The sequence below is a fragment of the Ruegeria sp. E1 genome, from assembly GCF_056534225.1.
Genome location: NZ_JBQFPE010000013.1, coordinates 57,672 through 111,082 on the forward strand (window position 1 = coordinate 57,672; position 53,411 = coordinate 111,082).

Below are 53,411 nucleotides of genomic sequence, written 5' to 3' on the forward strand. Positions count from 1 at the left end.
CGACGCCTCGCGCACCGCGCGCGGACCAAACCGCGCGCCGGGTCGCCACTGGGTGCCGAAATCGAACGGTGCGCCCAGCACGGCGACATCCGCTTCGATCTGATCCCAATCCGCGACATAAGGAGATTTCGCAAATGTCGAAATCCCGACAAAAGGCAGGTTCAAGCGCCCTGACTCGTAACCGTGATCTTGCATGACGCCCCTTTTATTCGGAAACTTCCAACGCCGGACTTGCGCTCGCAATTCGATGCAGGGGCAAAAAAGCCCGTTTGAAACCGGTGAAGTTCGGTGAAAGGTTAGCACCTGAACCGAACCTTCAAAAGGCAAAAACTACAGGATCAGCGTGGCTTGAAAGATCACACGCGCGCAGTATCTGATGACGGGTAAACAGGTCTTTTCACAATAGGCTCAGCTGCTCTTTCGCGGGCTATCGGTCTGAGATATGACAGACAGCGAACCAAGGAAACACCGCAGGTCTGACGGGTCAGGCAAAAAACTCTGGAGTCGCTCATGTTGTTTCGTCGCCTCAGCCTTGCCGCATCGATTGTCGGAGCCTTGGCATCCACAGGGTTCGCGCAATCAGCCGAAAATTCACCAGCAGTGCTGCTGGTCGAACTGAACGCGGTTCGTGACGTAGACGGGGCTTGCCAGTTGAGCTTTCTTATCCAGAACGGAACCGGCACGGATATCGAAAGCGCCAAATTCGAAACCGTGATATTCGACGCAGATAACCGGGTTCTCAGCCTGACACTGCTTGATTTTCGCGATCTTCCGGCAGACCGACCACGCGTGCGGCAGTTTAATCTGGCCGGCCTGTCCTGTGCATCAGTGGGGCAAGCGCTGATCAACGGCGCAAGCACCTGTATTGTTGGCGGATCAGAAAGCGGGATTTGCCAGCAGGGGCTAAGGCTCCGCAGCCGGGTCGAGATGGAGCTTTTGGGATGAATCCTTTGACAGCACTGCGTGAGATTTTGACGCTGGGTGGACCGGTTGTTGCCGTCCTGATCGTCATGTCGGTTCTGGCGCTGGCCGTGACGCTCTATAAGCTCTGGCAGTTCGCGGCCTACGGGGTTGGACGGCACCAGGTGCTGTCTCAAGCGCTTTCGGCATGGGATGCAGGCGATCGTAGCGCCGCGCGCACGCATCTTGGCAAAAGCAAAAGTTACCTCGCCCCGATCGTCAGCGCGGCAATGGACGCGCAGGATATGCCCGGGGCAGATGACCGGCTGGACGCCGAAGCGGGGCTGGCGCTGGCCGATCTCGAACGGGGGTTTCGCCTGCTTGATACCGTGGCGCAACTTGCGCCGTTGCTGGGGCTGTTCGGAACCGTGCTGGGGATGATTAACGCCTTTCAAAGCCTGCAGGCTGCGGGCAATTCGGTCGACCCCTCGCTTTTGGCCGGGGGGATCTGGGTGGCGCTGGTGACAACGGCGGTCGGCCTTGCCGTAGCCATGCCCACCTCGATGGTTTTGTCCTGGTTCGAAAGCCGCACAGCGCGCGAGCGGGTCTTTGCAGACAAGGCGCTGCGAACCATCCTTGTGCCCGGCCCTGCCCCGCGAACGGTCGATATGCCCAAAGACCTCGCGGCTGCGCCCGGACATGCGTAAGGCACAACCTTTCGTACGCCGCCGAATGTCGATGACGCCACTCATCGACGTGATCTTTCTGCTCTTGCTGTTCTTTATGCTCTCTTCGACCTTTTCTCGATTTGGTGAAATTGAACTGAGCAGCGCATCCGCCGGGGAGGCAGACGCCAGCGATCCGTCCGAGCGGGTCTTTGTGCAACTCGGCGCTGAACGTCTGGTGCTGAATGGCGTACCGCTGACGTTTGACGAACTGACCGAGCGGGTTGAGACCGGGCAAGTTCTGATCAGTTTGGATGCCGATACCACGGCGCAGCGACTTGTGGATCTTCTGGTCCGGCTGCGCGGTCAGGAAGGCCTGACCGTGACGGTGCTGAGGTGACTCCGTGATCCGATACGCACGCCCTCGCAATAAACGCGACTCGACTATTCCACTGATCAACGTCGTGTTTCTGATGCTGATCTTCTTTCTCATCGCGGGGACCATCGCACCGCCACTGGATCGCGATCTGGACCTTGTCGATACCGCCGAGCTTGAAGGCCGCGAACCACCCGACGCGCTGGTGCTGCATTCCGACGGATCACTGAGCTATCGCGGAGCCCCCATTGAACCAGACGCATTCATGCGCACCCATTCAGGCGAGTCTGTACGCATCGTTCCGGATCGCACCGCGCCGGGTCCCCGCCTAATCGAGGTCACAGGCGAATTACGAAATCTGGGCGCGCAATCCGTGTTTGTCGTGACCCGGCAGGCTCTCGAATGATCCGTAGATCGGCCTTTGTCGCGGCTTTGGCCATCCTGTTGTCATTGGGCATTCATGCACTTGGCCTGAGCATTAGCGCGCCAAATCTGACGCCGCGCACGGGTGAAGACCAACGGTCGGACACGGTCGAACTTGGAACCACCTTTGAGGATTTCGCGACAGCTGAACCCGAGCCCGTCGAGCCCGAACTGGCCGAGCCACCCGAACTTCCGTCCGAAACGCCACCCGAACCCGCCGAGGCAGAGATACCCACCAGCGACGCATTGGTCGCCTCGGCAGAGCCACGGCAAACCCCGTCGCCGGATACAGGCTCATCAACGGTCCTGACACCGCAAGCCCCCGACCCCGAGGCGATACAAAGCGCCGATCAGGCCGACAGCGACCCACAAACCCTTAAGGAAGTCGCGCAACCATCCCCAGTCGAACCCGTTGCCGCACCCGAGTTGCCCGATGGGACCTCCAACACAGGTCGCCCTTTGATCGAAGCGGCAACACCCGACGAAGCCAGCGCCCCTGCGCCGGAACAAATCGCCGCCCTGCCCGCGCCCCCAACAATTCCGCTCGCACCGGCGGACAGTGGAATCACTGAGCCGGAAGAGTTGGACGCCGAGCCGCAATCCGAAAACTCGGATCTTGCGGTGACAACTTCGATCCGCCCTCAACCTGCAGACCGCTCGCAACCAGAACCACAAGGTGCCGAGGTAGGCTCCGACAAATTCGAAATCTTTCGCAATCCGGAACAAACAATTGTTTCGCCTCTGGCTCAGTATCAGCAAGACGGCACCGACGCGTTTTCCTCTCGAAACAGAGAGGCGCGGGCCGGAGGGCGCGGGCCGGGAAATTCAGACGTGACCAATTATGCGGGCAAGGTGCTGGTTCACCTGAACCGGGCCCCGATCGTCTATGTCGCGTCAAAAGGGTTCGCTCAGGTCTTTTTTGAAATCAACCCGGACGGTTCACTCGCATGGGTCGATGTCGTCGACAGTTCAGGTTCACGTGAAGTCGACCGGGCGGCAAAGGAACAGGTGCGCACCGCAGCACCATTCCCGCCCCCGCCCAACGGAGCTAGCCGGAAACTTTCATTCTTTTATCAGATCAACTGATGCGCCGCGGCGCATGCCACAGCTTCCCGCCCGATCTATATATCGCTCAGGCAAGCAGACTGCCTTGAAAATGAAAATTGAACCCCGGGGGAAAGGTCACGACGCGCCGAACTCGTACCCCCTCATAGAAAATCGTCAGACATCCCCAGACGCGCCGCGTCTGCTTGATAGAATGCAGACATGTTTGAATTGTGACAGTTTTATTAAGTTTGATCCGGGCACGCCCGATAGCCACATCCAAGCGTGTGCGGAAAACTGCAGCTCGATTGATAACTAAGGTTGATGACATGCGCGGGGCGACACGCCGTACTCATAACCCCCTCAAAAGCCAGTTAAAAACCAGTACATACTAAAATCAGGACGTGTCACCCTCAACGACAAGGTTACATTATGGCCAAAATATGTCCACGATTCTCTTGAAAACTTACCAAGTTCGACCGCGAGGTGATCTCTAAAGCCTAAATAACACGCATCTCTAGGGGATTCCCCTAATTTCGCACCGCCTGTTCTGTTGCTAGATTTGTCTCAACGGTTCACAACTACCACTTCGTGTCCCCGAACAGAGGTCGGCGCTACCCCCTCAGCCGACCTCTGCCCCCTCACGACGCTCAAAATCTGTTCAATCCATACCGCTGTTACGTTGGACAGACGCCTTTGCATCTCTCACTGACAGACAAGCTTATCCATAGTCACGCTTTGCAGGTAGCTTCGCTAAAGACTTCGATGAGACCCCTCTTCGACCCGCTGGTTCTCCTCACGTCGGACGGGCAAACTCCTTTGCTTCTCGGCAAAAACGCTTTGAAACAGATCCCGCAATTCGGCTTCATCAATCGTTGGCCGTCTCGGTTCAATTTCCTGGCAAGACGCAACAGGCTGCCCGGCGCGCGCGCCCTCAGAGCGCTGGCTTCGCGAAATGCGATCAAGGATAGACTTAAAATACAACTCAAAACCCCTCCGATGCTGGGCCTCACGACCTCTGCCGCTGCGGGTCCGATCCGAACAGCATGGGTAACATGCGCTCAAGAATCGTCGATCATGAGTGGCAAACCCGCAGCGACAGGGCGCATGTAAGAGGTATGATCCGCGCCGTAAGGGGGAAGAAATCGATCGAGCGCATCATTTTTTGACCAGGCAATCAAAAAAATCAACTACGACTGACCTTTACGTCAACTTCTTCATCATACGCTCGAAATTCGGGACGTGACGTCACAGTTCTGACGCAGGTTGTGGTTCGTTCCTATCAGGCTTTTAAAACACGCAACAACATCGTCGGAGCTAAGTAAGCTCGGGGAACCCGACGATCAGTATCAGGTGGTGCCCCCACACGGACTCGAACCGCGGACCTACTGATTACAAATCAGTTGCTCTACCAGCTGAGCTATAGGGGCACTGGCAGTCGATTACTGTCTCGGAACAGGGACTGCAAGCACGAATTGGACGCAGTCTTGGCGTTGCGAGGTTTTTTTGTGACTGCTGCGGCAACGGATGGGGCTTTGGCAGATTTGACTGTCTCAGGCGCAGGTTGTAACCCCGTCTGTACGCTTAAGGGTGCAGGGGCAGATAACAACATGCAGGTGGTCATCCACGCAGGCGTGGCATTTACCGACGAAGACCGGCTTTTGGGCCTGCTGAAAGCCAACCAAGAGACGGTGGTCAATCACAACGGCGCGATCTTTGGCAGACGCGCCTTCAGAAGGTATTTCAGACCGGCACTGAAAGAGCTTGAACTCGGCCAGCCTGCGCTGAATGCACGCAAAGCGTTTCAGAGGCTGATCCCCAAGGACAAAACGGTAGACCGGGTGGTGATCTCTCAACCCGGTTTCTTGGGAGCCATTCAGACTTCGATTCTGGACGGGCAATTCTACCCGTTGGCGGGCGAGCGTATCGCGTATTTGGACGATATGTTCGACGATTGTCAGATGGAGTTGTTCATCGGGCTTCGCAATCCCGGCAGCTTTATTCCAAAGGCTCTGATGGCCCAATCCGAACCCGAGCGGCAACGTATTCTGGCGGAAACCGATATCAGTTGCCTCAGTTGGCTGACGATGATCGACAATATCCGCGATCTTGCGCCTGATGTGCAGATCACGCTGTGGAGCAACGAAGACTCCCCTCTGATCTGGGGCGACATCGCTCGGGCCATGCTGGAACTGCCCGAGGATACACCACTGAATGAGGAGTTCTCATTCCTTTCGACGCTGCTAACCGACGAAGGACGGGATGAAATCGAAACCCTGATTCAGCGTCAACCCGCCATCGGTAGCCCAACGCTGCGAACCGATCTGGGGCAGATTTTCGCGAGACATGCAGATCCGACCGCCATCGAAGAAGAACTGGCGCTGCCCGGATGGAGCGACGAAATCGTCGCCGCGTTTACCGAATTGTATGAACAGGATCTGGATGTGCTGCAAAACATGCAGGACATCCACTTTCTGACACCCTGACAATGCGTGGGCTACATGCCCAGCGCCTCTTTGTACATTTCAAGCACCGCCTCTTCTTCGGCAATGTCATCTTTGTCACGTTTGCGAAGTGCGACCACCTTGCGCATCACCTTGGTGTCGTAGCCACGCGCTTTCGCCTCGGCCATGACTTCCTTTTGCTGATCCGCGATGTCTTTCTTTTCCGCCTCAAGACGCTCGAACCGTTCGATGAACTGGCGCAGCTCGCCGGCTGTTACACGATAGTTGGCTGCGGCCTGATCTTCGGTGATGTCTTCCATCTGCGTCTCTCCCAAGGCTGAAAATGTGATCCGAGGTCATCGGGCAAGGTGCCGGATACATCGCCCCCGCGCGAGGCGCAAGCGGACAATCCCTCCGGCAGGCTTGTGCCCTAGGCAATGATCCGCTAAGCGCGGTTGAACTTTGGAAAAGGCGCGGGAAAAGCCATGTTCGACATAATCGTCTGGGGCGGGGCCGCCCTGTCGATGGCCGGGTTGATCGGTCTTGTCTGGTGCATTCTGCGCGTCATGAAGGCACGCAAGGCCGGTCTTTCGGATGACGAACTGCGCGCTGTGGTTCAGGGCGTTCTGCCCTGGAATCTGGCGTCGTTGTTTTTGTCAGTGCTGGGGCTGATGCTGGTCATCCTTGGCATCGCCTTTGGATGACCAAGCTTTTCATACAGGCATATTGTCAAACTGCGCTTCGATCGCGTCTTCGCACAAGGCCGCATCCAGCCGCCGCAATCGCGACGGTATCTGAACGCCCTGTGCCCGCATACGATCAAGAACCCTGCTAACATTAGGTTGCAGGGCCAGACGCGTATCCAAGCAAGCACCGTTTAATTTCTGCTCGAGCTTTTCCGCCTCGAAATAGAGATCCTGAGCTGTCATCTGCTTCCTCCCACATAGTGCGACTGTGCCTGATATAAGTAACAACATTAAGACCAACATGAGACTTCATGAACGTCTCACAAAATTGGGTTGCTTGCAGCAAAATATCGCGCAGACTGAACCCATCGGCTGGTTCTTACGCAAAATCCGCATGAGGGGCCTTAATCTACATCAAATCGTGAATTGAAATGCTCTCACATTCCACTATTAATATGTGAACACGGCCTGACGGAGGACCCAATGACACCCAAAGTGAAAGCTTTCTTCGACCAGCAGACATTCACGGTGTCTTATGTGGTTCAGGAGCCCGAGGGCACGGCCTGTGCTATCATCGACAGCGTGCTGGATTTTGACCACGCATCTGGGCGCACGGGCACACAGGCGGCCGATCAGATCATTGGCTATGTGAAGGAAAACGGCCTGAACGTTGTCTGGATTCTGGAAAGCCATGTCCACGCCGATCACCTGTCCGCGGCCCCCTATCTGCAACAGGAACTGGGTGGCAAGATCGGCATTGGTGAAAATATCGTGGTGATTCAGGACACGTTCGGGAAAGTGTTCAACGAAGGGACCGAATTCCAGAGGGATGGCAGCCAGTTCGATGCGTTGTTTTCCGAGGGCGACAGCTTTCACATTGGCCAAATGCGCGGGGATGTTCTGCATACGCCCGGGCATACCCCGGCATGTCTGACCTATGTCATCGGCGATGCGGCGTTTGTCGGAGATACGCTGTTCATGCCGGATTTCGGAACTGCACGGTGCGATTTTCCGGGCGGATCGTCGGCAAAGCTGTATGAATCGATCCAGAAAATCCTCTCGCTACCGGACGAGACGCGGATCTATGTCGGGCATGACTACAAGGCCCCGGGTCGCGACGAATACGCGTGGGAAACCACAGTGGGCGAGCAAAAGGCGCTCAACATCCATATCGGTCAGGGCCGCAGCATCGAGGAATTTGTCGAGCTGCGCGACTCTCGTGATGCAACGCTGTCCATGCCGCGCCTGATCCTGCCTTCGCTACAGGTGAACATGCGGGCGGGCCAGATGCCACCTGCCGACGAACATGGTGACATCATGATGAAGCTGCCGATCAACAAGCTGTAACGGTCGACGGTCAGAGGTAAACGATATGAACATGGAATGGATTTGGGGCCTGATCGGCGGGTTGCTGATCGGATGCGGGGCGGCGGTGTTTCTGCTTGGCAACGGTCGCATTATGGGGGCCAGCGGCATTCTTGGCGGCCTGCTGGAACGCGGGCCACGCGACGTCAGGACCGAGCGCGTTGTCTTTATCATCGGCCTGATCGGAATGCCGCTGCTTCTGCGGCCTCTCATCGCGCCCGAAGCACAGACGCACCTGACCAGCAACATCACGGTGGTAATCCTCGCCGGGCTTCTGGTCGGTGTCGGAACGCGTGTCGCCAACGGGTGCACCTCGGGCCACGGTGTTTGCGGTATCTCGCGGTTCTCGCCGCGCGGGATCGTGGCCACAGTGATCTACATTCTGGCCGGAGCACTGACACTGGCCCTGCTGCGCCACGTCTGGGGGTTGATTTGATGCGCAACCTGCTTGCTTTTATCGCCGGTTCGCTGTTTGGCACCGGGCTTTTGATTTCGGGAATGACGGACACCACAAAGGTGCAGGGATGGCTGGATATATTCGGCAACTGGGATCCAACCCTCGCCTTTGTCATGGCAGGGGCAATCCTCCCGATGCTGGTTGCCTGGCGCCTGACACGCGGCAGAATGCCTTTGATCGGTGGGCGTTTCCCCGCCCCGCCCCGGGTCGAGCTTGACCGTCGTCTGGCGGTGGGTTCGATCCTGTTTGGCATGGGCTGGGCATTGGCCGGATTGTGCCCCGGGCCAGCGATGGCGTCGCTCAGCTATGGCGGGGTTAACGGCATTGTGTTCCTGATTGCCATGATCGCGGGCATGATTGCAGCCCCAAAGCTGGGTGCCCAACTGGACAGAACAGCAAACGCGGCCTAAGCAAACATCATGGAGATTCGTCAGATTACCCCCCGCTACTCCGTCTCGCCCCAGATCACGGTCGACGACGTTCCAGCCATCGCCGCCGCAGGTTTTGTCAAGGTGATCTGCAACCGCCCCAATACCGAAGTGCCCTTGGACCTGCAGTCCGACGCGATCGGGTCAGCGGTCATCGCCGCCGGGATGGAATACGAAGTGCTGGAACTGACACACCAGACCATGACCCCGGAAAATGTCGCCCGCCAAAAGGATCTGGCCGAAAGCTGCGCGGGCCCCGTGCTTGCCTATTGCGCCTCGGGGACGCGGTGTTCGGTGGTCTGGGCGCTTGGACAGTGCGAAACCCTGAGCGCGGATGAGATTCTGGATGCAACGACCAAAGCCGGGTACGATCTGGCCGGCTTGCGCCCCACCCTTGAACAGATGCAAAAACCTCAAGGCTGACCCCATTCTAAGGCACCCTGTCTGGGTCGGTGTTCAGACCCGCCAATTGAGAGATTTCGGCCACTATCTGATCCGAACTTCCGATCACCACTTCTTTTTCAAGCTTGGTGCTAGGTTCGGTAGATAATGGCATCTCCGCTTCGGTGTCGACGGCTGTGGTTATATCCGCGCTTGTGCCCATTGAACCTGTGGTCGCGCCTTCCAGAAAAGCCTGCCCGATCTCAGCTGCAGCGATTGGCCCTGCCGAGTGTTCATTGATGCGAACGGCGCGCATACCGCCGCATTGCCCCAACCGCCCCACAGCCACGCGTCTGCTATCGAGTGTCGTGATCTCGGTGCGATCCAGTCTGGCCCCGGTCAACGGCAACACGTCCCCGACCCGCAAGTCGGACAGATCGGCCAGCGAGGGCGACAAACGGCAGATAACCGAATGCAACTCGGCCCGGATCACACCCGCCGCGCGATCCAGTCTAGGCCCCTGATCCGTGGCTTCATTGGCGCCATCATCGTCCGGCATCGTCGGCTCGGGCAGTAGCAGACAGATTTGCCCCTGCCGCGCACCACCGGCGAATTCGACTGTCAATTCAAACACCTGATACGAGTCATCAATCAGGCCCAAAGCAAGGCTTCGAATATCCGCCATTCGCGAGGCGAACTCTGACCCTGAAAAACAAGCCAGATCTGCAGGTGACTCGAGCAATTTCTGCACACGCCGGAACAGCCCCTCGGCCAGAGGCACGGTCATCGCTGCGTCCGTATCCGTAAACGAACGCGGCGGAGGAGTATCCTCCATGACGCCACCGATCGTTTGCTGCTGCACGATCGCAGACACACATCCCGGGTCCAGACAGATCGCCACAGCGCCCTGATCCGAGGTGAACACCAAATGCAGCCAGTCGTCGTCGATCACTGAATTCAGTTCACCCGGTGCGCGCGTGGACTGTTTCGCCCCGATCACGGTCAGGGGCAGGCTCAGACACTCGTCAGCAGCCCGTGCCAGAGCAAGCCGCAACGCCCGCAACACCGAACGCGAGGCACCTGCCCCGTTTTGTCCGGCTGTCAGTTTGCGCGTCAGCGCGGCATTGATCTGCTGTGTCATGGCCCCGAATCGCCGTTAAACCCTGATCCCTTGCCCGGTTTAGCGCACAGCCGGTTACGAATGTCTTTATGGTCGTATCACTGCGCCGCCTGACGATACGCCAGAGGCAGGCTAACCCGAAATGCGGCACCCCCCTGACCAGGCAAATAGATCACATCCCCACCAAGGCGCTGCATGATCTCGCGGCAGATGGCCAGTCCCAGCCCGGCCCCGCCGGCCTTGTCCGATCCGACACGGGCAAACTTCTCGAACACCATGGCTTGTGCCTCGGGCGGGATGCCGCTGCCATTGTCGACAAAGTCTATCACCAACTGACCGCCGACATCATGGCTCGAGATAGTCAGGACCGGCTCGGGCGCATCGCAATATTTCTGTGCGTTTGATATCAGGTTGATGAACACCTGACCCAGCCGATCCAGATCAGTGTGCAACTGAATGCGTTCGCCCGAACGGGCGCGTCGCACGTCGAGCGCCTTGCTGTCACCGGCCAATGCAGTCGAAACGGCCCGGTCCAGCACCGCATCCAGACTGCCATCCCCCATATTCAGACTGACCTCGCCGCTTTCCAGAACGCTGAGATCCAGCAGATCATCCAGCAGCCGGGTCAGCCGCAACGCCTCATCATGGATAATCGCGGCAAAGCGCGTCTGCTCTTCCGGGTTCAGACCATGTGTATCGCGCATGATTTCAGAAAACGCCCTGATCGAGGTCATCGGGGTGCGCAGCTCATGACTGACCTGACTGAGAAAATCGTCCTTTTGCGCCGAGACCTGAGTCAGCTTCGTATTCGCTTCGCGCAACTGGCGGGCCGTGCGGCTCAGTTCGGTTGATTTGACTTCAAGCTGGCTGGAATACTCCAACAGTTGCGCAGACTCGTCGGCCACCGCCAGCAGATCCTCAACCGACACCGACGACCCGCCGACGATCTGGCCGATCATCGCATGGGCCGTCGCGGCCCCGACAGAACCGCTGAGTTCCCGTTCCAGCCGTTGCAGGAAACCGGGCGTAGGTTCAGGCAGCCGACCGGCGCGCCCGTTTTGCCGCTCGACCTCGGCCTGAAAAAACTCCTGCGCCGGGACGGTTCCCAGAATGCGCTGTGTCATGATCATCAGGTCTTCGCTTTGGGCCACCGACCCGGTCCAGCCCTGTGGCGCTGCGGAATGATCAAAGACGTTGACAAACTGTGCGCCCTGCAAACGTTCCAGCGGGCTTGGAAAACTCAGCACCGAGGCGATGCAGAACCCGATGGTGTTCAGCGACAAGGACCACATCACTGAATGAACCAGCGGATCGATCCCTTCGATCCCAAACAGGGCCTGCGGGCGAAACCAGCCCCAGCCAAATGGGCCGTCCTGAATAACGGATAGCGGAATGATCCCGCCTCCCAACCCCGGCAGCAACAACGTGTAAATCCACAAAACAAAACCAATGCTCAGTCCGACCAGCGCCCCAGTCCGCGTGGCTCCCCGCCAGAACAGCCCGCCCACCAGCGCTGGCAGAATCTGGGAAATACCCGCAAAGGCCACCAATCCGATCGAGGCCAGCGCCGCCCCGCCACCGGATATTCGATAATAGAAATACCCCAACGCCATGATCACCGCGATGGACACCCTGCGCGCAATCAGCACGATTGTCCTGACATCGCCCGATACCGAGGCCGAGGTCTCTTTGGTGTTCAGCCAGATCGGCATGACGACATGGTTCGACACCATTGTTGACAAGGCCATAGCCGTCACGATCACCATCGACGTTGCCGACGAAAAGCCGCCGATGAACGACAGCATCGCCAACCAATCATTGCCCTGAGACAAGGGAACCGTCAGGACAAACAGGTCCGGGTTGGCCCCTTCGGGCATCAGATCCAGTCCGATCACCGCGATGGGAACCACAAACAGGCTCATCAGCAAAAGGTAAAGCGGAAAGGCCCAGGCGGCGGTTCGCAAATGGCTTTCATCCGCGTTCTCGACAACCATGACCTGAAACATGCGCGGCAGGCAGATGAAAGCCGCCGCCGACAGAAAGGTGAATGTGGTCCAGCGACTGGCATCGATGTTCCACTGACCAATCTCTGAGGCATCGATGCGCTCCATCATCGGGACCACACCACCGGCGACGCCCCAAACCACAAAGATGCCCACAGCAAGCAACGCAAACAGTTTGACCACGGATTCAAGCGCGATGGCCGTGACCACACCGTGGTGACGCTCATTCGCGTCCAGATTTCGGGTTCCGAACAGGATGGCAAAAACCGCAAGCCCCGCGGCCATCCAGAACACACTCGATCCCTGCCGGTAAAGCCCGGCGGGATCGGCCTCGGCAAATATGGAAAACGACAGGGTAATCGATTGTAGTTGAAGCGCGATATAGGGCGTGCCCCCGACAACAGCCAGGATTGTCACGCAAATCGCCAGCGTATTGGATTTGCCATAACGCGATGAGATCAAGTCAGCAATTGAAGTCACGCGCTGACTACGCCCGACCCGGACCAGTTTGCGTAGCCCCCACCACCAGCCAACCATCACCAAGGTCGGTCCCAGATAGATCGTCACAAATTCCAGCCCCGACCGCGCCGCATTGCCGACCGCGCCGTAAAAGGTCCAGGCGGTGCAGTAGATGGACAGCGACAGCGTGTAAACAAGCGGCGAACGCAACCATTTGCCACGCCCCGCCACCGCCAGACGATCCGCGGCAAACGCCACACCAAACAGCAACACGACATAGCCCAGACACACCAGTATCAGGACGTTCAGCGTTGCCATGTATCCGCCTCGGGCTCTTGTTCCTCGCTCGCGGCCAGACGTTTAGCGGCAAATCCGAACACCACGCTGATCAGGATCAGCACAGCCCAGCAGACGAAGATATAAAACATCGCAGCTGACAGGGGCACAGCCCCATCGCCGCCGCTTTCATCAGGCCACAGCAGGGGCAGAGCAATCATCGCGGCCCCTAGAATCGGCAGCAGGCGTGCTGCATCCATCAGCCTGCGCCTGCGATAGCTTTGCCTCTCAAGGAAAACCGAAGGACGCCGGGGTCCGTCCTCGTCAGGCGCAGTCATGACCGGGTCGCCTGCGCATGTAGGTCCCGTACCGCCGTCAACACTTCGGTATTGGAAAACGGTTTGGTCATAAAGCGGCTGACACCAGCCTTCTCGGCCATGTCCCGGTCACGGGATTGCCCCCGAGCAGTCAGCATCAGCACCGGCAAGCCCTGCATGTCAGACAGCTCTCGCAGATCGCGCAGTATGTCCATGCCGCTTTTGCCCGGCAGCATTACGTCCAGTATCACCAGATCCGGCTGTTCGGCCACAATCACCTCGACCGCGTTTGCCCCATCGGCATGTGTTTCGACTTGCCACCCCTCGCGGGTCAGCAGAAATCGGATCGCCTCGGATATGTTAGGCTCATCCTCTATCAGCAGAACCTTGCGGCTCATGTTTGCAATTCCTCCCCATGACCGGTCACACATACGGCTACCCGTCGCGAACAGGTTACGCGCGATGCGCGGAAACTGTCAAAAACCTTCGCTCAGAATCGACGGCTCGCGCCGCGAAGAACACCCTGTTTTCGGGCAGATGCGACAACTGATTCCCACCGGCAGAGCGGATTGACCAGTCACTGACGTCTCATCATCAGTCGGAAGCACCAGCATGACGGACCTATAAACCGGGTCAGCCCCGAAGGTTTCGGCAGGCTGCGGCCAAGCGACGGCGTAGCAATCGAACTCTGCCGCTGTCCGCCCCCGTTGCACAACCCGTTTATGGATCGGCACCAGCGGTCGGTTCAGCGCAGTGAATACGGGCCAAAGCGGGCACGCATCTCCGTGGCGAGGCAACGCAAACCCCGGCGCCGGCTTGAAAAACAGCAAGCTGCCCGACGCGTCACAAATCGCAAGACCCGCAGGTTTCGGCAACACACCTTCGGGCAGAACAGCCAAACGGCGCAGTACGGTCGCCAAGTCCACCGAGAACCTGTTGGCAAGCACCAGGGGGTCAGGTGCGGACGGACCCAAAGCGGCTTTCAGATCCTCAAGCGGCAGCGCCTGAGCATCAGCCACGTAAAGCCTCAGAAGGTCTGATGCCACCGACTGTGCCGACACATTATCCAGCGCCCCCAAGGGGATGTCGCCCACGCCTGCGCCCGATTCGAGATCGGGAAAATGAAAATCATTAGCTGCAAAAAATGCCTCGACCGCATCCAAGGGCGCGCCTTTCAGATCACCCTGCCCCTCACTGTCATCAAGATACGTCACCAGCGCTTTCGAACTTTCGGCAAGCCGCTCGGCATCCTGATGCAAATTTCGGTGAAACCGATCCCGCCATTCCGCATCGATTTCTCCCGGCTCGGCCAGAATGGCAGCTGTCGAGCGAATAGCGGCTGCAGTCGATAGCACCTCGTGCATCGAGGCCGCCAGATGCGGATCGTGGGTCAAGCGGTCTGAAAGGGTTTCGACGGTGCGTTCCAGCGACACAACCCGGCGGTGCATCTGCGCCAGTACGCCCGACCAGCCGGGAAAGCGCCCTGCAAACTCCTCTAGCCCGTCCAGTTCAGCGTGCTGGCCAACGGCATCCGCCGCAGCCTCGCGCAGGGCCGAGATCAGGGTCTCTTCGATCCCCTGCGTCAGCAAAGACGGCTCGACCGACAAAGCCCCCGCAATATCAACCAGCAGCTTGCCGCCAATCCGGCGACGGTTGTGTTCGATCAGGTTCAGGTATGAGGCCGAAATGCCGACCTGACGCGCCAGTTCAGCCTGTCGCAAACCGGAAATCTGGCGCCTTTCACGTATCCTGCTGCCGGTCAGAATGTTGCGCATGATCGGCCTTTCGCTGCTGGATGGCTGCCGGTTTTCAGAATAAGCACTCAATTATCGCCTGTTACCACGCACTTTTCAACGCAACTTTACATCCTTAACAAAGTCAAAGACGCGGCCCCCTGCTATTGTCCAACCCGCCCCTTCTCTTTCACGGAAATACGCATCATCATAGGTATATGAGCGACCCCGCCTTCGAATACGCGCCCATCGGCCTTGTCGAGCTGGAAAACCGGATCATTCGCCGCTGCAATCTGCAGTTTGCGCGGACCTTCGGCGGGGAAGAGAGCGAATATCGCAACATGCCTTTGCTGCATCTTTATCCCTCGGTCGCCGATTGGGAACGCATCGGTGCGCGCAGCCTGCAGGTGATGCGGGACACCGGGTATTACTCGGATGAACGGGTCATGCGACGGCGCAATGGCGATCTGTTCTGGTGCCGCGCCCGGGGCCGGTCCCTGACCCCTGACGATCCGTTCCGGCACGGTATCTGGAGCTTTTCGGACATCTCGGAGGAACGCCCGTTGGTCGAACTGACCACTCGCGAACGCGAGGTGGCGATCCTCTCATGCCGGGGGTTGTCCGCCAAAGAGATCGGCGTTGAACTGGGGTTGAGCTACCGCACCATCGAGGCCTATCGCGCACGTCTTTTGGAAAAATTCGGGGCGCGCAAACTGCCCGAATTGGTGGCCAAACTGTCGGGAATGCCGTTGTGACAGGAATCAACTGCAATCGCGACAGATAAAACCCCTGCTTTTCAGGGCCAAACGGCGCTTTTCATGACCGGGCGCTTAGCTTATAACGCAGCGTAATCAGACCAAAGCCCGCGTGAAACAGATGGGCCAAAGGGGAACCTTCGAGGACACTCATGACAGATACCAAACACGAAGCGGATGTCGCGTTCATCAAGGCACTGGCCGAATTGCTGCGCGAAAACGACCTGACCGAGTTGCAGGTCAAGCGTGAGTATGGCGAGGAAGACAGCCTGAACGTACGCGTGAGCCGAATGTCGCAGACCGTCGCCGCACCGGTTCAGGTGGCCGTCCCTGCGGCGGCTCCTGCAGCACCCGCACCCGCCGCGGCCCCTGCTGCGACCGAAGCTCCGGCGGCGATGGACGATCCCGCCAGTCACCCCGGCGCTGTAACTTCGCCCATGGTCGGTACGGTCTACATGCAGCCCGAACCGGGTGCACCATCGTTCATCAGCGTCGGCGCATCCGTATCCGAAGGCGACACGCTGCTGATCGTCGAAGCGATGAAGACCATGAACCACATCCACGCGCCCAAATCGGGCACCATCAAGCGCATTCTCGTCGCGGATGGCGATGCCGTGGAATTCGGCACGCCTCTGGTCATCGTTGAATAAGGCAGGCCCATGTTCGACAAAATCCTGATTGCCAACCGAGGCGAGATCGCCCTGCGCGTCATCCGCGCTGCGCGCGAGATGGGGATAAAGACGGTTGCCGTCCATTCCACCGCCGATAGCGACGCAATGCATGTGCGTATGGCCGACGAATCGGTGTGTATCGGCCCCCCGCCCAGCCCGCAAAGTTATCTGTCGGTGCCCGCCATCATCTCGGCCTGTGAGATTACCGGAGCACAGGCGATCCATCCCGGCTATGGCTTTTTGTCCGAGAATGCCGAGTTTGTGCAGATCGTCGAAGACCACGGCATCACATTCATCGGCCCCACCGCCGAGCACATCCGAGTGATGGGCGACAAGATCACCGCCAAGGACACCATGAAAGAACTGGGTGTTCCTTGCGTTCCGGGTTCGGACGGCGGCGTTCCCACGCTGGAAGAAGCCAAGCGCATCGGCGAGGAATTCGGTTATCCCGTCATCATCAAAGCCACTGCAGGCGGCGGCGGTCGCGGCATGAAAGTTGCGATGAGCGCGGATGAAATGGAAAGCGCGTTCATGACAGCTCGGGCCGAAGGCAAAGCCGCCTTTGGCAATGACGAGGTCTATATCGAGAAATACCTGACCACGCCGCGCCATATCGAGATTCAGGTCTTTGGCGACGGCAAAGGCAAGGCTGTGCATCTGGGTGAACGGGATTGTTCCCTGCAACGCCGCCACCAGAAGGTGTTCGAAGAGGCCCCCGGCCCCTGCATAACGCCAGAAGAACGTGCCAAGATCGGCAAGGTCTGTGCAGATGCGGTTGCCAAGATCAACTATATCGGCGCAGGTACCATCGAGTTCCTGTACGAAAACGGCGAGTTCTACTTCATCGAAATGAACACCCGCCTGCAGGTGGAACACCCTGTAACCGAAGGCATTTTCGGCGTCGATCTGGTACGCGAGCAGATCCGCGTCGCCGCAGGCGAGGACATGTCCTTTGGTCAGGACGATCTTGAGATCAATGGCCACGCGATCGAGGTTCGGATCAACGCGGAAAAGCTGCCCAATTTCTCGCCCTGTCCGGGCAAGATCTCGGCCTATCACGCGCCGGGCGGTTTGGGTGTTCGAATGGATTCAGCGCTTTATGACGGCTATTCGATCCCGCCCTACTATGACTCGCTGATCGCCAAGCTAATCGTTCAGGGTCGTGACCGGGCTGAAGCTCTGGCGCGTCTTGAACGCGCTTTGGGCGAATTGATCGTCGATGGTATCGACACCACCGTACCCCTGTTCCACGCGCTGCTGCAGGAACCGGATCTTCACAGCGGCGACTATAACATCCACTGGCTGGAGCACTGGCTTGCGGAGAATATGGCCCAGTAAAGCACAAGGACCGGGGGGCCTGCGCCCTCTGGTCTCAACGCCCACGGCATGAGCCTGTCCCCGGAACTTTTGTTACACGGATACTCCATCGGCATATTTCCGATGGCCGAACATCGCGATGACCCTGAACTTTTCTGGGTCGACCCCAAATTTCGCGGCGTGTTTCCGCTTGACGGGTTTCACATTTCTCGCAGCCTTGCCCGACGGATGCGGCGCTGCGGCTACGTGATCACCATCAATCAGAATTTTGACGGGGTGGTCGATGGCTGCGCCGACCGGATCGATACCTGGATCAACTCTGAATTGCGCGGGCTCTACCGCTCGCTGCATCAAAACGGCCGGGCGCATTCACTCGAGGTGTGGGATGGGGGCACGCTGGTCGGCGGCATTTATGGCATTGCTTTGGGGGCTGCGTTCTTTGGCGAAAGCATGTTCTCGCGACAAACGGATGCGTCAAAGATCGCACTGGCCTATCTGATAGACCGCTTGCGCCGGACGGGTTTTACCTTGTTCGATACGCAATTCCTGACGGCCCATCTCGCCTCGCTGGGGGCGATAGAAATCTCTCGGGCAGCCTATCATTCAGAACTAAGCCAGGCCCTTGATCTGAGCGCGGATTTCACCGCTGACCTGATGCAAACCCCTCAGGGGGTCATACAGCGGATCACCCAGACATCATAGCGCGCATGGTCCAGGGCATTCAGTGCTGGCGAAGTGGCGATCATCCAACCATCGAACAGCTGCTCGGACTTGTCTTGTTCCCAGATCGTCAGATAGGCAAAGGCATCACCGGTCGGGTTGTCCACAGGATAACGGCAATCCCCCAGCGCCACGTCCAAACCGAATACGGTTTCGGTATCGCCCGAGTTTATTTCGACATCCAACGTCTGGCCGCTGACCTTATCCAGCCCCCGCAACATCGCTCCGGGGCCCGACTCTACTTTTTGCTGAGCGGTCGCACCCGATGCAGTCAGCAACAGGGCCATCAGCGCGAGGCGGATCATTCGCCGCCGTCCCCGGCCACGAACTTGACCAGTAACGAGATCAGGCTGACCGCGCCTTGCGTATCCTCGATTTGATCCCCGGCCTCAAAATAGAATGGCGATCCGCCGGGCATAACCTCGACAAAATTGCCGCCCAGCAGGCCTTCGGACGAGATCACCACAGCGCTGTCATCGGGGATCAGAATGCCATCCGCGACAGAAAAGCTGGTATCAGCACGGTAGGTGTCCGCATTCAGCGTCACGCCGGTCACTGTCCCGATCTTGACCCCCGCCAGCCGCACATCTGTTCCCACGCCAACACCTTCAAGCGACCGGAACGATGCGCCAAGTTCATAGCCCGTGTGGCTTTGCGACAGTCCTGTGGACTGGCTGGCATAAACGCCAAACGCGACAGCACAGGCCAGAACGGCCCCGCCCACCAGGACTTCGGTCATGTTATGGGTCGACATAATTTGCCTCGTTTATTCCGGGCTCCAGGCCTCGTAATCCTTGCGCTCAACCGGGTTGGGGCGACGCAGGGACCCGGCGGGCGCATAGGCCAAGGCCGTGCCTGTGAGATTTTCTTGGTGGGGTTTTTCCCAGGATTTATGCGGCAGCGGCTTGTCTGTCGGTGGCTCGTCCCACGTGCGGTGCAACCAGCCGTGCCAGTTGGGGTCGATCCGGCTGGCCTCTGCCTCGCCATTGAAGATCACCCAGCGTTTGCTGTCATCGGCGGTGCGGTAGAACACGTTGCCTTCGTCATCCTCGCCAACTTTGACGCCCTTGCGCGCGGTAAAAATCTGCGTGTTCAGGGTGGCGCCATTCCACCAGGTTACGGCGCGCAAAAAAGTGTTCAGAATGCCCATCGGGTCCCTCCGACAATTCCGTTGCTGCAGATATGACCCAAAGCCAGCCCAAGGTCCAGTGTGCGGTGTCGTATCAGCGTTTTTCCGGCAATGCAGCCGTGACTTCGATCTCAATCCGGTCTTCTGGCGTGATCAGATTGCACTCGATGACGGTCGCAGCCGGAGGATTAGCTCCAAAAGCCTCTTTCAACAAAGGCCAGCATTGTTCAAATTCCGACATATCCGGCAAGTAGTAATTCACCCGCACGATGTCAGAGAAGCTCGCCCCTGCCTCGGCCAGTGCCTTATCAATCGCGTCCAGAGACGATTTGCACTGGCCCACGATATCTTTGGGAATTTCATCGCCCTGCGCACAGGTTCCCGCGACGAATACGAACCCGTTCGCCACAACCGCACGGCAGTACCCCACCTTCTTCTCGTATTCTCCGCCCGAGTGAATTCTTCTGATCATCTCGCCCTCTCGCATACAAAAACGGCACGGGATTACCGTGCCGTTCAATCAATTCTAGAGCCCGGTTCAGCCCGCCGAAGCCGACTCTGCCGCATCTGCGTAGATAATCAACGGCTGCGCTTCGGACGTGACGGCCTCAAGGTTCACCATGACTTCGGTCACGTTTTTCAGGCCCGGCAGTTCGAACATGGTGTCCAGCAGGATATCTTCCAGGATCGAGCGCAATCCCCGTGCACCGGTCTTACGTTCGATGGCCTTTTTGGCGATCGCCTTCAACGCATCATCAGTAAAGGCCAGTTCCGCATCTTCCAACTCGAACAACCGCTGATACTGCTTAACCAGAGCATTCTTGGGCTTGGTCAGGATGGTAACCAACGCGTCTTCATCCAGATCTTCAAGTGTCGCCAGAACCGGAAGGCGACCGACAAATTCCGGGATCAGGCCGAACTTCAGCAGATCTTCGGGTTCCAGATCCTTGAAAATCTCGCCCACGCCGCGTTCGTCATTGTCCCGTACATCGGCACCAAAGCCCATGGCCGAGCCCTTGCCGCGCTGCGCGATGATCTTGTCCAGACCCGCAAACGCACCGCCGCAGATGAAAAGGATATTCGTGGTATCCACCTGCAGGAATTCCTGCTGCGGATGCTTGCGCCCGCCTTGCGGCGGAACGCTGGCCACGGTGCCTTCCATCAGCTTCAGCAGCGCCTGCTGCACGCCCTCACCCGACACGTCGCGCGTGATCGAGGGGTTTTCGGATTTGCGCGTGATCTTGTCGACCTCGTCGATATACACAATGCCGCGTTGCGCGCGTTCGACGTTGTATTCCGACGCCTGCAGCAGCTTGAGAATGATATTCTCGACATCCTCACCCACGTAACCAGCCTCGGTCAGTGTGGTCGCATCTGCCATGGTAAATGGCACATCTAGAATCCGCGCCAGCGTCTGCGCCAACAGCGTCTTGCCGCACCCGGTCGGGCCAATCAGCAGGATATTGGACTTTGCCAGTTCAATATCGCTGCCCGCTTTCTGGGCGTGATTCAAGCGCTTGTAGTGGTTGTGCACCGCAACCGACAGGACCCGCTTGGCGGTCGCCTGTCCGATGACGTAGTCGTCCAGAACCTCGCAAATGTCTTTTGGCGTTGGTACGCCGTCCGAAGATTTCAGGCCGCTGGCCTTGGTCTCTTCACGGATGATATCCATGCAGAGTTCCACACACTCGTCACAGATGAACACGGTCGGGCCCGCGATCAGCTTACGCACCTCATGCTGGCTTTTGCCGCAGAAGCTGCAGTAGAGCGTGTTTTTGCCGTCACCACCAGAATTGGTCGCCATGATTTACCCCTCGGGCTCCGTCTCAGCGACCCCGCCCGGGGCCGCGCTTGCCGCATATGCCTGCAGCTTAGGCCAGCGTTCTGGCAGCTACAATCTCAAAATCATCCCTCACGCACCGGGCGCGCGGTATCAAACTCAATCGTCGTCACCATCCATCTTGGCGCGGTTTTCGACGATTTCGTCGATGTGACCCCATTCCTTCGCCTCTTCAGGGCTCATGAAATTGTCACGATCCAGCGCTTTTTCAACCGCCTTTTTGGTCTGTCCCGTATGACGCACGTAAATATCATACAGGCGATCCTTAAGCTTTTGGGTTTCGGCCGCGTGGATCATGATATCGCTGGCCTGGCCCTGATAGCCACCGCTGGGCTGGTGCACCATGATCCGGCTGTTGGGCAGCGAGAATCGCATCCCATTCTCACCACCAGCCAGCAAAACCGATCCCATCGAGGCCGCCTGACCGATTACCAATGTGGAACATTTCGGCTTGATATACTGCATTGTATCGTAAATCGACAAACCGCTGGTCACGACACCACCCGGAGAATTGATGTAGATCGAAATCTCTTTGGTCGGGTTTTCCGCCTCAAGATGCAGTAACTGCGCCACGACCAGATGGCTCATCCCATCATGGATAGGACCGTTGATGAAAATGATCCGCTCTTTCAGCAGGCGCGAGAAAATATCGTAAGCACGCTCACCCCGGCTGGTCTGTTCGACGACCATGGGGACGAGCGTGTTCATGTAGGTGTCAACTGGATCGAACATTGGGAACCTGCCTGTTTTGCGATGGATCGGGACATTACCCGAAGAAGAGTTACCCAAGTCTTAGTGCCGCTGCGGGGGGGCTGCAAGGGGGGGCGAAACGATCACTAGGTACGGTGTTTGGACGAGACCGCCATTGGCCCCGAACCTGTGCATGTTCGCAACGGAATCTCGGTGGAGGTCAAATGGTTTGAATCCGAATTCACGGCTGGAATACCCGATTGGCACCTCAACGACGGAGGCAATTCCCGCTATTTTCCCCTGAACTTCTCACAGCATTTTGATCCATACATATGAAAATACATGATTGAACTATGTGGACAACATAACACGTAAATTGCACACACAGCCGCCATTGGCGCAGCGAACAGGCAGACAAGGAAACGCAAATATGGCACTTCCCAGGCTTTCAAATGACATGGATCCTCAGGGTTTGAGTGACATGGTTGCAAACGCAACGCGCGCATCCAATTTTCTGAAGGCGATCAGTCACGAGGGCCGGCTGATGATCCTGTGCCATCTGGTCTCGGGCGAAAAATCGGTCACCGAGCTAGAAGAGTTGCTATCCGCACGTCAGGCTGCCGTATCGCAGCAATTGTCCCGGCTGCGGCTGGAGGGGTTGGTGACACCCCGCCGCGAAGGCAAGGCCATCTATTACCGCCTCGCGGATGACAAACCTCGCCGAATGCTTGAGGTGATCTACGAGCTGTTCTGCAATAACGACACCTAACCAACTGAAATTAAATTGATTTTAATGCTCCGCTTCACGTGGTTGCCCGCTGGCAACAAACCTGTGGCTCCGCCGTTCGAAACCTGCTAGTTCAATTGTGAAGAACACTGATGGAGTTACTGATGATCCGCACAATTCTGATTGGACTGGCCCTGTTCACCCTGACAGCCTGCGAAACCGCAAAGGGCGCGGGCAAAGATATCGAAAAGGCAGGAGACGCCATTCAGGGCGCTGCGACGGACGTTCAGGAAAGCCTGTAATTCCGCAACCTATCGCAGCCGCGCAACAACACTCCACAATATCTTGTTGCCACCCATAGCTGAATAAGGTAGATATGCGGGCACAGGTGCATAGACGCGGCATTGCATTTTGACACTCTAACGGGGTTCTTTTGCGCAAGCAGAAGAACCCCGTTTCCGTTCCCGAGGGTGGTGTGTGGTAGCCTGTATAAAACCTTGATTCAGAAAAGGAAAAGGCGTCAGGTGCTCAGACGCGGTCTTTGCATGCATCCTTGCGGACACCCCTGACGCCTTGCCGGTCCGTCCCGCCCGAAAGCGTTCCGATCCAGTCGCCGCAGCCCTCGAAAGGACCTTGGCCGCTGCGGCACGCGCTATGTCGCGTCGCAGCCATACATCGACCTTCTGAGAGGTTGATCACCTGCCCCGAACCGAAGCCCGGACCACCTGATCCACCACCGGTAAGCCATTGCAACCAAGGGCAAATCCTAAAATCCGCCTTCGCCGCTGGGGCCCCCTTGGCCTTTGCGTCCTGCCCCTGTTCCGAGGAACGGAAGCAGTAAACAGACTGTTGCATCCGCACCGCCACCAGACAAGAAAATAGCACTGCAGCATGAAAATTAGACGGGGATAAACTGTTGATATCCGCCGGGAGAGCGCTGTGGACAACTCGGCAATTCCGCGACAACGGGCAGGGTTATCGGTGGAAAAACTCAGATCTGAAATTTCACCCCGATTTCGGCCGGTTTCTGCAGGTGCAAAGGCCCGTACGCCGCGTTAAAAGCAAATTGTCCGGTTTGTACAACACTCAGACCCCCAATCTTTCGTTTTGTACCACCGGAGATTCGCCCATGCGCCTGACCATTTCCCAAGCCCGCGCCCGTTTGGGAGAGCTGGCCACCCTCTCGCAAGACCCCCGGCAGGTGATCGTGCTGACCCGCCATGGCAAACCGATGGCCGCGCTGGTGTCGATGGCCGAGGCCGAGCGGATCTGGGACCTGCAGGATGACGAAAGGGTCGGACGCAAACACCCGCTCAGCGGGTTGCGCGGGTGGTGGTCGAAGGGGCGTGGGATCGAGGGAATGGAACCGGGGCCGGACGGCAGGTACCTCACCGCGCGCGACGCCGCGCTGAAGGTCCGCGAGATCCAGATGACCCGTGCCGAGGAACGCCGCATCCTCAGTCGCGGAGGTCTGGACCCTGTCGCGGGCGGCGAGATTGCCGCCCGGCCCAACGTCTCGCTCTGGAGACGTTTGTTCATGAGAAGCGCTCCGACCTGACCGGGGTACCTACTACTCCTGCCGCAGTCACAATGCGCAGCGGCAAACCCCCTTTTAACAGCCGGTCAGGCCGAAGACGCTTCAGTTCACCTGACGTTCCAGAACGGTGCTGTAGGCCGTTCCCCGACGCAGGCTACGGAAATCCGCGTAAATCTTGCCGTCCTTGTAATAGGCATCGACGATGGCGTTGACGCCCACATCCGGATCGGCCGAGCTTTCGACCAGCCCGATCTTGCCCGAGCCATCCAGACTGATGGTGCCGGTGGCATCAAAGACACGCCAGTCGGCATCGGCATTCGGACGCCACTTGCTGGGCCCCCAGAACAGGTTGTCCTGCTGCTGCTGGATATCCAGCAACCATTCGCCCTGATGAAAGCGCGGCGCATCCCCGGTAGCGGTGCGCGAGGGCGAGACCTTGGTATACGTCCCCGTCCATGCGCCGCGCAGGTCCGGCGTGGTCTCGGCCATCGAGGCAGTTGCGAGGGTGAGGCTGGTGGCCAGGGCGGCTGCTCCGGCAGTCATAAATCTGGTCATGGTCTTCCTCCTTCAGATCATGGCCATCGCTGGCCTTGGTCAACAGATTGGGAGGGGGTGCGGGGCTTACAAGTTTTCTAAAGGATTGTTCATGTGGGGTTAATGTTGGGGTGAGGCCCGTTTCGGAAACGGTCCAGTGGGTCGTTTCAGCGCCGAACGCGCGGAGCCCCGGGGCGCATGATGGGTTAAAAACCCATCCTACGTAGGGTGGGTTATTAACCCACCGATGTGTCCTATGGTTCTATCGAAACACCTTGATTAAAAAAGTTCCCATGTGAAAAACACTATAAATCATCCACAAACCAAGAACCGCTTCGGCCAACCAGACGGGGTTAAAGCCGGAAACTGTTTCAGAAAAATGGTAGGGGTTCAAAAGACTTCCAACCGCGAAGTAGGAAAGAAACGTGAGTGCTATAGTGCTGATGGGCCAGCGCTCTAACGTTTGGCGATAACTAAATCTCATGCGAAAAATCTAGCCGAGCAAAGCAAGGTTTGCCAGACGGTCGATCAGCAGAACCGAGGGGAGCGCCGGCCCAAGGGGGCGGGTCGGCGCGGCCCGGCGGTGCTACCGGGCGGTTGCGCTGAACCCAGATAAAGAGTCAGGGAAACTAGCTCATAAGGTCTGCTTCAGACAGATACATTGAGTTGTGCCAAATTAGTTCATTGGCGCTCACAGGCTCAAAAATTGAAGCATCCAACAACCTGTCATACCATTGTTGGCGCAACACATTAAGTGTGATGCCCAGGTTGCTCGATGAGAGACCTTTAATTGTTCCCATTTTTCTTGAGTGCTTATACAATTGGCCCTTGCCCAAAGACAGAGCACGAATGTTCAGCGGTAAGAATCCAAAACCCAAAAAGCAAACAACTTCGGAATCTGAAAGCCAGCTTTTTGCAATTTCAAGGTCATCTGGTTCTGCAACACCCTCTGTAAACGTCCTTAAACCCATCGCGGCTTCTGCGAGGTATCTGGGGTCTTTCCAGTTGCCGAATGAATTTGGAAAAGAACAATTCACCTTTCCCAAACTGCCATAGACATGCACAATATTCAGTGAATTGGCACAAATGGTATTCGCAGTTTCATTACTCACGTCAAAGTAAGACTTAATCGCTTGGTGAAAAAACTGTTCGATAACTCGGTCATAATTGAAGGTAATAAAACGGCAGGAAGAGAGTGCTGCACAAAACTCGCTCTCTCCTTTTTGCGTAACGAGTATTCGGAACAATTCCGAAAGCCAATTGGTCGGCAGCTGTGCAAACGAAGGTTGGTTATTAGTATTCCCGGTATCGAACCAAAGCTTGGAGCGCGCTTCTGCCTCGAGAACAGTTCTAGCAATAGCCAGTTTTCCAACTTCCACCCATCCGTCTTTCGCCTGATGAGTATCAAGAAAATTGTCGATTGATGGTGCAAGCCCCATGTTCTGACGAATATTTTTTGCAATGGATGCAAAAAACTGTCTGTTCCAACGTTGTTCTCTAGCCCTCGGCAAGTAGCTGAAAGCATGACAAAAATCTTTGTCGCCCGACCTCAACTCATCAAAGCTGTCAACTTCAACTGTGCAAACCTGTTCAATCTTTTTAACAAGTTCGTTTCCTGTTGGCAGGCCAAACTCTGCACTAGCGCCCGCACCAACAATAAACGTCTTAGTCCGCTTCATTAGAACACTTCCAAAAATTCAATCTATCTAAGCTAAAAGCTTCAGAACAATTTCTGGATGGTATTCGTCTATGAGTCCATCTTCAACGCTGAAATAAACGCCTCCTGCGGGATATCTACCTTCCCGAACTGGCGCATCTTTTTCTTACCCGCCTTCTGCTTGTCCAGCAGTTTGCGTTTCCGCGTGGCGTCGCCTCCGTAGCATTTGGCGGTCACGTCTTTGCGCAGTGCGCTCAGGGTCTCGCGGGCGATGACCTTGCCTCCGATGGCGGCCTGGATCGGGATTTTGAACATATGGCGCGGGATCAGGTCCTTGAGCTTTTCGCACATCGCGCGGCCTCGCATCTCGGCCCGGTCGCGGTGAACCATGGTTGACAGGGCGTCAACGGGTTCGTCGTTCACCAGCACCGACATCTTGACCAGATTATCCTGCGTGTAGCCGGTCATCTGGTAGTCAAAGCTGGCGTAACCTTTTGTTACCGATTTCAGGCGATCATAGAAATCGAACACAACTTCGTTGAGGGGAAGGTCGTACACGACCATCGCGCGGGAGCCCGCGTAGGTCAGGTCCAGCTGGATACCGCGGCGGTCCTGGCAGAGTTTCAGCACATCGCCCAGATATTCGTCCGGCACCAGAATGGTCGCCTTGATGCGCGGTTCCTCGATATGGTCAACCTTGGACGGGTCGGGCATGTCGGCGGGGTTGTGCAGCTCGATCATTTCGCCGTCTTTCATATAGACGTGATAGATCACCGACGGCGCGGTGGTGATGAGCTCGATATCGTATTCGCGTTCGATGCGGTCGCGGATGACCTCAAGGTGGAGAAGGCCGAGGAAGCCGCAGCGGAAGCCAAAGCCCAGCGCGGCCGAGGTCTCCATTTCGAACGAGAATGAGGCGTCGTTCAGCGCCAGTTTGTCGATCGCATCGCGCAGGTCTTCGAATTCGGAACTGTCGACGGGGAAGAGGCCGCAGAACACCACCGGCTGCGCGGGTTTGAAGCCGTCCAGCGCGTCCTCAGTCCCGTTGCGGTCATTGGTGATGGTGTCACCGACGCGGGTGTCGCGGACCTGCTTGATTGAGGCGGTGAGAAAGCCGATCTCACCGGGGCCAAGCGCGTCCACCATCTCCATCTCAGGGCGGAAGACGCCGACGCGGTCCACATGGTGCAGGGTGTTGTTCGACATGAACTTGACCCGCATCCCCTTTTTCAGCGTGCCGTCCATGATGCGGACCAGAACGATGACGCCCAGATAGGCGTCGTACCACGAATCCACCAGCATCGCCTTGAGCGGCGCGTCGAGATTGCCCTGCGGTGCGGGCAGTTGATGTACGATGGCTTCCAGAGTTTCGTGGATGCCCTGCCCCGTCTTGGCGCTGACCTGAATGGCGTCGGTGGCGTCGATGCCAATCACATCCTCGATCTGTTCGGCCACGCGGTCACAATCGGACGCGGGCAGGTCGATCTTGTTGAGCACCGGCACGATCTCATGATCGGCGTCGATGGCTTGGTACACGTTGGCCAGCGTCTGCGCCTCGACCCCTTGGGTCGAGTCCACGACCAGCAGAGAGCCTTCGACCGCGCGCATGGACCGGCTGACCTCATAGGCAAAGTCCACGTGGCCGGGGGTGTCGATCAGGTTCAGCACATACGCCTCGCCATTGTCGGCGGTATAGTCGATGCGAACCGTGTTGGCCTTGATGGTAATGCCACGCTCGCGCTCGATATCCATGCTGTCGAGCAGCTGTTCCTTCATGTCGCGATCCTTGACGGTCCCGGTCTCTTGGATGAGCCGGTCAGCAAGGGTGGATTTGCCATGGTCGATATGCGCGACGATGGAGAAATTGCGGATATGAGCGAGGTCTGTCATGGGTTGGGGATATGTAGAGGAATCGTGGGTTGGTCAAGGTGGGACGTTTAGTGTCTTTGAGACCTGATCAACTCGAATGGGATTATTATGCCGGAAGTTGATTATGATGAACTGCTCAGTGCAGAATTCGAGACACAGAGCACCCAGAAGTGTATCGGTGTGGCACTTCGAGCGGCATTGAGAGATTTTCCGACACTCAACTTGACAGGCAACCTCGATGCAACCAGAGATCTGTTGTTTCCCAGTGTGCGATTGCTCACACAATCTGTCGCGTATTGGTATTTTGGCAGCGAAGAAACCCGCGATGCGCTGAGGCGCGGACTACAAAACATCAAACCAAACAAAATCCTTTTGCACCGCAACTCCGCCCACGTAGCCGCACAAAGTACATACAACCGAGATAGCCAACTTGCGCGGCAGGCCACCGAGGATTCCATGGTGTCTTTTGCATCAGCCGCAGACAACGAAGAGATGTGGTACGACCATACTTCGCATCTCAGATTAACGCGGCTCGCTTACGACAATACAGCCGATCTGCTGCTAAGAAATTGTTTGGAAGATTTAAGAGCCCTTTCAGAGCAAGTTTTTGACAAACCGCTTTGGAGCGAAAGCTTTGAACCGCGTGTACCCCTTGAAGAACGGATCAATTTTGAAGAGTTCTTTCAAGGCCCGAGTTTTGCATTCTGGAGAAAATGGCGTCAAAGCTTTATTAACGGCCGACCGCTTGATTGGGAGCTACAACGAAAGATCGCACTGATCGACAACAGTATTTGGAACGCTGGGGCCGATGCAGTTGCCGATGAAATCGAACTGGTCTTGGCTCGATGGGAAGTCGAAAAAGCCCTGTCGAACTTAAGCGACAGCCTGCAAGCCCAAACATCAGCGCGCCACGGCATTGGAGGGAACAATCCTCCTGAGAGCATTCAATACGAGCGTTTGTCTGATGCGGTCGCGCTGATTTGGGAAGCCGAGCAAGAACTCTCGCAGGCCTTGGAACAGGAAAGTCCTGCTCGTGAGTGGGTTGAGGTCATTCTGAACAAACTAAAATCCGGGTTGACCGGCCTTCTCAAATGGTGTGCCGGAAAGTTCAATTTGGCAGTTGGCACCGCAGTCGTGGTTGGAACCACCAAAGGCACAACCGTTGTTGTGGATGCTTACATCGCCAAGCATCCAGAGAAGATTGAAGCCCTGATTGAAGCCCTCGAACGGTGGTTGCCGTTTCTGTCCTGACCAATGCCGGGCTGAAGCCCGGCCTACGGGGTGGGGTGTTTCTGACTCGGGCAATCACTTTTTCGCAACGTATGATTGATCCGTTAACCACTTTGATTCATACTCCCGCGCAGACCGAGAGGGGCACAAGACCCGTCCGGGCAGGCAAAAACGAGGCATGGGCATGAAAAATCTCATACTTATAGCATTTTGCGCCACGTCGATGGTGGCGGTGCAGCAACCGGCTGAGGCGGCGCAGATCAAGCGGGCGTGTTTGGCGTCGGATCGCTCGGCGGCGACGCGGGATCGGTGCAGTTGCATTCAGCGGGTGGCCAATCAGGCCCTCACGCGCAGCGACCAGAACACCGTCGCCAAATGGTTCGAAGACCCCCATCAGGCGCAGGAGTTGAAGATGTCGCAGACCGCACGCGATGATGCGTTGTGGGATCGGTATCAGAACTTTGGCCAGATGGCGCAGGCGATCTGCAGCTAAGCCCTGTCAGTCCTTGACCTGACTCGCCCTGCGCCCCAGAAAAGGCGCAGCGAAAGGTGTGTGCGATGGTGATGAAAGGGCTGACCCTGCGGGGCCTTGAGGTGTTCGAGGCGCTGGCGCGCACCGGATCGGTGGCGCAGGCGGCCGAGATCACGGGGCTCAGCCAGCCGTCGGTTTCCCAGCAATTGCGCAATCTTGAGAACGCTCTGGGCACCGAACTGGTGGATCACGGGCGGCGGCCGATGCGGTTGACGCAGGCCGGGCGCAGCTTTCTGGCGCGGGCGCAGGCGGTTCTGGGTGAATTGCAGATGGCGCAAAGCGAACTGGCGGTGATGGATCTGGGGCATCTGACCACGCTGTCCATCGGGTTGATCGATGATTTCGACAATGACCTGACGCCGCGGCTGGCCACCTTGCTGGCCGACAGTCTGACCCGGTCGAAATTCAAGCTGACCACCCTGCCCAGCCTTGAGATTTTCGAGGCGCTGGAGTCTCAGCGCCTGCATCTGGCCGTATCCGCCCATAGCGGCGAGGTTTTACAGGGTGTGGTCGAATACCCCCTGGTGCGCGATCCGTTCATTCTGGTGGTGCCGAAGGGGGCCGAGGATGCGACGCAGACGCTGCCGTTTCTGCGCTATTCGCGCGAACAGCTGATCAGCCGCCAGATCGAGGCGCATCTGGCGCGGCAGAAATTGGAGTTCGAGGAACGGTTCGAAATCGGCTCGCACCTGGCGCTGATGGCGATGGTGGCGCGCGGGCTGGGCTGGGCGATCACCACCCCGCTGGGCTATATGCGCGCGGCGCGATTCCACGACGGGATCGAAGCACACCCCTCGCCCTTTGGTGATTTCTCGCGGATGATCTCGCTGTTCACCCGATCCGACTGGTCCGATCAAGTCCCGCAAGAGGTCGCGGGTATGATCCGCAGGCTGATGCAAAGCCAGATCGTTGATCCCGCCGTGGCGCAGTTGCCGTGGCTGGAGGGGGAGTTGAGGGTTATGGGGTAGTTTGGGGGGAGCGGGGCAGACCCATCTTTCCATCAAGACTGCGACTACCCGACATCACTCTGTTGGGCGGGCAGTATGAGTATGGATTGCAACTACTGCGAGCTTGCTTTGCGTGTTTTTCTAACTGTGCTATCCGAGCTGCATGTTAATGGATTTCTTAAAAAAACTACGAGAGTCGCGATGGCTGCCATGGGTCGGTGTAGCGCCATTCATAATCGTCCCGGCCGCTGTGATTGTTAGTGGCGAAGTCCTAAAAGGCATTGGCTTCATCGCGTTTTTTATCAGCATGTGGGTGGGGGTCATTCTGGGCGGCAAATTAGCCGTTGCTGTTGCAACCCACGTCTTCAGGGCTTCCGATGGCATTGTCGCGCGTTTTGCAGTGGCCGGGGGTGCGTTCGGTTTTTTGTATTTGCCGCCGCTTGTCGGGATTTTCACAAACAACTACCTTGATACGGAAATAGACATGAACTCTCTTGGCACGCATTTTTTGTGGGCTTGTATCGGAGCGGTTATCTTCTTCTGTATTAATCCTTCAAATTCTGAGACATAACTACTCAACTAAAGGCTCAACATACGCGCGGCGATGTATGTTAAGAGCTCACTGCGAGTCCCGAGCTATTTCGCCAAAATGATCCGAAAAACACCCTACAACTTTTCCCCCAAATATACCTCCAACCCCGCAACCGCCTCTTCGATCAGATCCAACGCTCCATCGAAGTCGCGGGTGTAGTACGGGTCGGGGACGTGGTTGGCGCCGGTTTGGGGCGCGAAATCGGTTAGCAGGTGGACGGGGGTGTCGTTGCCCTTGGGGCGCAGGGCTTCGATGGCGGCAATGTTGTCGGCGTCCATGCCGATGATGAGGTCAAAGCGGGTGAAATCCTGCGCCTCGAACTGGCGGGCGCGCAGGTCGCTGAGGTCGATCTGGCGCGCTCGGGCGGCCTGTTGCATGGGGGCGTAGGGTGGGTCTCCGATATGCCAGCCGGATGTTCCGGCGCTGTCGGTCTGGTGGTGCGGGGCGCGGGCGCGAAAGGCGCCTTGGGCGGCGGGGGATCGGCAGATATTGCCGAGGCAGACGAATAGGATACGGTGGGTCATGGGTACGGGTGTAGCGCGTGAGGGGGCTATGGGAAAGATCGTCATTCTGACCGGGGCCGGGATTTCCGCCGAAAGCGGGCTGGGCACGTTCCGCGACGAAGGGGGCCTGTGGGCGCAGCACCGGATTGAAGACGTCGCCACGCCCGAAGGCTTTGCCCGCGACCCGGCGCTGGTGCATGGGTTTTACAATGCCCGCCGAGTGCAGGCGGCCAAGGCGCAGCCCAATGCCGCGCATCGCGCGCTGGCGCGGTTGCAGCAGGGCTGGCCGGATGAGGTGGTTATCGTGACGCAGAATGTCGACAGCCTGCATGAGGCGGGCGGGGCAACAGGTGTTCTTCACATGCATGGCACGCTGGCGGGGGCCTTGTGCGCGGCTTGCGGGCATCGATGGACCTCACCACCCGAGATGGCGGTGGGAGAGCCCTGCCCGGCCTGTCAGCAGCCTACGGCCCGGCCTGATGTAGTCTGGTTTGGTGAGATGCCGTATTTCATGGATGAGATATATGATCACCTTTTTGATGCGCAGATATTCGCGGCCATTGGGACGTCCGGTCAGGTCTATCCGGCGGCGGCATTTGTGCATGAGGCAGCGGCGCGTGGGGCCGAGACGGTTGAGCTGAATCTTGAGCCGTCTGAGGGCGTGTCTTTCTTTGACACCACGCGGCTTGGGCCAGCGACGGAAACCGTGCCGCAGTGGGTCGACGCGTTGCTGGCGCGGCGCGGGGCATAATCTGCGCAGACAAGCGCGTGCGGCGTGGCTATGCTGACGCGACAACCATAAAGAGAGTGAATGATGACAAATCAGGACCCCAAGACCGGAGAAATTCTTGACGATGGCAGTATGCGGGAGCGCGACGCGCTGAGCGCGCAGCTGTCCGATCTGTGGTGGACCTTTCTGATCCGGGGGATACTGGCCGCCTGTGTCGGCATCGCGGCGCTGTTCTGGCCAAGCAGCAGCATCTCGCTACTGTTGCGGCTGGTCGGGCTGATGCTGATCCTTGACGGCGGGCTGACGCTGCTGGGCTTTGGGCGGCGCGGGCTGATTGGTGGCGTTGGCATCGGGGCCATTGTGATCGGTCTGATCCTGTTGATCTGGCCCGAGGGCGCGGCAAAGCTGGCGTTTTTCCTGCTGGGGGCCTGGGCGCTGATCATCGGCATCGGCTCATTGGCTGCGTGGCAGCAGATGCACGAGCGTGACCCGCAGCGCAATGCGATGCGCAATTCGGGATTTGTGGCGCTGGCGCTGGGGCTGCTGTTGCTGTTTGCGCCGGGGATTGGCCTGATCGCGTTGGGCTGGGCCATTGCGCTGGCGGCGCTGGCCATGGCGGTGGTCATGTTCTGGCTGACCAAGCATTTCAAGGATGCAGGCGACCGGGTGGGGATGAAAACCGTCAACCGGTAGGAGCGGGATCAGACCGGGCCCCTGCCCGGTCTGTCGCATGGATGATGGCGGCCGCGCTTAGTGCGAATGCGCGCCGTCTTTGCGTTTCAGATCGACGGGGATGTCGACCTGAACCTCTCCGGCCTGTTCAAAGATCAGAGTCACCGGAATCGTGGCGTCCTGTTCGAAGGGTTGGGTCAACCCCATGAACATCACGTGGTCGCCGCCCCGTTGCAGCATGTGGGATTCGCCTGCGGGGATGGCAAAGCCTTCCTCGACATGGATCATCTTGGCGACGCCGTTTTCGTCAACCTTGTGGGTGTGCAGCTCGACCCGGTCGGCAACGTCCGAGGTCACACCGATCAGGCGGTCGTCGCTGTCGCTGGTGTTGACGATCATCATGAAGGCTGCGCCCGCCTTGGCGTGTTTGCCCGATGATCTGGCATAGGCATCATCAACCTGAATGTCGCCCGCAAGGGCCGAGGTGGCAAGGGTGGCAAAGGCCAGTGTGGCCAGAAGTTTGGATGTGAGGGTCATTGCGCCTCTCCTGTAATTCAAAGTCTGTGTCAGGGGGTGGATCACAGGGTTACAGGGGGCGCGCGCGCGGGTTTCAGCGGCAGCGGAGCGGCGATCAGGCTGGCAAAGGCGCGGTCCGGTGCAACACGCGCGCGTTCAGGCGCAGGCGGCAGGGGTGGCTGATCGACCAACAGCGCGCCCAGCAGGGTCAGCGCATAGTCAGGACAATAGTGCGGAGGTTTTGTGGGTTGGCCTTCGGCATCCATATAGACGACCACAGGGCCGGTTCCGGTGCACAGCACCATTTGCCCGACGGCCTGATCGACGCCGCGTGAGGCGGCAATGCTTTGCCCTGTCAGCCCCAGCAGGGCCGACAGGGCAAAAGCCAGTGTTATGCGCAGCAGCGTCGTCATTCCGGCGCCGGGTATAGGGCAGGAAAAACCCTGCCTTCAAGCACCAACGCCGATGCTGCGGCGTTGCGTCAGCCATTCCCCCCCTGACGCTTGACCACATCCACGGTCAGGCTGTTATGCCTTCGGTTGACGCGGCGCTGCATTCGGGTGCAGGCACTGAACGTACGGCCAATGAAATTTGGCACACTCATGAGAATATGAATTGGTTTAATGAACATCGAAACGTTTCCCCCGTTTTGATGGGGAAAATGTAGCTGATATTCACCATTCCTAATGTGAACAACATCACAGAACGGGGCAATTTATACACAATCCGGCAACAATAAACCGGGCACGAAAAAAGCCCTGCACCGCAAGGTACAGGGCCTGATCAACTGTACGTTGTGAAGATTTACGCCGAAGCCTGAGCCTTGGCGATTTCTTTCTTCACTTTCAGTGCGTTGTCGGACAGCTCTTCGTCCTTGGCTTTGGCCAGGAACGCGTCCAGACCACCGCGGTGATCAACCGAACGCAGAGCAGCGGCCGAGATGCGCAGCTTGACGCCACGACCCAGGATTTCCGACTGCAGAGTAACGTCGTTCAGGTTGGGCAGAAAACGACGACGAGTTCTGTTTTTGGCGTGGCTGACATTGTTGCCAGTCATCGGGCCTTTTCCGGTCAGTTCGCAACGGCGCGACATGGTTTCTTCCTTTGTTTCTGGAGGCCGGGCCATAGCCCTCGGCCAAATCACAAGAGGCGCAACCCGAAGTCGCGCCCGAAAACTGGTTGGATGCGTTTAGTGGGAATCGGGACAAGGGTCAAGACAGGCGGCGCGAATTCTTTGCGCCGTCGTCAAATCCCGATATGCCTGCGTTCAGGGGCATCTGCAACAGGGGTTTGCGGTTCTTCAGGTGCCGCGTCACAAGCCGGGTCTGCAACTTGCCCTGAGGGATCAGCCGGGCCGGATCGGCAACGTGGTTCAGGTCGGCCAGTTCGGGGAAAATTCCGAATATTTCCTGCCGCGCCGCGCAGCTGAGGGTTTTCAGGGCCTCAGGCCCGGTGAACAGGCTTTCGGTCGGGGCGCCTTCGGCAAAGATCACCTGATGGCGGTCGAACAGAAGATGAAAATACTCGACACTATCGACAGCATCATCGATGTAGATCCCCGGCAAGGCGGTCAGCTTGATCGCGGGGATCAGCACCTCGGTCGTGCCAAACATGCGCTGCGCGATTCTGGAGTGCACCAGCATCCGGTGTTGCCGCGACACCAGCAGATCACGCGCAGGCAAGCCGCCACCCAGCGCACCGGCAGGAATACGGACAGGATAGAGCTTGGGGTTGTCCCGCAGCTGAACCGCGTCAAAGCGACGACGGCCGATCCAGCGGATGGGATGGGCATCGGTTTCAAGCGTCGGTATCAACTCTCCTTGCTCAAGATCCTGAATGGGTCTGTCGCCGCTTTGGGTGCGGATCAGAGTGCCGCAGGTAAAACAGGGGATGCCAGCGCCGCCATCGAACGACCGGTAGCTGACGGACGACCCGGATGGAAGCGTGAACGAGCCGGTGGACAGGGAGTAGCTGACGCCTTCTTCGACGGTGAATGTTCCAAAGGTGTCGTCGGTAACAACCGTCCCCACCGGCAGGTTCAGGGTATCGGTGCCCGCCCCGCCGCGCAGGTCGCCACTGGCAGTGCTGCTTTGAAAATTCAGCGTATCATTGCCACCGCCCAAGCGAATATTGTTAATCTCTGACCCACGCACCGTCACGGTGTCGCTGCCGCTGCCACCTGCGATCAGACCGTCTACGGTACTGTCGGTGATGACGATTTCGTCGCTGCCCTGATTGCCGCGAATGCTACCGATTATGGTGCTGCCACTGACGGTGATGGTGTCATCACCAGCCCGACCATTGATATTGTCAATCGGCGACCCTTGCGGCGTCCCGTTCAGGGTGCCGGAGTCATTTGTGACATTAATATCGTCATCGCCATTCGTGCCATTAATATTGGGCATATAAGGCGGCTCCTGAACACAAAGTCAGTGGGCGTAATGCCCTATCGTAGCACGATTTTCGCCGCCGGTCAGCCCGGCATACAATCTTAAGGTTAATGGCTTCCCGGATCGGAACCCCTAAGCCTGTTCGGGCATCACCGCGTGCAGCATCTCGTCTGCAGCGGCCGAGGGGCTGAGCTGCCCGGTGCTGACTGCATGTCCAAGACGCTCCATCTCGGCCCGGGCCTGCGGGGTAGATAGGCGCGCCAGCAGGGCCTGCCGGACCTCTTGTTCGAACCAATAGCGCGCCTGTGCGGCGCGGTTCGTGGCCCAGTGGCCCTTGTCGCGGCGCCATGCGGTCAGGGCTTGCATTTCGGTCCATGCCGCATCCAGCCCATGTTCCTCGACCGCCGAGACGGTCATGGCCTTGGGAAAGCCTTCGGGATCCTGCGAACGCTTGCGCAACAGTCTGAGCGCGCCGGAATAGTCGGCGCAGGTGCGGGTCGCGGTGGCCTTGAGGTCGCCATCGGCCTTGTTGATCAGGATCAGGTCGGCCATCTCCATGATGCCGCGTTTGACGCCCTGAAGTTCGTCCCCGCCCGCCGGGGCCAGCAGCAGCAGGAACAGGTCGGACATTTCGGCCACCACGGTTTCCGACTGACCGACACCCACGGTTTCGATCAGCACCACGTCGAACCCTGCCGCCTCGCAGAGCGCGATGGCCTCACGCGTGCGGCGGGCGACGCCGCCGAGGTGGCTTTGGCTGGGCGAAGGACGGATAAAGGCGTTCTTGTCGCGGCTCAGACGCTCCATCCTTGTTTTGTCGCCAAGGATCGAGCCGCCCGAGCGGGATGAACTGGGGTCGACGGCCAGCACAGCAACGCGCAGCCCCTGCCCCGTCAGCATCATGCCGAAGCTTTCGATAAAGGTGGATTTGCCAACACCCGGCGTTCCGGACAGGCCGATTCGCAGCGCCTGCCGCTCTGATGCGGCCAATTTGGCCAGCAGCGCAGTGGCCTGCGCCCGGTGATCGGCGCGCCCGCTTTCCACCAGCGTTATCGCCCGCGCCAGCGCGCGCCGGTCTGCGTTCAGTATCCTGTCGGCCAGGCTGTCTGTGTCCATTTCAACCCCGAGAGTTTGCGGCAGGACTAGTTGCCTTGGCCCAGGGGGATTTGTCCAGACCGAAGCGCGGCTATCTGTGCGGGCCAGAACTGGACCTTGGTCGGGACATGGCGGATAAGACGCGCATGACCCGCCTGCCGATTGACGATGTTCTGCCCGAGTTGCTGCGTGCCCTGAAGGCCCATGGCCGGGCCGTGCTGCAAGCCCCGCCCGGTGCGGGCAAGACCACGCGTGTGCCGTTGGCGATGCTTGAGGCAGGGTTGTGCACAGGCCGGATCGTCATGCTGGAACCCCGGCGGCTGGCGGCGCGGGCGGCGGCGGAACGCATGGCGGAAACGCTGGGCCAGCGCACGGGTGAGACTGTGGGCTATCGCGTGCGCGGTGAGGCGAAGGTCTCCAAGGCGACCCGGATCGAGGTTGTGACCGAGGGCATTCTGACCCGGATGCTGCAATCCGACCCCGACCTGCCCGGTATTGGCGCGGTGATCTTTGACGAATTTCATGAACGATCCCTGAATGCCGATCTGGGGCTGGCGCTGTGCCTTGAGGTGGCCGGGGCGCTGCGCGAGGATCTGATCCTGTTGGCGATGTCGGCCACGCTGGATGCGGAACCGGTCGGGCGGCTGATGGACGCGCCTTTGGTCACGTCCGAAGGGCGGAGCTTTCCTGTGGAAACCCGCTGGCTGGACCGGCCTTTGGGCGCGCAGGCGCGGCGTCTGGATGCCTTGGTCGATCTGGTGGTTCGGGCCGAGCGCGAGACCAAAGGCGGGATGCTGGTGTTTCTGCCGGGTGAGGGCGAGATCAGGCGGGCCGAGGCGGCGCTTTCCGGGCGGCTGCCTTCGGATTGTCATTTGCGTCCTCTGTTCGGGGCCCTGCCCTTTGCCGCCCAACGCGCGGCGATTGCACCGGTTGAGGCTGGGCGCAAGGTGGTGCTGGCCACGTCGATTGCCGAAACCTCGCTGACTATTCCCGATATCGGGGTGGTCGTTGATATGGGTCAGGCGCGGCGGGCGCGGTTCGATCCGGGCTCGGGCATGTCGCGGCTGGTGACGGAACGGGTAACACGGGCCGAGGCAACGCAGCGCGCGGGCCGTGCGGGGCGCGTGGCCGAGGGGGTGTGCTATCGCCTGTGGTCCAAAGGTGAGGACGGGGCTTTACCCGCCTTTCCCCCGGCCGAGATCGAGGCGGCGGATTTGACCGGTCTGGCGCTGGAACTGGCGCTGTGGGGCGCAGCGCCGGAGGATCTGGCGTTTCTGACCGCCCCGCCCGAGGGCACGATGGCCGAGGCGCGCGCGCTGTTAACGATGTTGGGCGCGCTGGATGGCAATGGTCGGATCACAGATCATGGGCGCGCCCTGGCGGGGCTGCCACTGCATCCGCGATTGGGGCACATGCTGCTGACGGCAGGTGCGGCGGCTGCGCCTCTGGCGGCGTTGCTGGCCGAGCGCGATCCGTTGAAGGGCGCGCCATCGGATCTGGCATTGCGGCTTGAGGCGGTGCGGGATCGGCGCAGGTATCAGCAATCGCGGCCATGGCCTGCGAATCCGGGCGTTCTGGACCGGATCAAGGCCGAAACCCGGCGGTTGACTGCGCAGGCCGCGGCGCAGGGCACGGGCCTGTCCGCTGCCGCCATGGCAGCGCTGGCTTATCCCGACCGGATCGGGCAGCGGCGCAAGGGCGACGTGCCGCGTTATGTCCTGTCGGGCGGCAAGGGCGCGGTGCTGGACGCTGGGGATGCCTTGGCGGCGGCCCCTTATCTGGTGGCGCTGGACACGGACGGAAACCTGCGCGAGGCGCGTATTCGCATGGCGGCGCAGATTTCCGAACGTGAGATCAGGGAGCTGTTTGGGGATCGGGTCACTTGGGTCGACAGTTGCGTCTGGTCCAAACGCGAGCGCCGGGTCATCGCGCGGCAGCAGGAGCGGTTCGGGGCGATCACGCTGGAGGATCGCATCTGGAAAGACGTGCCGCCCGAGGATGTGGCCCGCGCCATGCTGGACGGGGTACGCGATCTTGGTCTGCGGCTGGATGGTGCTGCGGCACGTCTGGCGGCTCGGGTGGAACTGGTTCGGGCCGAGGGGGCGGAGTTGCCGAATTTCTCGGTCGATGGTCTGTTGGATGACCTGGAGGCGTGGTTGCTGCCGATGTTGACTGGTGTGCGCAGTGCCGAGGACTGGAAACGGTTCGATCTGCTGCCTGCGTTGAAAACGAGGCTGGACTGGGGCCAGATGCAAGAGCTGGATCAGCGTGCACCGGGGTCCTTCGTCACGCCTTTGGGGCGCAAGGTTCCGATCGATTACAGCGGCGCGGTGCCAGAGATTGCGGTGCGCCTGCAAGAGGTGTTTGGCGTCACCCGGCATCCGATGGTCGGGGGTGAGGCGTTGAAGATTACTCTGTTATCGCCTGCGCAACGACCCATTCAGATCACCCGCGATCTGCCGGGGTTCTGGGCAGGGTCTTATGCGGATGTGCGCAAGGACATGCGCGCGCAATATCCCAAACACCCCTGGCCCGAAGACCCGACGCAGGCCGACCCTACCCTGCGCGCCAAGCGGCGCGGCGGTTAGAGCGTTTTGGTCGATTTTGGGATTTTGCGAGGCTCTGCCTCGCGCTCCGAGGTATTTTTGAACAGAAGAAGATGGGGGCTTACGGCCTGATTTGGCGGGGCGTGAGAGGCTGGTCCGGCGGGTCGTTGATCAGGTCCGCGATGCGCTGATTGATCGGGGTTGGGACGGTGTGGGTGCGGCCAAGGCGGATGACCTCGCCCTGCAGGCTGTCGATTTCGGTGGCACGGCCTGCCATCAGGTCATAGGCCATCGAGGTGCGCGCGCTGGGGTCGATGGTGAGCATTTTCGCAGCAATGCGGGTGAACAGCGGGGTCGGCAGGCGCAGGATATGGGGCGTCATCCATGCTGGCAGGGGCGTTGTAGAGGCCACGGCGATGTTTGCGGTTTTGAGAACGCGCAGCGCCTCGGCCATCTGGTCGGCCATCAGGCTGCGCCAGTTGCGGTCGTGCAACTGTGCCTGAAGGGTCAGTCCCGAAAGCGCGTTCAGCGCGTTGTTGAGGTTGAGGACCAGTTTACCCCATTGGACGGCCTCGATCCGGGTGCTTTCTGTGACCGGCAGGTCTGGGGTGTGCAGATGGGTGGCCAGTGCACCGGGGCCGGACTGGATGACGATCTCGCCCGAGGTGGCGCGGTGGTAGGTGGCGGTATCCTTTGGGACGACGTTGAAAGGGACCATGCCCGCGCGGACATCGCGCCCCGGCAGCGCGGCGCGCAGGATGCGGGCGCTGTCCATGCCGTTTTGCCAGGACAGGATTGGCGCGGCTTTGGGCGCAAATTGCGTTATCAGAGCCGCCATTTCCGCCGTTGCCCCGGTTTTCACCGTTACGATGATCAGGTCGGCATCCCGCAGGCAGGCGGGATCTTCGGTCAGGGTCAGGTGATCGGCGGGGATCGTACGGTTGAGGCCTGCGAAATCGGTGGTCGTCAGACCGTGGGCACGGATCGGGTCCAGCACGCGGGCGCGGCCCAGCAGGGTGACACCGTGGCCCGTTGCGGCCAGATGTGCGCCGCAAAAGCAGCCGATGCTGCCTGCGCCCGCTATGGTGATCTTCATGGCGAACCCTCCGTTGTCGGGAAGGATCACCGGGATGGGGTGGTGAGGCCAGCGTGACGTGAGGTCAGACGCGGGCGCGGCGGGGCTTTGTGCGTTCCAGTTCCTCTGAGATCGGGATGAATTCCTGATCGTCGCCGGGGGGCAGATGGAAGGCTCCGTTCGCCCAGTCGGCGGATTTCCATTCGCGGGTGGCGGTTTCGATCTTTTCTTTCGAGGACGAGACGAAGTTCCACCAGATATAGCGGTCCTCGGGCAGGGTTGCCCCGCCCAGCAGCATCAGCCGCGCGCCTTGGGGGCCTGCCTTGACCGAGAGGCGGTCGCCGGGGCGGAATACCATCATGCGGCCCGCGTCAAAGCTGTCGCCTGCGATTTCGACCGCGCCCTGGGTGACATAGACGCCGCGATCTTCGTGATCGTCGGGCAGCGGGAAGGCTGCGCCGGGGGCAAGCTGGACATCCAGATAGAAGGTTTCCGACAGCATCGTCACGGGGCTGGTTTCGCCATAGGCCGAGCCGAGGATCAGGCGGGCGCTGACGCCGTGGTCGGTGATATGGGGCAGCGCGGCCTGTTTGTGGTGTTCGAAATCGGGAGCCATATCCTCATGCGCTTCGGGCAGTGCGATCCAGGTCTGGATGCCGAAGAGGCTATGTTTTTGGCTGCGGGTTTCGGCGCTGGTGCGCTCGGAATGGGTGACGCCGCGCCCGGCAACCATCCAGTTGACCTCACCCGGATAGATCATCTGATGAGTGCCGAGGCTGTCGCGGTGCTCGAACTCTCCTTGATAGAGGTAGGTGACGGTGCCCAGCCCGATATGGGGGTGTGGGCGGACATCGATGCCGCCCTGGGTGATGAATTCCGCCGGGCCCATCTGGTCGAAGAAGATGAACGGGCCGACCAGCTGACGTTTGACCGATGGCAGCGCGCGGCGGACCTCGAACCCGCCCAGATCGCGCGCGCGCGGGATGATCAGTGTGTCGAGTGCCGGGTTTTCGGATAGGCAATCGGGGCCGTGGGTTGGGTTCCAGCTCACTTTCGGTCCTCCGTTGGTTCGGGTGTCTGTTACTGTTCGATTATGCGGGGTATATCACGTTTTTCTTGCAACATAACTGCATTTACGCACAGTTTACGTGCGCTGGCGGAACCGGGATGGGCATCGGTTTGCCGATTGGCATGAAACGCTCGGAATCGCTTTGTGTCGTGCTATCTTGAATACCAAGGCGGATTGGCAGGAGATATCACAATGTCCGGGATTCTGTTCACGCGCCGCGGCGTCTTGGCTACGGGCGGCGCTTTGGTCGCAACCGGTTTGACGGTGCCTGCACAGGCCGCAGGGCTGGCACCGACGCCGACCATGCGGGGCGGGGCCAACAACTATCGCCCCGGTGCGCCGATTGTCGAGCGGATCGGTGGCGGCGGGTTCTGGATGACCGGTACCGTGCGGCGCGCGGGTGACGGAGCCCCCCTGCCCGGTCAGCGCATCCAGATCTGGGCGCATACGACCGAAGGGCATGAGCGCGACCAGCGCAGCCATGGGGCGACGCTGACCGATGCCAATGGCGAATTCAGACTGGAGATGCCGCAGATCGTGCCCGCCTTTGGGCAGGCGCATGGGCATCTGGCCTATGACAGCGGCGATTTCGAGACGGTGTTCCTGCGGCCCGTGATGGCCAGTTCACGGGACAAGACGCTGGCCGCGCATTTCGTATTGCAGCCTGTCTGAGCCTTGGTGCTGCGCAATGGTCTGATCTGGGCTGTGCTGGTCGTGGCCGTCTTTGTGCCGGTCATCGCGGCGGCGTTCAGTCCATTGTTGGCGTGGCGGCAGCCGGTTTACATCGTGGCCGGGTTTGCCGGGATCATTGCGATGTGTTTGCTGCTGATGCAGCCGTTGCTGGCCGGGCGTTGGTTGCCGCTGTCTGCGATGGCCAGTCGTCGCTGGCACCGGGTTTGCGGGCTGATGCTGATCGCGGTGATTGTGGTTCATGTGGTCGGGCTGTGGCTGACCAGCCCGCCGGATGTTGTGGATGCGTTGCTGTTTGTATCCCCTACACCGTTTTCCGTCTGGGGTGTGACGGCCATGTGGGCGGCGTTTGCCGCCGTGTTGCTGGGGATATATCGGCAGCGGCTGGGCGCGCGGTTTCGCATCTGGCGGCTGGGGCATGTGGGGCTGGCGGTCGTCACGATCGCGGGCAGCGTCGTACACGCACTGCTGATCGAGGGCACGATGGAGGTGATGACCAAGGTGGCCCTGTGTGTATTGGTTGTGTTGGCCAGCGTCGCAACAGTGATCAAACTTCGCATCTGGGAGATCGGGCGGCGCAGGTGATTGTGGCAGCGCCACCGGGGCTGGCTATACTCTGGCCAGCCGTTTGGCATAAGAGGCGCGGTTCATCTGAACGTCCTGCACCGTGATGCTGCCGACCTGCGGCAGGGCGTTGGCCAGAACATCCAGAACAAGGGCGTTGAGCGCCGTGCGTGTCGGCTCGTCACGCCCCTGCATCAGCAGAAGCGTGGCGTGGACAAAGCTTTGGGGTTCGGAACCGATGCGATAGTACGCGACCGGGATGGCGCGGATTTTGATCGTATCGGCGTCGAATTCCGGATGATCCGCCAAGACCTCGAACAACCGGTCGCAGATGGCCTGAACATCATGGGCCTGTTCAATGCCTTGCGAAAATTCCAGTGTCACATGGGGCATGGTGTGGTCCGTTCAGACACCCAGACACCAACGCATCACCGCCTTTTGCGCGTGCAGGCGGTTTTCGGCCTCGTCAAAAATGACCGAGTTGGGGCCGTCCATGACCTCGGATGTGGCCTCCTCCTCGCGATGCGCGGGCAGGCAGTGCATGAACAGGGCGTCGGGCTTGGCGTGGGACATGAGGTCGGCGTTCACCTGATAGGGGCGCAGCAGGTTGTGGCGGCGTTCTTTGGCGGACTGACTGTCATGCATCGAGACCCATGTGTCGGCGACGACAAGGTCTGCGCCTTCGACCGCTTTGTAGGCGTCGCGCTCGACCACGATTTTCGAGCCCTTCTGGCGGGCGAAACCCATGAACTCTTCCTCGGGGTCGAACTGGGCGGGGCCGGTGAAGGTGAGGTCGAACCCGAACTGACCGGCCGCGTGCAGGAATGAGGCGCAGACATTGTTGCCGTCGCCTGTCCAGACCACCTTTTTGCCTGCGATGGGGCCGCGGTGTTCTTCGAAAGTTTGGATATCAGCCATGATCTGGCAGGGATGGGTGCGGTCCGTCAGGCCGTTGATGACGGGCACGTCCGAGTATTCGGCCATCTCGGTCAGGATGGTTTCGTCGAAGGTGCGGATCATGATCATGTCGACGTAGCGTGACAGAACGCGGGCGGTATCGGCGATGGTTTCGCCGTGGCCCAACTGCATGTCCTTGCCGGATAGCACCATGGTCTGCCCGCCCATTTGCCGGACACCGACGTCAAAGGACACACGCGTGCGGGTAGAGGGTTTTTCGAAGATCAGCGCCACCATGCGGCCTGCCAGCGGTTGCTCGTCGTCGGGGGCGGCTTTGGGGCGGCCAAGGCGGGCCTGTTTCATGGCGTTGGCCTGGTCGATCATGGAGCGCAGGGCGGTGGCGTCGGTTTTGTGGATGTCGAGGAAATGGTTCATATCGTGTCGCTTTTGGCTGTCGATGGCCGGGGGCGCTGCCCCCGGACCCCCGGAGTATTTCTAAAAAGATGAAGGATCAGGTGGTCTCGAGCGAGGCTTCGATCTGCTTGGCCGTTTTGTCGAGGCGGATCAGGGCTTGGGCGATGTCGTCCTCGGTGATCGTGAGCGGGGGCAGCAGGCGGATCACGTTGTCGGCGGCGGGGACCGTTATGACCTGATTATCGTAGCCTGCGCTGACTACGTCCGTGTTCGTGGGTTTGCATTTGAGACCGAGCATCAGACCTGCGCCGCGTACCTCTTCGAAGACCTCTGGGTGGTCAGCGATCAGACCTTCGAGTTTTTGGCGCAGCAGACCCGCCTTGCGGTTGACGCCTTCTAGGAAGGCAGGCGTGGCGACCTGATCAATCACTGCGCAGCCGACGGCGCAGCCCAATGGGTTGCCGCCATAGGTCGAGCCGTGGGTGCCTGCGGTCATGCCGGAGGCTGCGTCTTCGGTGGCCAGAACCGCGCCTAAGGGGAAGCCGCCGCCGATGCCTTTGGCGACCATCATGATGTCGGGCGTGATACCCGCCCATTCGTGGGCGAAGAGTTTGCCGGTGCGGCCCACGCCGCATTGCACCTCGTCAAGGATCAGCAGCAGGCCGTTTTCATCGCAGATCTGGCGCAGGGCTTTGAGTTCCACGTCGGGGACGGGGCGGATGCCGCCTTCGCCTTGCACCGGTTCAATCAGGATGGCCGCCGTCTGGTCGGTGATGGCGTTGGTGACGCCGTCGAGGTCTCCGAATGTCAGGTGCACGAAACCGGGTAGAAGGGGGCCGAAGCCTTTGGTCATTTTCTCGGACCCGGCGGCGGCGATGCCTGCGGAGGATCGGCCATGGAACGAGCCGTCGAAAGTGATGATCTCGACCCGCTCGGGCTGGCCTTTGTCATAGAAATATTTGCGGGCCATTTTGACGGCCAGTTCGCAGGATTCGGTGCCGGAATTGGTGAAGAACACCGTGTCAGCAAAGGTGTGTTCGACCAGCTTGTCAGCCAGCGCCTGTTGCTGCGGGATGTGGTAGAGGTTCGAGACATGCCAGAGCGCGTGCGCCTGTTCCGTCAGCGCCGCGACCAGTGCCGGGTGCGCGTGGCCCAGCGCGTTCACCGCAATCCCTGCGCCGAGGTCAAGGAAACGTCGGCCATCCGCCTCGGTCAGCCAGGCGCCTTCGCCCTTTACGAAAGTCAGGGGCGCGCGGTTATAGGTCGGCAGAACGGACGGGATCATCGGATCATCCTTTTCGATGGTTTGAGCCCAAGTGAGTGATACACCGGAGCCGGGTTCGTCAACAGATTTGGTAGAGGTTGCGCGGATTTCATCAGCGCACAGGATCAAACGGGCCGGTTACGCGGTCAGGCGTCGGCGTCGGAGGCGCAGGGTATGTACGAGTTTGATCATGCCGGGGCGTATAGCGAGCTACGGGCAATCTGGGAACCCTGTTTTTGCGGAATTGCGAAAAATCAGTCTGAGACCGGGATTTGCAGCTTGCCATTTGGCGCGCGCTGGCGCACCGCTTGCGGCATGACACCTGCGCGCCAGAACCCTGCCCTTGCGGCTTTGTTGATCCTTGCGGCCAGCGCCCTGCTGGCAGGCACCACATTGCTGGCCAAGGCATTGGGGACGGATGTTCTGGGCCCTGCCCTGCATCCGATGCAGATCAGCCATGGGCGGTTTCTGTTTGCATTTGTTGTGATTGTCAGTGCGGTCGGCATTCTGCGCCCGAAATTGCAACGGCCGCATTGGGGGCTGCATATTGGGCGAACCAGCTTTGGCTGGTTGGGGATCACACTGATGTTCGCCTCGGTCGCGTTTATCCCGATTGCCGATGCCACAGCGATATCCTTTCTGAACCCGGTCTTTGCCATGGTGCTGGCGATCCCGTTGCTGAAAGAGGGCGTGGGTCCGTGGCGCTGGCTGGCGGCTGTCGTGGCGCTGGTTGGAGCGTTGGTTCTGTTGCGGCCCACGCCTGCCAGTTTCCAGCCTGCCGCGTTGCTGGCGCTGACAGCGGCGGCGGTGATCGGGATGGAGTTGATTTTCATCAAAAAGCTCTCGGGCCGGGAAATTCCGATCCAGATTCTGCTGATCAACAATGCGATGGGGCTGACCATCGCCTCGGTCGCTGTCAGCTTTGTGTTCCAGTGGCCCACGCCGCAGCAATGGGCGGCGCTGGCGGGGATCGGAGGGCTGATGGCCTGTGCGCAGGCCTGCTTCGTCAACGGCATGGCGCGGGCGGATGCGTCTTTTGTGGCACCGATCAGCTATGCGACGCTGATCTTTGCGGCGTTTTACGACTTTGCAATCTTTGGCGTGGTCCCGGACGCGGTCAGTATGGTGGGATCAGCCATCATCCTGACCGGCGGGCTGATCCTGGTTTGGCGCGAGGCGCGGCAGCGTCAGGCCTTGAGCCGGTAACCGGTGCGCAGCATCTGCCATGTCAGCGCGCTCAGTAACAAGGTCGCGACGGTGCAGATTGCCATACCCAACCACGCAGAGCTGTCGGACACGCCGATCATGCCATAGCGCAGCCCGTCGATCAGATAGAACACCGGGTTTACATGGCTGATCGCGTTCAGCACCGGTGGCAGGGCCTGGACCGAGTAGAAGGTGCCTGACAGGAAGGCCAGCGGCGTGACGATGAAATTGGTGATCGCGGCCATCTGGTCGAACTTGTTGGCGTATATCCCCGCCAGCAGCCCCAGCGCCCCCATGAACGCGCCGCCCAGGATCACAAAGATCAGCGCGATCAGCGGGTGGTGCGGGATCAGCCCCAGAACCAGAACCAGCGCCACGGCCACGGTCAGCGCGATCAGGACGCCGCGCACGATGCCGCCCGCAAGATAGCCCAGCAGGATTTCCAGCGGCGACAGCGGCGGCATCAACGTATCGACGATGTTGCCCTGCACCTTGGCCACCACCATGGACGAGGACGTATTGGCAAAGGCGTTCTGTATCACCGTCATCATCATGATGCCCGGGGCCAGAAAGGTCAGGAAGGGCACACCCATCACATCGGACCGGCTGGGGCCGATGGCGATATTGAAGATCAGCAGGAACAGACCGGCCGTGACCAGAGGGGCCAGAACGGTTTGGGTCCACACGGCCATAAAGCGCTGCGTTTCGCGCTGTGCCAGCGTATAAAGCCCCATCCAGTTGACCGCGCCAAAGCGGCGCGCATCCTGATCCGCGAGATTCTGCATGAACTGCCCTTAACTGATTCGATGACCGCTTGTAACTCGGGCGGCAGTGTTTAGAATAGGGCGCTGAGACGAATTCCCAAGGCGGCCCGAATCCGGGGCCGCTTTCCGCTTTTGAAAGGCAAATGATGTCCTGGACTGACGAGCGTGTAGAGCTGCTGAAGAAGATGTGGGGCGAGGGCCAGTCGGCCAGCCAGATCGCCAAGGAACTGGGTGGCGTGACCCGCAATGCGGTGATCGGCAAGGTGCACCGTCTGGGCCTGTCGAACCGCGCCACCGGTGCAAGCCCGGCCAAGGCCGAGTCCAAGGAAAAACCGGCCCCCGCGCCCAAGGCAGAGGCCAAGCCCAAACCTGCGCCCAAGACCGAACCGGCGCGCCCTGCCGCGGCACCCGCTGCCGAGGCCAAGCCTGCCACCCCGGCCCGCCGTCAGATCATCCCTGCCGGTCAGCCCCTGCCGCCGCAGCCTTCGGCCAACGAGATCAGCCCCGAGGCGCTGGCCAAGGTCAATGAGGTCGAGAAAAAGGCCAAAAAGCTGACGTTGATGGAGTTGACCGAAAAAACCTGCAAATGGCCGGTCGGCGACCCCGCAACCGAGGATTTCTGGTTCTGCGGCCTGCCGGTTGAGGCGGGCAAACCGTACTGCGAGGCGCATGTGGGCGTGGCGTTCCAGCCGATGAGCTCGCGCCGGGATCGTCGGCGGTAAGCAAGCATCTGACGCAGACCGTTATTTTTAGTGCTGCGTTTTTTGCCTTCGAACGGAACTATGACATGACTGGCCACGAGCTTTAGGCAAATGGCCAGACTCGCAAAAACAAATTTGATCTGAGATTTTCCCATTCAACCCAGATTGAAATATACAGTTTTGTTCTGCATCTACGCTGTCTTGGTTTTCTTAGCCTATATGCAGCCCTTGGATGGATCGGTATTCGAACCTGATCGGTTCGGTAGGTCACGGCCCCTCTTTACGCAGATAATGTATCTATCTGCGTGGCTCGCACCTGCCGTGCCATTGATTTTGGCCGGGTGCGCATTGCTGGGGATGCGCGTGATACCGGCAATGCTCGCCCGAGTGTTTGTCGTGATCTCGGTTGCCGCTGGTGTGATCCTGACCTTGGCATCTGGCGTTTTTTCGCTGGCCTCCACGACCCAGCTTTTGCATGGCGTCATGTTGACGATTTCCGTGGCGTCCAGCTTTGCCATTTGGTCGGGTCAAGATGGTGAACCGTGTCCGTCGCAGAAAGCGAAGCTGGGAATTGCATCAGCGACCATTGTTGCGCTCTGGTCGTTGTTGACGGTTCCAATGATACTTGTGCAGGCGCGGGTCATAACGGACGGCTATCCCTATTGCATCGCGGAACACTCGGAGAATTCTCCAATCGAGGCTCTGCACGAACTACGTGGGTTTTCTTTCTACACCACGGCAACAGGCTACAAATCCACGTCGGAATGGTATTTTCACGGCCTGATGATCGTCGATTACCCCGATGAGCAGCGCATCTATAACTGGTCTCCACGACTATGGAGGTTCGATCTGGTTGAACGCCCGGATGCATTGATCATACCTGTCCGCGAGGTCTGCGTTCCAAGCTGACCGCCCTACTGCGCCGGATGTGACGGCAAATCCGGCATCGGCACCCAGCGCGGCAGTTCCTCGGGCGAGACTGAGACGTGCAGGCGCTCGGATCTGTCCCGTCCTACTTTCCGATGCTTGCGCAGCAGGAATATCTTGCCCCAGCCGCGCCATGTGCCCACGGATCGCGCGTGTGGGTCGATGGGGAAGCGATCGCGCCAGCCTTCGGGCAAAGGCAATCCGTGCAGTTCGGCCTTGTCCAGCATCCAGATCAGGGAAATGTTGCTGAGGGGGCGGGCCTCTTCATAACCGTTCAGTTGCCCGCCGACATCGCCGTGGGTGCCGCGGAACCAGACCTGTTCGACGTGGCCTTTGAACTCGGGCGTGCATTTCCACAGGACGGGCTCGTAAACCTCGCGCGTTTCGTCCAGTGCCATGGCGTGATAGCCGTGCAGGATCGCGTTGCCCAGTTGATGGTTATGGAAGGCGTGGCGTTCCTCGGCCCAGCGCCAGAGCAGCGGCAGGCGCAGACCCAGCGCCTTGACAGTATCCCAGACCCCGACCATTTCGATGGCGACGTCCTGATGGCAGAACGCCTTGCGGAACTCGGCCGCGGTTTTGCCGTTGGCGTTGCATTCATAGTGCCGGTAGGCCTGTTTGATATTGCGCTCGGTCGCATGTTCGGCCCGCAGCAGGCCGATTAGGTCGATCACGCCCGCAAGGCTGCGCACGCCATAGGCCCCGCGCGAATAGCCGATGAAGAAAATCTTGTCACCGGGTTTGTAGCGCGACGCCAGATAGCCATAGGCGCGGCGGATCTGACGGTTGATGCCCCGCCCCATCATCACGTCCAGCGAGGATTTCCAGCCTTCCCACTGCACGCCCGCCTCATAAAAGACTGAAACCTTGCTGCCCATTTCACACGCCAGACGCAGGGTCTGCCCCGCATGGGTTTCAAACCCCGGATCAAGGGTCGACATGGTACCGTCAAGAATGATGACATGGCTGATCGGTTCGCGATGACGCGTTTCGGCAGAATGCTGGGACCGCAGGGGCCGACCCAGCCATCCCAGTACCTTTCTGCTTAGCCGCGACAGAACCATTGTTCAGTACATCCCATTTGTTGCGGAGTGAGCCGGGCCGCACTCCTGATCTCGGCGCGTATGCGGAGCCCGCTTTTTCCTGCGCCAACTCTCCCCTTCGGGTGGTGGTCGGCCAAAGCGTCACCGCGTCTATAATATCATGGGGTTGCGGGCCGTGCGGGGCAAGGCAAATCACAGAAACGAAGCCGTGAGCCGTTGCCCCTGCGCATCATCCCTGATGCAAGTTTTTCCGACCGGGTAGGATACGGGCGGATTTGCGGGATCGCGATGTCCGTTCGCCGGTAAATAGCTGACAAGACTGCATGTATTTTCGAGAGCAGCGGCTTGGTTCAATGTGCCAGGCGCGTCTCATCGGGCCCGCCCGGCTTTTGTAACAAAGTCGCTTTTTCGGCACCCAAGCGCTGGTCCTGATTGGCCCCTGGACGGAAACAACCCGGCGGTAAGACCGCGATTGGCTGGTTCAATCTCGACCTCCCGTCACGAATGACGCTATGGACCCGCCCCCTTGCGTCGAACGGGGCCTTCCCCTTCCTGCGCGCATTCGTTATTGCAGGCGCTGACCCGAATTTGATGACGCAGGACGCACCCCATGGCGATGGAAAAGACATTCAACGCGGCCGAGGCCGAGGCCCGCATCTACAAGGCCTGGGAAGAGGCCGGAGCCTTCAAGGCAGGCGCGAACCGTTCGCGCGACGAGAGCTTTACCATCATGATCCCGCCGCCCAACGTGACGGGGGCCTTGCATGTGGGCCATGCCTTCAACAACACGCTGCAGGACATTCTGACCCGCTGGCACCGGATGCGGGGTTTCGACACGCTCTGGCAGCCCGGTCAGGATCACGCTGGCATCGCCACCCAGATGCAGGTGGAAAAGATGCTCGCCACCACCCAGCAGCCCAGCCGAACCGAGCTTGGGCGCGAGGCGTTTCTGGACAAGGTCTGGGAGTGGAAGGGCGAGTATGGCGGCACGATCATCGAGCAGTTGAAGCGGCTGGGTTCAAGCTGCGACTGGTCACGCAATGCCTTTACCATGGCAGGCGCACCGCGCGACCCGCGCACCGGACACGAAAATTCTGCGAATTTTCACGACGCGGTGATCAAGGTCTTCGTCGACATGTACGAAAAGGGACTGATCTATCGCGGCAAACGTCTGGTCAACTGGGATCCGCATTTCGAGACCGCAATTTCCGATCTTGAGGTCGAGAATATCGAAACCGCCGGTCATATGTGGCATTTCAAGTACCCATTGGCGGGCGGTGAGACATATGAGTATTTGGAAAAAGATGAAGATGGGAATGTGATCTTCCGCGAGGAGCGGGATTACATTTCGATCGCCACGACCCGCCCCGAAACCATGCTGGGTGACGGTGCGGTTGCGGTTCATCCATCGGATGAGCGTTATGCGCCAATCGTCGGGAAACTCTGCGAAATTCCGGTCGGCCCGAAAGAGCATCGCCGTCAGATTCCGATCATCACCGATGAGTATCCCGATCCCGATTTCGGCTCGGGCGCGGTGAAGATCACCGGCGCGCATGACTTCAACGACAACATGGTCGCCAAGCGCGGTGGCATTCCGATGTACCGCCTGATGGACACCAAAGGCGCGATGCGGGCTGATGGCGCGCCTTATGCCGAAGAGGCCGGCAAAGCGCAGGAATACGCGCGCGGCAAAGCGTTCACTGAGACCGAAATCGACGCGATCAACCTGATCCCCGACCACCTGCGTGGTCTCGACCGGTTCGAGGCGCGCGCGAAGGTTGTCGAGGAAATCACCGCCGACGGTCTGGCCGTCATGACCCGCGCGGATGATCCGCGTCTGGGCACCAAGCTGGGCGAGGATGACGACCCTGCAGCGCTGGTGCCGCTGGTCGAGAGCAAACCGATCATGCAGCCCTTTGGTGATCGTTCAAAAGTGGTTATCGAGCCGATGTTCACCGATCAGTGGTTCGTGGACGCCGAAAAAATCGTTGGCCCCGCACTGGACGCGGTCAAGGACGGTACGGTCAAGATCATCCCCGAGTCGGGCGAGAAGACCTATTATCATTGGCTGGAAAACATCGAGCCCTGGTGCATCTCGCGCCAGCTGTGGTGGGGGCATCAGATTCCCGTTTGGTATGGGCCCAAAAAGGATGCTTCGAATTCACTCGGAGTTGACTACTCCTCGGGTGAACTGGTCCCCTTTTGTGGCGCGACATTCGATGAAGCCGCAAGCGCGGCTCGAGAATACTATGGTGTTTCAAGCGCAAGGGAATTCTTCGAAGATCAGATAACCTCACTTGATCCATCTGAGGTGCACCCAAACGTCAACAGCAACGCATGGCAAGATGAAGCTTTTGCAACAGCCGTTGAAGGCGGGCGTGATTTCGTTTTGCTCAAACGCGACCCCGACGTGCTCGACACCTGGTTCTCGTCCGGCCTCTGGCCCATCGGCACGCTGGGCTGGCCCGAGCAAACCGAGGAGCTGGAGCGCTACTTCCCCACCGACGTTCTGATCACCGGCG

Annotated in this window: 61 protein-coding genes and 1 tRNA gene (2 of these 62 cut by a window edge); 31 read left to right on the plus strand and 31 right to left on the minus strand. The window is 59.3% G+C overall.

Annotated features, from left to right (window positions below; translation table 11 throughout):
• Positions 1-195, minus strand: partial view of an agmatinase gene (gene speB / locus ACR0FG_RS16270; RefSeq protein ID WP_480894071.1) — the beginning only. It extends 777 nt beyond the left edge of the window; only the first 195 of its 972 coding nucleotides appear in the window; the start codon lies at positions 193-195; its stop codon lies beyond the left edge, outside the window.
• Between the two features lie 315 nt (positions 196-510).
• On the opposite strand from speB, the gene ACR0FG_RS16275 reads away from it, so the two are divergent.
• The 5 genes from ACR0FG_RS16275 to ACR0FG_RS16295 are packed head-to-tail and all read left to right on the plus strand — an operon-like array spanning position 511 to position 3,450.
• On the plus strand, positions 511-945 hold the full coding sequence (locus ACR0FG_RS16275; RefSeq protein ID WP_480894072.1) for a hypothetical protein: 435 nt from the start codon (positions 511-513) through the stop codon (positions 943-945).
• Entirely contained in the window at positions 942-1,607 is a 666-nt protein-coding gene (locus ACR0FG_RS16280; RefSeq protein ID WP_170716979.1) for a MotA/TolQ/ExbB proton channel family protein, read from the plus strand. The genes ACR0FG_RS16275 and ACR0FG_RS16280 overlap by 4 nt, the downstream gene beginning before the upstream one ends.
• Complete coding sequence (locus ACR0FG_RS16285) at positions 1,600-1,965, plus strand: ExbD/TolR family protein (RefSeq protein WP_480894073.1); 366 nt, start codon at positions 1,600-1,602, stop codon at positions 1,963-1,965. The genes ACR0FG_RS16280 and ACR0FG_RS16285 overlap by 8 nt, the downstream gene beginning before the upstream one ends.
• Positions 1,966-1,969: 4 nt before the next feature.
• Positions 1,970-2,347, plus strand: coding sequence for an ExbD/TolR family protein (locus tag ACR0FG_RS16290; protein WP_170716983.1), 378 nt, complete (start codon positions 1,970-1,972; stop codon positions 2,345-2,347).
• On the plus strand, positions 2,344-3,450 hold the full coding sequence (locus ACR0FG_RS16295; protein ID WP_480894074.1) for an energy transducer TonB family protein: 1,107 nt from the start codon (positions 2,344-2,346) through the stop codon (positions 3,448-3,450). The genes ACR0FG_RS16290 and ACR0FG_RS16295 overlap by 4 nt, the downstream gene beginning before the upstream one ends.
• Positions 3,451-4,762: 1,312 nt before the next feature.
• On the opposite strand, the gene ACR0FG_RS16300 is transcribed toward ACR0FG_RS16295, so the two are convergent.
• A tRNA-Thr gene (locus ACR0FG_RS16300) sits at positions 4,763-4,838 on the minus strand.
• Between the two features lie 105 nt (positions 4,839-4,943).
• Between ACR0FG_RS16300 and ACR0FG_RS16305 the strand changes: the two genes are divergently transcribed.
• Positions 4,944-5,894 carry a hypothetical protein gene (locus tag ACR0FG_RS16305; RefSeq protein ID WP_480894075.1) on the plus strand — a complete coding sequence of 317 codons (951 nt, stop codon included), beginning with the start codon at positions 4,944-4,946 and terminating at the stop codon, positions 5,892-5,894.
• Positions 5,895-5,905: 11 nt separating this feature from the next.
• Here the strand turns inward: ACR0FG_RS16305 and ACR0FG_RS16310 are convergent, their stop codons facing one another.
• Entirely contained in the window at positions 5,906-6,172 is a 267-nt protein-coding gene (locus tag ACR0FG_RS16310; protein WP_170686114.1) for a DUF2312 domain-containing protein, read from the minus strand.
• Between the two features lie 165 nt (positions 6,173-6,337).
• Here ACR0FG_RS16310 and ACR0FG_RS16315 point away from each other — a divergent pair, with 165 nt between their 5' ends.
• Positions 6,338-6,556: a hypothetical protein gene (locus tag ACR0FG_RS16315; RefSeq protein ID WP_480894076.1), complete on the plus strand. Its 219-nt coding sequence runs from the start codon at positions 6,338-6,340 to the stop codon at positions 6,554-6,556.
• 9 nt (positions 6,557-6,565) lie between these two features.
• Here ACR0FG_RS16315 and ACR0FG_RS16320 read toward each other — a convergent pair whose 3' ends face one another.
• Positions 6,566-6,781 (minus strand): hypothetical protein, encoded by a 216-nt coding sequence (locus ACR0FG_RS16320; protein ID WP_170716999.1) that lies wholly within the window; start codon positions 6,779-6,781, stop codon positions 6,566-6,568.
• Between the two features lie 240 nt (positions 6,782-7,021).
• On the opposite strand from ACR0FG_RS16320, the gene ACR0FG_RS16325 reads away from it, so the two are divergent.
• The 4 genes from ACR0FG_RS16325 to ACR0FG_RS16340 are packed head-to-tail and all read left to right on the plus strand — an operon-like array spanning position 7,022 to position 9,211.
• Complete coding sequence (locus tag ACR0FG_RS16325; protein ID WP_480894077.1) at positions 7,022-7,885, plus strand: MBL fold metallo-hydrolase; 864 nt, start codon at positions 7,022-7,024, stop codon at positions 7,883-7,885.
• A 25-nt stretch (positions 7,886-7,910) separates the two neighbouring features.
• Complete coding sequence (locus ACR0FG_RS16330; protein WP_480894078.1) at positions 7,911-8,339, plus strand: YeeE/YedE family protein; 429 nt, start codon at positions 7,911-7,913, stop codon at positions 8,337-8,339.
• Positions 8,339-8,770, plus strand: a complete 432-nt coding sequence (locus tag ACR0FG_RS16335; RefSeq protein WP_480894079.1) for a DUF6691 family protein — start codon at positions 8,339-8,341, stop codon at positions 8,768-8,770. Before ACR0FG_RS16330 ends, ACR0FG_RS16335 begins: the two co-directional genes overlap by 1 nt.
• A gap of 9 nt (positions 8,771-8,779) precedes the next feature.
• Positions 8,780-9,211: a protein tyrosine phosphatase family protein gene (locus tag ACR0FG_RS16340; protein ID WP_480894080.1), complete on the plus strand. Its 432-nt coding sequence runs from the start codon at positions 8,780-8,782 to the stop codon at positions 9,209-9,211.
• A gap of 7 nt (positions 9,212-9,218) precedes the next feature.
• Here the strand turns inward: ACR0FG_RS16340 and ACR0FG_RS16345 are convergent, their stop codons facing one another.
• The 5 genes from ACR0FG_RS16345 to ACR0FG_RS16365 all read right to left on the minus strand — a co-directional run bounded on the left by ACR0FG_RS16345 (position 9,219) and on the right by ACR0FG_RS16365 (position 15,119).
• The gene (locus ACR0FG_RS16345) at positions 9,219-10,310 is read right to left on the minus strand and encodes a FliM/FliN family flagellar motor C-terminal domain-containing protein (RefSeq protein ID WP_480894081.1); all 1,092 of its coding nucleotides are present in this window, start codon (positions 10,308-10,310) and stop codon (positions 9,219-9,221) included.
• Between the two features lie 77 nt (positions 10,311-10,387).
• The gene (locus ACR0FG_RS16350; protein WP_480894082.1) at positions 10,388-13,069 is read right to left on the minus strand and encodes an ATP-binding protein; all 2,682 of its coding nucleotides are present in this window, start codon (positions 13,067-13,069) and stop codon (positions 10,388-10,390) included.
• Entirely contained in the window at positions 13,057-13,365 is a 309-nt protein-coding gene (locus tag ACR0FG_RS16355) for a hypothetical protein (RefSeq protein ID WP_480894083.1), read from the minus strand. Before ACR0FG_RS16355 ends, ACR0FG_RS16350 begins: the two co-directional genes overlap by 13 nt.
• Positions 13,362-13,742: a response regulator gene (locus ACR0FG_RS16360; protein ID WP_170717015.1), complete on the minus strand. Its 381-nt coding sequence runs from the start codon at positions 13,740-13,742 to the stop codon at positions 13,362-13,364. Before ACR0FG_RS16360 ends, ACR0FG_RS16355 begins: the two co-directional genes overlap by 4 nt.
• 78 nt (positions 13,743-13,820) lie before the next feature.
• The gene (locus ACR0FG_RS16365; protein WP_480894084.1) at positions 13,821-15,119 is read right to left on the minus strand and encodes a short-chain fatty acyl-CoA regulator family protein; all 1,299 of its coding nucleotides are present in this window, start codon (positions 15,117-15,119) and stop codon (positions 13,821-13,823) included.
• 176 nt (positions 15,120-15,295) lie between these two features.
• Here ACR0FG_RS16365 and ACR0FG_RS16370 point away from each other — a divergent pair, with 176 nt between their 5' ends.
• The 4 genes from ACR0FG_RS16370 (at position 15,296) to aat (ending at position 18,522) form a co-directional block, all read left to right on the plus strand.
• Positions 15,296-15,832, plus strand: a complete 537-nt coding sequence (locus ACR0FG_RS16370; protein WP_480894085.1) for a LuxR C-terminal-related transcriptional regulator — start codon at positions 15,296-15,298, stop codon at positions 15,830-15,832.
• A 152-nt stretch (positions 15,833-15,984) separates the two neighbouring features.
• Positions 15,985-16,482, plus strand: coding sequence for an acetyl-CoA carboxylase biotin carboxyl carrier protein (gene accB, locus ACR0FG_RS16375; protein WP_480894086.1), 498 nt, complete (start codon positions 15,985-15,987; stop codon positions 16,480-16,482).
• Positions 16,483-16,491: 9 nt separating this feature from the next.
• Positions 16,492-17,841 (plus strand): acetyl-CoA carboxylase biotin carboxylase subunit, encoded by a 1,350-nt coding sequence (gene accC / locus ACR0FG_RS16380; RefSeq protein WP_170717024.1) that lies wholly within the window; start codon positions 16,492-16,494, stop codon positions 17,839-17,841.
• 48 nt (positions 17,842-17,889) lie between these two features.
• Positions 17,890-18,522, plus strand: coding sequence for a leucyl/phenylalanyl-tRNA--protein transferase (gene aat, locus ACR0FG_RS16385; protein WP_480894087.1), 633 nt, complete (start codon positions 17,890-17,892; stop codon positions 18,520-18,522).
• Here the strand turns inward: aat and ACR0FG_RS16390 are convergent.
• From ACR0FG_RS16390 to ACR0FG_RS16415, 6 genes are all read right to left on the minus strand, one after another.
• Positions 18,486-18,845 (minus strand): DUF2155 domain-containing protein, encoded by a 360-nt coding sequence (locus tag ACR0FG_RS16390; protein ID WP_170717028.1) that lies wholly within the window; start codon positions 18,843-18,845, stop codon positions 18,486-18,488. The genes aat and ACR0FG_RS16390 overlap by 37 nt on opposite strands.
• Positions 18,842-19,294: an outer membrane lipid asymmetry maintenance protein MlaD gene (gene mlaD / locus ACR0FG_RS16395; protein ID WP_170717031.1), complete on the minus strand. Its 453-nt coding sequence runs from the start codon at positions 19,292-19,294 to the stop codon at positions 18,842-18,844. The genes ACR0FG_RS16390 and mlaD overlap by 4 nt, the downstream gene beginning before the upstream one ends.
• A 12-nt stretch (positions 19,295-19,306) precedes the next feature.
• Entirely contained in the window at positions 19,307-19,690 is a 384-nt protein-coding gene (locus ACR0FG_RS16400; RefSeq protein WP_170717032.1) for an NADH:ubiquinone oxidoreductase subunit NDUFA12, read from the minus strand.
• Between the two features lie 73 nt (positions 19,691-19,763).
• On the minus strand, positions 19,764-20,141 hold the full coding sequence (locus ACR0FG_RS16405) for a RidA family protein (RefSeq protein WP_170717034.1): 378 nt from the start codon (positions 20,139-20,141) through the stop codon (positions 19,764-19,766).
• A gap of 66 nt (positions 20,142-20,207) precedes the next feature.
• Entirely contained in the window at positions 20,208-21,473 is a 1,266-nt protein-coding gene (gene clpX / locus ACR0FG_RS16410; RefSeq protein ID WP_170717036.1) for an ATP-dependent Clp protease ATP-binding subunit ClpX, read from the minus strand.
• 135 nt (positions 21,474-21,608) lie between these two features.
• Positions 21,609-22,241 carry an ATP-dependent Clp protease proteolytic subunit gene (locus ACR0FG_RS16415; protein ID WP_170717039.1) on the minus strand — a complete coding sequence of 211 codons (633 nt, stop codon included), beginning with the start codon at positions 22,239-22,241 and terminating at the stop codon, positions 21,609-21,611.
• Between the two features lie 388 nt (positions 22,242-22,629).
• Between ACR0FG_RS16415 and ACR0FG_RS16420 the strand changes: the two genes are divergently transcribed.
• The 3 genes from ACR0FG_RS16420 to ACR0FG_RS16430 all read left to right on the plus strand — a co-directional run bounded on the left by ACR0FG_RS16420 (position 22,630) and on the right by ACR0FG_RS16430 (position 24,484).
• Complete coding sequence (locus ACR0FG_RS16420) at positions 22,630-22,968, plus strand: metalloregulator ArsR/SmtB family transcription factor (protein ID WP_170717040.1); 339 nt, start codon at positions 22,630-22,632, stop codon at positions 22,966-22,968.
• Positions 22,969-23,090: 122 nt separating this feature from the next.
• On the plus strand, positions 23,091-23,228 hold the full coding sequence (locus tag ACR0FG_RS16425; protein ID WP_170717042.1) for an entericidin A/B family lipoprotein: 138 nt from the start codon (positions 23,091-23,093) through the stop codon (positions 23,226-23,228).
• A gap of 827 nt (positions 23,229-24,055) precedes the next feature.
• Positions 24,056-24,484, plus strand: coding sequence for a type II toxin-antitoxin system Phd/YefM family antitoxin (locus tag ACR0FG_RS16430; RefSeq protein ID WP_480894088.1), 429 nt, complete (start codon positions 24,056-24,058; stop codon positions 24,482-24,484).
• A gap of 81 nt (positions 24,485-24,565) precedes the next feature.
• Here ACR0FG_RS16430 and ACR0FG_RS16435 read toward each other — a convergent pair whose 3' ends face one another.
• The 3 genes from ACR0FG_RS16435 to lepA all read right to left on the minus strand — a co-directional run bounded on the left by ACR0FG_RS16435 (position 24,566) and on the right by lepA (position 28,544).
• Positions 24,566-25,018 (minus strand): hypothetical protein, encoded by a 453-nt coding sequence (locus ACR0FG_RS16435; RefSeq protein ID WP_480894089.1) that lies wholly within the window; start codon positions 25,016-25,018, stop codon positions 24,566-24,568.
• Positions 25,019-25,626: 608 nt separating this feature from the next.
• Positions 25,627-26,676: a hypothetical protein gene (locus tag ACR0FG_RS16440; protein WP_480894090.1), complete on the minus strand. Its 1,050-nt coding sequence runs from the start codon at positions 26,674-26,676 to the stop codon at positions 25,627-25,629.
• A 68-nt stretch (positions 26,677-26,744) separates the two neighbouring features.
• Entirely contained in the window at positions 26,745-28,544 is a 1,800-nt protein-coding gene (gene lepA, locus ACR0FG_RS16445) for a translation elongation factor 4 (protein WP_480894091.1), read from the minus strand.
• 87 nt (positions 28,545-28,631) lie between these two features.
• Here lepA and ACR0FG_RS16450 point away from each other — a divergent pair, with 87 nt between their 5' ends.
• The 4 genes from ACR0FG_RS16450 to ACR0FG_RS16465 all read left to right on the plus strand — a co-directional run bounded on the left by ACR0FG_RS16450 (position 28,632) and on the right by ACR0FG_RS16465 (position 31,803).
• The gene (locus tag ACR0FG_RS16450) at positions 28,632-29,774 is read left to right on the plus strand and encodes a hypothetical protein (protein ID WP_480894092.1); all 1,143 of its coding nucleotides are present in this window, start codon (positions 28,632-28,634) and stop codon (positions 29,772-29,774) included.
• Positions 29,775-29,937: 163 nt separating this feature from the next.
• Complete coding sequence (locus ACR0FG_RS16455) at positions 29,938-30,246, plus strand: hypothetical protein (RefSeq protein ID WP_480894093.1); 309 nt, start codon at positions 29,938-29,940, stop codon at positions 30,244-30,246.
• Positions 30,247-30,311: 65 nt separating this feature from the next.
• Positions 30,312-31,253 (plus strand): LysR family transcriptional regulator, encoded by a 942-nt coding sequence (locus ACR0FG_RS16460; protein WP_480894094.1) that lies wholly within the window; start codon positions 30,312-30,314, stop codon positions 31,251-31,253.
• Positions 31,254-31,401: 148 nt separating this feature from the next.
• Entirely contained in the window at positions 31,402-31,803 is a 402-nt protein-coding gene (locus ACR0FG_RS16465; RefSeq protein ID WP_480894095.1) for a hypothetical protein, read from the plus strand.
• A 95-nt stretch (positions 31,804-31,898) separates the two neighbouring features.
• On the opposite strand, the gene ACR0FG_RS16470 is transcribed toward ACR0FG_RS16465, so the two are convergent.
• Positions 31,899-32,348 carry a low molecular weight protein-tyrosine-phosphatase gene (locus ACR0FG_RS16470; RefSeq protein WP_480894096.1) on the minus strand — a complete coding sequence of 150 codons (450 nt, stop codon included), beginning with the start codon at positions 32,346-32,348 and terminating at the stop codon, positions 31,899-31,901.
• Positions 32,349-32,376: 28 nt separating this feature from the next.
• Here ACR0FG_RS16470 and ACR0FG_RS16475 point away from each other — a divergent pair, with 28 nt between their 5' ends.
• On the plus strand, positions 32,377-33,078 hold the full coding sequence (locus ACR0FG_RS16475; protein WP_480894097.1) for an NAD-dependent deacylase: 702 nt from the start codon (positions 32,377-32,379) through the stop codon (positions 33,076-33,078).
• A gap of 60 nt (positions 33,079-33,138) precedes the next feature.
• A complete protein-coding gene (locus tag ACR0FG_RS16480) occupies positions 33,139-33,750 on the plus strand; it encodes an HdeD family acid-resistance protein (RefSeq protein WP_480894098.1) in 612 nt (203 codons plus the stop codon).
• A 57-nt stretch (positions 33,751-33,807) separates the two neighbouring features.
• Here ACR0FG_RS16480 and ACR0FG_RS16485 read toward each other — a convergent pair whose 3' ends face one another.
• From ACR0FG_RS16485 to meaB, 5 genes are all read right to left on the minus strand, one after another.
• Positions 33,808-34,266 carry a copper chaperone PCu(A)C gene (locus ACR0FG_RS16485; RefSeq protein WP_480894099.1) on the minus strand — a complete coding sequence of 153 codons (459 nt, stop codon included), beginning with the start codon at positions 34,264-34,266 and terminating at the stop codon, positions 33,808-33,810.
• 41 nt (positions 34,267-34,307) lie between these two features.
• The gene (locus ACR0FG_RS16490; protein WP_480894100.1) at positions 34,308-34,658 is read right to left on the minus strand and encodes a hypothetical protein; all 351 of its coding nucleotides are present in this window, start codon (positions 34,656-34,658) and stop codon (positions 34,308-34,310) included.
• Positions 34,659-35,049: 391 nt separating this feature from the next.
• Positions 35,050-35,337 carry a 50S ribosomal protein L28 gene (gene rpmB / locus ACR0FG_RS16495; RefSeq protein ID WP_480894101.1) on the minus strand — a complete coding sequence of 96 codons (288 nt, stop codon included), beginning with the start codon at positions 35,335-35,337 and terminating at the stop codon, positions 35,050-35,052.
• 118 nt (positions 35,338-35,455) lie between these two features.
• Complete coding sequence (locus ACR0FG_RS16500; protein ID WP_480894102.1) at positions 35,456-36,649, minus strand: Hint domain-containing protein; 1,194 nt, start codon at positions 36,647-36,649, stop codon at positions 35,456-35,458.
• 117 nt (positions 36,650-36,766) lie between these two features.
• Entirely contained in the window at positions 36,767-37,750 is a 984-nt protein-coding gene (meaB, locus tag ACR0FG_RS16505; protein WP_480894103.1) for a methylmalonyl Co-A mutase-associated GTPase MeaB, read from the minus strand.
• A 125-nt stretch (positions 37,751-37,875) separates the two neighbouring features.
• Here meaB and hrpB point away from each other — a divergent pair, with 125 nt between their 5' ends.
• A complete protein-coding gene (gene hrpB, locus ACR0FG_RS16510) occupies positions 37,876-40,317 on the plus strand; it encodes an ATP-dependent helicase HrpB (protein ID WP_480894135.1) in 2,442 nt (813 codons plus the stop codon).
• A 79-nt stretch (positions 40,318-40,396) separates the two neighbouring features.
• On the opposite strand, the gene ACR0FG_RS16515 is transcribed toward hrpB, so the two are convergent.
• Together ACR0FG_RS16515 and ACR0FG_RS16520 are read right to left on the minus strand one after the other, a co-directional pair.
• The gene (locus tag ACR0FG_RS16515) at positions 40,397-41,371 is read right to left on the minus strand and encodes a 2-dehydropantoate 2-reductase (protein WP_480894104.1); all 975 of its coding nucleotides are present in this window, start codon (positions 41,369-41,371) and stop codon (positions 40,397-40,399) included.
• A gap of 64 nt (positions 41,372-41,435) precedes the next feature.
• Positions 41,436-42,401, minus strand: a complete 966-nt coding sequence (locus ACR0FG_RS16520; protein ID WP_480894105.1) for a pirin family protein — start codon at positions 42,399-42,401, stop codon at positions 41,436-41,438.
• Positions 42,402-42,611: 210 nt separating this feature from the next.
• On the opposite strand from ACR0FG_RS16520, the gene ACR0FG_RS16525 reads away from it, so the two are divergent.
• A complete protein-coding gene (locus ACR0FG_RS16525) occupies positions 42,612-43,091 on the plus strand; it encodes a twin-arginine translocation pathway signal (RefSeq protein ID WP_480894106.1) in 480 nt (159 codons plus the stop codon).
• A 6-nt stretch (positions 43,092-43,097) separates the two neighbouring features.
• Positions 43,098-43,694, plus strand: a complete 597-nt coding sequence (locus tag ACR0FG_RS16530; protein WP_480894107.1) for a ferric reductase-like transmembrane domain-containing protein — start codon at positions 43,098-43,100, stop codon at positions 43,692-43,694.
• A gap of 24 nt (positions 43,695-43,718) precedes the next feature.
• Here ACR0FG_RS16530 and ACR0FG_RS16535 read toward each other — a convergent pair whose 3' ends face one another.
• From ACR0FG_RS16535 to ACR0FG_RS16545, 3 genes are all read right to left on the minus strand, one after another.
• Entirely contained in the window at positions 43,719-44,066 is a 348-nt protein-coding gene (locus tag ACR0FG_RS16535) for a 5-carboxymethyl-2-hydroxymuconate Delta-isomerase (RefSeq protein WP_480894108.1), read from the minus strand.
• Positions 44,067-44,078: 12 nt separating this feature from the next.
• Complete coding sequence (argF, locus tag ACR0FG_RS16540) at positions 44,079-45,005, minus strand: ornithine carbamoyltransferase (protein ID WP_480894109.1); 927 nt, start codon at positions 45,003-45,005, stop codon at positions 44,079-44,081.
• Between the two features lie 76 nt (positions 45,006-45,081).
• The gene (locus ACR0FG_RS16545; RefSeq protein WP_480894110.1) at positions 45,082-46,269 is read right to left on the minus strand and encodes an acetylornithine transaminase; all 1,188 of its coding nucleotides are present in this window, start codon (positions 46,267-46,269) and stop codon (positions 45,082-45,084) included.
• 294 nt (positions 46,270-46,563) lie between these two features.
• On the opposite strand from ACR0FG_RS16545, the gene ACR0FG_RS16550 reads away from it, so the two are divergent.
• Positions 46,564-47,454, plus strand: coding sequence for a DMT family transporter (locus ACR0FG_RS16550; RefSeq protein WP_480894136.1), 891 nt, complete (start codon positions 46,564-46,566; stop codon positions 47,452-47,454).
• On the opposite strand, the gene ACR0FG_RS16555 is transcribed toward ACR0FG_RS16550, so the two are convergent.
• The gene (locus ACR0FG_RS16555) at positions 47,436-48,239 is read right to left on the minus strand and encodes an ABC transporter permease (RefSeq protein WP_480894111.1); all 804 of its coding nucleotides are present in this window, start codon (positions 48,237-48,239) and stop codon (positions 47,436-47,438) included. The genes ACR0FG_RS16550 and ACR0FG_RS16555 overlap by 19 nt on opposite strands.
• A gap of 125 nt (positions 48,240-48,364) precedes the next feature.
• Here ACR0FG_RS16555 and ACR0FG_RS16560 point away from each other — a divergent pair, with 125 nt between their 5' ends.
• On the plus strand, positions 48,365-48,940 hold the full coding sequence (locus ACR0FG_RS16560) for a GcrA family cell cycle regulator (RefSeq protein ID WP_480894137.1): 576 nt from the start codon (positions 48,365-48,367) through the stop codon (positions 48,938-48,940).
• A 342-nt stretch (positions 48,941-49,282) separates the two neighbouring features.
• Positions 49,283-49,828: a hypothetical protein gene (locus ACR0FG_RS16565; protein WP_480894112.1), complete on the plus strand. Its 546-nt coding sequence runs from the start codon at positions 49,283-49,285 to the stop codon at positions 49,826-49,828.
• Between the two features lie 5 nt (positions 49,829-49,833).
• On the opposite strand, the gene ACR0FG_RS16570 is transcribed toward ACR0FG_RS16565, so the two are convergent.
• Complete coding sequence (locus ACR0FG_RS16570; protein WP_480894113.1) at positions 49,834-50,910, minus strand: DUF2235 domain-containing protein; 1,077 nt, start codon at positions 50,908-50,910, stop codon at positions 49,834-49,836.
• 589 nt (positions 50,911-51,499) lie between these two features.
• Here ACR0FG_RS16570 and ACR0FG_RS16575 point away from each other — a divergent pair.
• A protein-coding gene (locus ACR0FG_RS16575; RefSeq protein ID WP_480894114.1) for a valine--tRNA ligase crosses the window boundary here: on the plus strand, positions 51,500-53,411 show its 5' portion. The gene runs 1,196 nt beyond the window's last position; only the first 1,912 of its 3,108 coding nucleotides appear in the window; its start codon is at positions 51,500-51,502; the stop codon falls past the right edge of the window.

What these genes read in the sequence shown, in the direction of transcription:
- ACR0FG_RS16275 (WP_480894072.1), top strand. Translation starts at nt 511, where the DNA reads ATGTTGTTTCGTCGCCTCAGCCTTGCCGCATCGATTGTCGGAGCCTTG.
- ACR0FG_RS16280 (WP_170716979.1), top strand. Translation starts at nt 942, where the DNA reads ATGAATCCTTTGACAGCACTGCGTGAGATTTTGACGCTGGGTGGACCG.
- ACR0FG_RS16285 (WP_480894073.1), top strand. Translation starts at nt 1,600, where the DNA reads ATGCGTAAGGCACAACCTTTCGTACGCCGCCGAATGTCGATGACGCCA.
- ACR0FG_RS16295 (WP_480894074.1), top strand. Translation starts at nt 2,344, where the DNA reads ATGATCCGTAGATCGGCCTTTGTCGCGGCTTTGGCCATCCTGTTGTCA.
- ACR0FG_RS16310 (WP_170686114.1), bottom strand. Translation starts at nt 6,172, where the DNA reads ATGGAAGACATCACCGAAGATCAGGCCGCAGCCAACTATCGTGTAACA.
- ACR0FG_RS16315 (WP_480894076.1), top strand. Translation starts at nt 6,338, where the DNA reads ATGTTCGACATAATCGTCTGGGGCGGGGCCGCCCTGTCGATGGCCGGG.
- ACR0FG_RS16320 (WP_170716999.1), bottom strand. Translation starts at nt 6,781, where the DNA reads ATGACAGCTCAGGATCTCTATTTCGAGGCGGAAAAGCTCGAGCAGAAA.
- ACR0FG_RS16325 (WP_480894077.1), top strand. Translation starts at nt 7,022, where the DNA reads ATGACACCCAAAGTGAAAGCTTTCTTCGACCAGCAGACATTCACGGTG.
- ACR0FG_RS16330 (WP_480894078.1), top strand. Translation starts at nt 7,911, where the DNA reads ATGAACATGGAATGGATTTGGGGCCTGATCGGCGGGTTGCTGATCGGA.
- ACR0FG_RS16335 (WP_480894079.1), top strand. Translation starts at nt 8,339, where the DNA reads ATGCGCAACCTGCTTGCTTTTATCGCCGGTTCGCTGTTTGGCACCGGG.
- ACR0FG_RS16340 (WP_480894080.1), top strand. Translation starts at nt 8,780, where the DNA reads ATGGAGATTCGTCAGATTACCCCCCGCTACTCCGTCTCGCCCCAGATC.
- ACR0FG_RS16345 (WP_480894081.1), bottom strand. Translation starts at nt 10,310, where the DNA reads ATGACACAGCAGATCAATGCCGCGCTGACGCGCAAACTGACAGCCGGA.
- ACR0FG_RS16350 (WP_480894082.1), bottom strand. Translation starts at nt 13,069, where the DNA reads ATGGCAACGCTGAACGTCCTGATACTGGTGTGTCTGGGCTATGTCGTG.
- ACR0FG_RS16355 (WP_480894083.1), bottom strand. Translation starts at nt 13,365, where the DNA reads ATGACTGCGCCTGACGAGGACGGACCCCGGCGTCCTTCGGTTTTCCTT.
- ACR0FG_RS16360 (WP_170717015.1), bottom strand. Translation starts at nt 13,742, where the DNA reads ATGAGCCGCAAGGTTCTGCTGATAGAGGATGAGCCTAACATATCCGAG.
- ACR0FG_RS16365 (WP_480894084.1), bottom strand. Translation starts at nt 15,119, where the DNA reads ATGCGCAACATTCTGACCGGCAGCAGGATACGTGAAAGGCGCCAGATT.
- ACR0FG_RS16370 (WP_480894085.1), top strand. Translation starts at nt 15,296, where the DNA reads ATGAGCGACCCCGCCTTCGAATACGCGCCCATCGGCCTTGTCGAGCTG.
- accB (WP_480894086.1), top strand. Translation starts at nt 15,985, where the DNA reads ATGACAGATACCAAACACGAAGCGGATGTCGCGTTCATCAAGGCACTG.
- accC (WP_170717024.1), top strand. Translation starts at nt 16,492, where the DNA reads ATGTTCGACAAAATCCTGATTGCCAACCGAGGCGAGATCGCCCTGCGC.
- aat (WP_480894087.1), top strand. Translation starts at nt 17,890, where the DNA reads ATGAGCCTGTCCCCGGAACTTTTGTTACACGGATACTCCATCGGCATA.
- ACR0FG_RS16390 (WP_170717028.1), bottom strand. Translation starts at nt 18,845, where the DNA reads ATGATCCGCCTCGCGCTGATGGCCCTGTTGCTGACTGCATCGGGTGCG.
- mlaD (WP_170717031.1), bottom strand. Translation starts at nt 19,294, where the DNA reads ATGTCGACCCATAACATGACCGAAGTCCTGGTGGGCGGGGCCGTTCTG.
- ACR0FG_RS16400 (WP_170717032.1), bottom strand. Translation starts at nt 19,690, where the DNA reads ATGGGCATTCTGAACACTTTTTTGCGCGCCGTAACCTGGTGGAATGGC.
- ACR0FG_RS16405 (WP_170717034.1), bottom strand. Translation starts at nt 20,141, where the DNA reads ATGATCAGAAGAATTCACTCGGGCGGAGAATACGAGAAGAAGGTGGGG.
- clpX (WP_170717036.1), bottom strand. Translation starts at nt 21,473, where the DNA reads ATGGCGACCAATTCTGGTGGTGACGGCAAAAACACGCTCTACTGCAGC.
- ACR0FG_RS16415 (WP_170717039.1), bottom strand. Translation starts at nt 22,241, where the DNA reads ATGTTCGATCCAGTTGACACCTACATGAACACGCTCGTCCCCATGGTC.
- ACR0FG_RS16420 (WP_170717040.1), top strand. Translation starts at nt 22,630, where the DNA reads ATGGCACTTCCCAGGCTTTCAAATGACATGGATCCTCAGGGTTTGAGT.
- ACR0FG_RS16425 (WP_170717042.1), top strand. Translation starts at nt 23,091, where the DNA reads ATGATCCGCACAATTCTGATTGGACTGGCCCTGTTCACCCTGACAGCC.
- ACR0FG_RS16430 (WP_480894088.1), top strand. Translation starts at nt 24,056, where the DNA reads ATGCGCCTGACCATTTCCCAAGCCCGCGCCCGTTTGGGAGAGCTGGCC.
- ACR0FG_RS16435 (WP_480894089.1), bottom strand. Translation starts at nt 25,018, where the DNA reads ATGACCAGATTTATGACTGCCGGAGCAGCCGCCCTGGCCACCAGCCTC.
- ACR0FG_RS16440 (WP_480894090.1), bottom strand. Translation starts at nt 26,676, where the DNA reads ATGAAGCGGACTAAGACGTTTATTGTTGGTGCGGGCGCTAGTGCAGAG.
- lepA (WP_480894091.1), bottom strand. Translation starts at nt 28,544, where the DNA reads ATGACAGACCTCGCTCATATCCGCAATTTCTCCATCGTCGCGCATATC.
- ACR0FG_RS16450 (WP_480894092.1), top strand. Translation starts at nt 28,632, where the DNA reads ATGCCGGAAGTTGATTATGATGAACTGCTCAGTGCAGAATTCGAGACA.
- ACR0FG_RS16455 (WP_480894093.1), top strand. Translation starts at nt 29,938, where the DNA reads ATGAAAAATCTCATACTTATAGCATTTTGCGCCACGTCGATGGTGGCG.
- ACR0FG_RS16460 (WP_480894094.1), top strand. Translation starts at nt 30,312, where the DNA reads ATGGTGATGAAAGGGCTGACCCTGCGGGGCCTTGAGGTGTTCGAGGCG.
- ACR0FG_RS16465 (WP_480894095.1), top strand. Translation starts at nt 31,402, where the DNA reads ATGGATTTCTTAAAAAAACTACGAGAGTCGCGATGGCTGCCATGGGTC.
- ACR0FG_RS16470 (WP_480894096.1), bottom strand. Translation starts at nt 32,348, where the DNA reads ATGACCCACCGTATCCTATTCGTCTGCCTCGGCAATATCTGCCGATCC.
- ACR0FG_RS16475 (WP_480894097.1), top strand. Translation starts at nt 32,377, where the DNA reads ATGGGAAAGATCGTCATTCTGACCGGGGCCGGGATTTCCGCCGAAAGC.
- ACR0FG_RS16480 (WP_480894098.1), top strand. Translation starts at nt 33,139, where the DNA reads ATGATGACAAATCAGGACCCCAAGACCGGAGAAATTCTTGACGATGGC.
- ACR0FG_RS16485 (WP_480894099.1), bottom strand. Translation starts at nt 34,266, where the DNA reads ATGACCCTCACATCCAAACTTCTGGCCACACTGGCCTTTGCCACCCTT.
- ACR0FG_RS16490 (WP_480894100.1), bottom strand. Translation starts at nt 34,658, where the DNA reads ATGACGACGCTGCTGCGCATAACACTGGCTTTTGCCCTGTCGGCCCTG.
- rpmB (WP_480894101.1), bottom strand. Translation starts at nt 35,337, where the DNA reads ATGTCGCGCCGTTGCGAACTGACCGGAAAAGGCCCGATGACTGGCAAC.
- ACR0FG_RS16500 (WP_480894102.1), bottom strand. Translation starts at nt 36,649, where the DNA reads ATGCCCAATATTAATGGCACGAATGGCGATGACGATATTAATGTCACA.
- meaB (WP_480894103.1), bottom strand. Translation starts at nt 37,750, where the DNA reads ATGGACACAGACAGCCTGGCCGACAGGATACTGAACGCAGACCGGCGC.
- hrpB (WP_480894135.1), top strand. Translation starts at nt 37,876, where the DNA reads ATGACCCGCCTGCCGATTGACGATGTTCTGCCCGAGTTGCTGCGTGCC.
- ACR0FG_RS16515 (WP_480894104.1), bottom strand. Translation starts at nt 41,371, where the DNA reads ATGAAGATCACCATAGCGGGCGCAGGCAGCATCGGCTGCTTTTGCGGC.
- ACR0FG_RS16525 (WP_480894106.1), top strand. Translation starts at nt 42,612, where the DNA reads ATGTCCGGGATTCTGTTCACGCGCCGCGGCGTCTTGGCTACGGGCGGC.
- ACR0FG_RS16535 (WP_480894108.1), bottom strand. Translation starts at nt 44,066, where the DNA reads ATGCCCCATGTGACACTGGAATTTTCGCAAGGCATTGAACAGGCCCAT.
- argF (WP_480894109.1), bottom strand. Translation starts at nt 45,005, where the DNA reads ATGAACCATTTCCTCGACATCCACAAAACCGACGCCACCGCCCTGCGC.
- ACR0FG_RS16545 (WP_480894110.1), bottom strand. Translation starts at nt 46,269, where the DNA reads ATGATCCCGTCCGTTCTGCCGACCTATAACCGCGCGCCCCTGACTTTC.
- ACR0FG_RS16550 (WP_480894136.1), top strand. Translation starts at nt 46,564, where the DNA reads ATGACACCTGCGCGCCAGAACCCTGCCCTTGCGGCTTTGTTGATCCTT.
- ACR0FG_RS16555 (WP_480894111.1), bottom strand. Translation starts at nt 48,239, where the DNA reads ATGCAGAATCTCGCGGATCAGGATGCGCGCCGCTTTGGCGCGGTCAAC.
- ACR0FG_RS16560 (WP_480894137.1), top strand. Translation starts at nt 48,365, where the DNA reads ATGTCCTGGACTGACGAGCGTGTAGAGCTGCTGAAGAAGATGTGGGGC.
- ACR0FG_RS16570 (WP_480894113.1), bottom strand. Translation starts at nt 50,910, where the DNA reads ATGGTTCTGTCGCGGCTAAGCAGAAAGGTACTGGGATGGCTGGGTCGG.